The sequence below is a fragment of the Ruminococcus flavefaciens MA2007 genome (assembly GCF_000621845.1).
Taxonomy (GTDB): Bacteria; Bacillota; Clostridia; order Oscillospirales; family Ruminococcaceae; genus Ruminococcus; species Ruminococcus flavefaciens_E.
In genome coordinates this window covers 57,672-115,342 of sequence record NZ_JHXF01000007.1, presented here as the reverse complement: position 1 = coordinate 115,342, position 57,671 = coordinate 57,672, and the positions used below count along the sequence as shown (strand labels likewise).

The 57,671-nt window shown below is 47.3% G+C and carries 44 protein-coding genes, 1 tRNA gene, 4 pseudogenes and 1 riboswitch (1 of these 50 only partly in view); of the genes and pseudogenes, 24 read left to right on the top strand and 25 right to left on the bottom strand.

Translation table 11 applies throughout. The features are described from left to right. Positions 1-631 carry the beginning of a substrate-binding and GGDEF domain-containing protein gene (locus tag T497_RS0103740; protein WP_080693286.1) on the bottom strand. 1,292 nt of this gene lie to the left of the window's left edge, so the window shows 631 of its 1,923 coding nt (coding positions 1-631); its start codon is at positions 629-631; the stop codon falls past the left edge of the window. A 391-nt stretch (positions 632-1,022) separates the two neighbouring features. On the opposite strand from T497_RS0103740, the gene T497_RS0103735 reads away from it, so the two are divergent. The 3 genes from T497_RS0103735 (at position 1,023) to T497_RS0103725 (ending at position 5,941) form a co-directional block, all read left to right on the top strand. After that, positions 1,023-1,553, top strand: a complete 531-nt coding sequence (locus tag T497_RS0103735) for an inorganic diphosphatase (protein ID WP_028514457.1) — start codon at positions 1,023-1,025, stop codon at positions 1,551-1,553. Positions 1,554-1,624: 71 nt separating this feature from the next. Further along, a complete protein-coding gene (locus T497_RS0103730) occupies positions 1,625-2,770 on the top strand; it encodes a ribose-phosphate pyrophosphokinase (protein WP_028514456.1) in 1,146 nt (381 codons plus the stop codon). A 177-nt stretch (positions 2,771-2,947) separates the two neighbouring features. Continuing rightward, the gene (locus T497_RS0103725; protein WP_028514455.1) at positions 2,948-5,941 is read left to right on the top strand and encodes an ABC transporter ATP-binding protein/permease; all 2,994 of its coding nucleotides are present in this window, start codon (positions 2,948-2,950) and stop codon (positions 5,939-5,941) included. A gap of 115 nt (positions 5,942-6,056) precedes the next feature. Here the strand turns inward: T497_RS0103725 and T497_RS17315 are convergent, their stop codons facing one another. Continuing rightward, positions 6,057-8,492, bottom strand: coding sequence for a glycoside hydrolase family 11 protein (locus tag T497_RS17315; RefSeq protein ID WP_051530508.1), 2,436 nt, complete (start codon positions 8,490-8,492; stop codon positions 6,057-6,059). Positions 8,493-9,008: 516 nt separating this feature from the next. On the opposite strand from T497_RS17315, the gene T497_RS0103715 reads away from it, so the two are divergent. The 6 genes and pseudogenes from T497_RS0103715 to bglS (T497_RS17925) all read left to right on the top strand — a co-directional run. Further along, positions 9,009-12,029, top strand: coding sequence for a family 43 glycosylhydrolase (locus tag T497_RS0103715; protein ID WP_028514454.1), 3,021 nt, complete (start codon positions 9,009-9,011; stop codon positions 12,027-12,029). Positions 12,030-12,238: 209 nt separating this feature from the next. Next, on the top strand, positions 12,239-12,991 hold the full coding sequence (locus T497_RS0103710; protein WP_028514453.1) for a helix-turn-helix domain-containing protein: 753 nt from the start codon (positions 12,239-12,241) through the stop codon (positions 12,989-12,991). A gap of 196 nt (positions 12,992-13,187) precedes the next feature. After that, positions 13,188-13,979: a helix-turn-helix domain-containing protein gene (locus tag T497_RS0103705; RefSeq protein ID WP_028514452.1), complete on the top strand. Its 792-nt coding sequence runs from the start codon at positions 13,188-13,190 to the stop codon at positions 13,977-13,979. Between the two features lie 34 nt (positions 13,980-14,013). Then, positions 14,014-15,219, top strand: a pseudogene (gene bglS / locus T497_RS19015) (beta-glucanase); the annotation flags it as partial. 228 nt (positions 15,220-15,447) lie between these two features. Next, positions 15,448-16,080, top strand: a pseudogene (gene bglS / locus T497_RS17930) (beta-glucanase); the annotation flags it as partial. Between the two features lie 225 nt (positions 16,081-16,305). Beyond that, a pseudogene (gene bglS, locus T497_RS17925) lies at positions 16,306-16,944 on the top strand (beta-glucanase); the annotation flags it as partial. Positions 16,945-17,066: 122 nt separating this feature from the next. Here the strand turns inward: bglS (T497_RS17925) and T497_RS0103685 are convergent. Continuing rightward, positions 17,067-17,933: an AraC family transcriptional regulator gene (locus T497_RS0103685; RefSeq protein ID WP_028514451.1), complete on the bottom strand. Its 867-nt coding sequence runs from the start codon at positions 17,931-17,933 to the stop codon at positions 17,067-17,069. Positions 17,934-18,157: 224 nt separating this feature from the next. Between T497_RS0103685 and T497_RS0103680 the strand changes: the two genes are divergently transcribed. The 12 genes from T497_RS0103680 to upp all read left to right on the top strand — a co-directional run bounded on the left by T497_RS0103680 (position 18,158) and on the right by upp (position 30,512). Beyond that, positions 18,158-19,048, top strand: a complete 891-nt coding sequence (locus T497_RS0103680; RefSeq protein ID WP_028514450.1) for a hypothetical protein — start codon at positions 18,158-18,160, stop codon at positions 19,046-19,048. A 20-nt stretch (positions 19,049-19,068) separates the two neighbouring features. After that, on the top strand, positions 19,069-21,147 hold the full coding sequence (locus T497_RS0103675) for a glycoside hydrolase family 3 C-terminal domain-containing protein (RefSeq protein WP_028514449.1): 2,079 nt from the start codon (positions 19,069-19,071) through the stop codon (positions 21,145-21,147). A 15-nt stretch (positions 21,148-21,162) separates the two neighbouring features. Then, the gene (xylA, locus tag T497_RS0103670; protein ID WP_196243009.1) at positions 21,163-22,476 is read left to right on the top strand and encodes a xylose isomerase; all 1,314 of its coding nucleotides are present in this window, start codon (positions 21,163-21,165) and stop codon (positions 22,474-22,476) included. A gap of 57 nt (positions 22,477-22,533) precedes the next feature. Further along, a complete protein-coding gene (locus tag T497_RS0103665) occupies positions 22,534-23,988 on the top strand; it encodes an extracellular solute-binding protein (RefSeq protein WP_028514447.1) in 1,455 nt (484 codons plus the stop codon). Between the two features lie 309 nt (positions 23,989-24,297). Next, positions 24,298-25,050 (top strand): carbohydrate ABC transporter permease, encoded by a 753-nt coding sequence (locus T497_RS0103660; RefSeq protein WP_242839966.1) that lies wholly within the window; start codon positions 24,298-24,300, stop codon positions 25,048-25,050. Continuing rightward, positions 25,038-25,892 (top strand): carbohydrate ABC transporter permease, encoded by an 855-nt coding sequence (locus T497_RS0103655; protein WP_051530506.1) that lies wholly within the window; start codon positions 25,038-25,040, stop codon positions 25,890-25,892. The genes T497_RS0103660 and T497_RS0103655 overlap by 13 nt, the downstream gene beginning before the upstream one ends. A 165-nt stretch (positions 25,893-26,057) precedes the next feature. Continuing rightward, a complete protein-coding gene (locus tag T497_RS0103650) occupies positions 26,058-27,731 on the top strand; it encodes a formate--tetrahydrofolate ligase (RefSeq protein ID WP_028514444.1) in 1,674 nt (557 codons plus the stop codon). A gap of 15 nt (positions 27,732-27,746) precedes the next feature. After that, on the top strand, positions 27,747-28,187 hold the full coding sequence (tsaE, locus tag T497_RS0103645) for a tRNA (adenosine(37)-N6)-threonylcarbamoyltransferase complex ATPase subunit type 1 TsaE (protein ID WP_028514443.1): 441 nt from the start codon (positions 27,747-27,749) through the stop codon (positions 28,185-28,187). Further along, positions 28,168-28,854 (top strand): tRNA (adenosine(37)-N6)-threonylcarbamoyltransferase complex dimerization subunit type 1 TsaB, encoded by a 687-nt coding sequence (gene tsaB / locus T497_RS0103640; RefSeq protein WP_028514442.1) that lies wholly within the window; start codon positions 28,168-28,170, stop codon positions 28,852-28,854. The genes tsaE and tsaB overlap by 20 nt, the downstream gene beginning before the upstream one ends. Positions 28,855-28,870: 16 nt before the next feature. After that, a complete protein-coding gene (rpiB, locus tag T497_RS0103635) occupies positions 28,871-29,305 on the top strand; it encodes a ribose 5-phosphate isomerase B (RefSeq protein WP_028514441.1) in 435 nt (144 codons plus the stop codon). Then, positions 29,305-29,880: a GNAT family N-acetyltransferase gene (locus T497_RS0103630; protein ID WP_028514440.1), complete on the top strand. Its 576-nt coding sequence runs from the start codon at positions 29,305-29,307 to the stop codon at positions 29,878-29,880. The genes rpiB and T497_RS0103630 overlap by 1 nt, the downstream gene beginning before the upstream one ends. 2 nt (positions 29,881-29,882) lie before the next feature. Beyond that, the gene (gene upp, locus T497_RS0103625; RefSeq protein WP_028514439.1) at positions 29,883-30,512 is read left to right on the top strand and encodes a uracil phosphoribosyltransferase; all 630 of its coding nucleotides are present in this window, start codon (positions 29,883-29,885) and stop codon (positions 30,510-30,512) included. 43 nt (positions 30,513-30,555) lie between these two features. Here upp and T497_RS0103620 read toward each other — a convergent pair whose 3' ends face one another. From T497_RS0103620 to T497_RS0103580, 9 genes are all read right to left on the bottom strand, one after another. After that, a complete protein-coding gene (locus T497_RS0103620; RefSeq protein WP_051530505.1) occupies positions 30,556-31,227 on the bottom strand; it encodes an HAD family hydrolase in 672 nt (223 codons plus the stop codon). Continuing rightward, positions 31,227-31,694 (bottom strand): 6,7-dimethyl-8-ribityllumazine synthase, encoded by a 468-nt coding sequence (gene ribH, locus T497_RS0103615; RefSeq protein WP_028514437.1) that lies wholly within the window; start codon positions 31,692-31,694, stop codon positions 31,227-31,229. The genes T497_RS0103620 and ribH overlap by 1 nt, the downstream gene beginning before the upstream one ends. Positions 31,695-31,715: 21 nt before the next feature. Further along, on the bottom strand, positions 31,716-32,234 hold the full coding sequence (locus T497_RS0103610; protein ID WP_028514436.1) for a hypothetical protein: 519 nt from the start codon (positions 32,232-32,234) through the stop codon (positions 31,716-31,718). Between the two features lie 15 nt (positions 32,235-32,249). Beyond that, complete coding sequence (locus tag T497_RS0103605; protein WP_028514435.1) at positions 32,250-32,732, bottom strand: hypothetical protein; 483 nt, start codon at positions 32,730-32,732, stop codon at positions 32,250-32,252. Between the two features lie 10 nt (positions 32,733-32,742). Beyond that, entirely contained in the window at positions 32,743-33,942 is a 1,200-nt protein-coding gene (locus T497_RS0103600) for a bifunctional 3,4-dihydroxy-2-butanone-4-phosphate synthase/GTP cyclohydrolase II (protein ID WP_028514434.1), read from the bottom strand. Between the two features lie 5 nt (positions 33,943-33,947). Then, positions 33,948-34,838, bottom strand: a complete 891-nt coding sequence (locus tag T497_RS0103595; RefSeq protein ID WP_028514433.1) for a hypothetical protein — start codon at positions 34,836-34,838, stop codon at positions 33,948-33,950. 13 nt (positions 34,839-34,851) lie between these two features. Continuing rightward, on the bottom strand, positions 34,852-35,496 hold the full coding sequence (locus T497_RS0103590; protein WP_028514432.1) for a riboflavin synthase: 645 nt from the start codon (positions 35,494-35,496) through the stop codon (positions 34,852-34,854). Further along, positions 35,477-36,586 carry a bifunctional diaminohydroxyphosphoribosylaminopyrimidine deaminase/5-amino-6-(5-phosphoribosylamino)uracil reductase RibD gene (ribD, locus tag T497_RS0103585; RefSeq protein WP_028514431.1) on the bottom strand — a complete coding sequence of 370 codons (1,110 nt, stop codon included), beginning with the start codon at positions 36,584-36,586 and terminating at the stop codon, positions 35,477-35,479. The genes T497_RS0103590 and ribD overlap by 20 nt, the downstream gene beginning before the upstream one ends. 73 nt (positions 36,587-36,659) lie before the next feature. After that, complete coding sequence (locus tag T497_RS0103580) at positions 36,660-37,037, bottom strand: hypothetical protein (protein ID WP_028514430.1); 378 nt, start codon at positions 37,035-37,037, stop codon at positions 36,660-36,662. Between the two features lie 76 nt (positions 37,038-37,113). After that, a riboswitch (FMN riboswitch) is annotated at positions 37,114-37,228 on the bottom strand. 314 nt (positions 37,229-37,542) lie between these two features. Between T497_RS0103580 and T497_RS0103575 the strand changes: the two genes are divergently transcribed. Next, on the top strand, positions 37,543-38,367 hold the full coding sequence (locus tag T497_RS0103575) for an Mrp/NBP35 family ATP-binding protein (RefSeq protein WP_028514429.1): 825 nt from the start codon (positions 37,543-37,545) through the stop codon (positions 38,365-38,367). Between the two features lie 162 nt (positions 38,368-38,529). Here the strand turns inward: T497_RS0103575 and T497_RS0103570 are convergent, their stop codons facing one another. From T497_RS0103570 to T497_RS0103530, 9 genes are all read right to left on the bottom strand, one after another. Continuing rightward, positions 38,530-39,549, bottom strand: a complete 1,020-nt coding sequence (locus T497_RS0103570) for a rod shape-determining protein (protein WP_028514428.1) — start codon at positions 39,547-39,549, stop codon at positions 38,530-38,532. Between the two features lie 15 nt (positions 39,550-39,564). After that, positions 39,565-41,787 carry an SF1B family DNA helicase RecD2 gene (recD2, locus tag T497_RS15690; protein WP_037324391.1) on the bottom strand — a complete coding sequence of 741 codons (2,223 nt, stop codon included), beginning with the start codon at positions 41,785-41,787 and terminating at the stop codon, positions 39,565-39,567. Positions 41,788-41,944: 157 nt separating this feature from the next. Beyond that, the gene (locus tag T497_RS0103560) at positions 41,945-42,280 is read right to left on the bottom strand and encodes a hypothetical protein (RefSeq protein WP_028514427.1); all 336 of its coding nucleotides are present in this window, start codon (positions 42,278-42,280) and stop codon (positions 41,945-41,947) included. Positions 42,281-42,358: 78 nt separating this feature from the next. Next, positions 42,359-43,405, bottom strand: a complete 1,047-nt coding sequence (locus T497_RS0103555) for an acyltransferase (protein ID WP_051530504.1) — start codon at positions 43,403-43,405, stop codon at positions 42,359-42,361. Next, positions 43,398-44,195 (bottom strand): hypothetical protein, encoded by a 798-nt coding sequence (locus T497_RS0103550; RefSeq protein ID WP_028514425.1) that lies wholly within the window; start codon positions 44,193-44,195, stop codon positions 43,398-43,400. Before T497_RS0103550 ends, T497_RS0103555 begins: the two co-directional genes overlap by 8 nt. A 17-nt stretch (positions 44,196-44,212) precedes the next feature. Beyond that, positions 44,213-45,622 (bottom strand): dockerin type I domain-containing protein, encoded by a 1,410-nt coding sequence (locus T497_RS17305; RefSeq protein ID WP_051530503.1) that lies wholly within the window; start codon positions 45,620-45,622, stop codon positions 44,213-44,215. Positions 45,623-45,752: 130 nt separating this feature from the next. Further along, positions 45,753-46,922, bottom strand: coding sequence for a hypothetical protein (locus T497_RS0103540; protein WP_028514424.1), 1,170 nt, complete (start codon positions 46,920-46,922; stop codon positions 45,753-45,755). After that, positions 46,919-47,380 (bottom strand): RNA polymerase sigma factor, encoded by a 462-nt coding sequence (locus T497_RS0103535; RefSeq protein WP_028514423.1) that lies wholly within the window; start codon positions 47,378-47,380, stop codon positions 46,919-46,921. The genes T497_RS0103540 and T497_RS0103535 overlap by 4 nt, the downstream gene beginning before the upstream one ends. 382 nt (positions 47,381-47,762) lie before the next feature. Then, positions 47,763-49,307 (bottom strand): serpin family protein, encoded by a 1,545-nt coding sequence (locus T497_RS0103530; RefSeq protein WP_051530502.1) that lies wholly within the window; start codon positions 49,305-49,307, stop codon positions 47,763-47,765. Positions 49,308-49,760: 453 nt separating this feature from the next. On the opposite strand from T497_RS0103530, the gene abc-f reads away from it, so the two are divergent. Beyond that, positions 49,761-51,287 (top strand): ribosomal protection-like ABC-F family protein, encoded by a 1,527-nt coding sequence (gene abc-f, locus T497_RS0103525; protein WP_028514421.1) that lies wholly within the window; start codon positions 49,761-49,763, stop codon positions 51,285-51,287. A 91-nt stretch (positions 51,288-51,378) separates the two neighbouring features. Then, positions 51,379-51,450, top strand: a tRNA-Gly gene (locus T497_RS0103520). 53 nt (positions 51,451-51,503) lie between these two features. On the opposite strand, the gene T497_RS0103515 is transcribed toward T497_RS0103520, so the two are convergent. From T497_RS0103515 to T497_RS15675, 4 genes and pseudogenes are all read right to left on the bottom strand, one after another. Continuing rightward, positions 51,504-52,019: an isochorismatase family cysteine hydrolase gene (locus T497_RS0103515; protein ID WP_196243008.1), complete on the bottom strand. Its 516-nt coding sequence runs from the start codon at positions 52,017-52,019 to the stop codon at positions 51,504-51,506. Between the two features lie 11 nt (positions 52,020-52,030). Further along, complete coding sequence (locus T497_RS0103510; RefSeq protein WP_037324388.1) at positions 52,031-52,603, bottom strand: TetR/AcrR family transcriptional regulator; 573 nt, start codon at positions 52,601-52,603, stop codon at positions 52,031-52,033. Positions 52,604-52,985: 382 nt separating this feature from the next. Then, the gene (locus T497_RS15680) at positions 52,986-55,709 is read right to left on the bottom strand and encodes a CotH kinase family protein (RefSeq protein WP_080693285.1); all 2,724 of its coding nucleotides are present in this window, start codon (positions 55,707-55,709) and stop codon (positions 52,986-52,988) included. A 331-nt stretch (positions 55,710-56,040) separates the two neighbouring features. Beyond that, positions 56,041-57,230, bottom strand: a pseudogene (locus T497_RS15675) (EAL domain-containing protein). Between the last annotated feature and the right edge of the window lie 441 nt (positions 57,231-57,671).

The window sequence follows — 57,671 nt, the reverse complement described above, 5'->3', positions numbered from 1 at the left end:
GTGTGGCTATGGCAGAAGCCGCCATTACGTCGTTTGCGCAGACGATAGCCTCGGGAGGCTCGGGCAGCTCATCGAGGAACTGCTCAACGGCAGTCTTGCCCGAGGGAGCGCGGAAATCTCCGTAGGCAACAGCCTTATCTGTTATCTCAAGACCGTGCTCGCCGAGGACTGTGCAGAATGCGGCGAGTCTGTCGGAGCTTTCGGGATTTTCGGCAGGTCCCGAGATATAGGCGAATCTTTTGTAATTATGGACGTTTATCATATGCTCGGTGATAACGCGCATGGCGTTTTTGTTGTCGATACCGATATGATAGAAGCCCTCGAGGTCGTTGTCGATGCTTACGGCAGGTATGCCTGCTATTGTAATGCGTTCAAGTATATCGTTCACGACGACCTGATGTGAAAGTGTGTTGGTCAGCAGTATAGCTCCGTCAAAATCGGAAAAATCAGGGAGATTGAACACGTTGAACTCTCCCATATCATGGCGCGGATTGTCCATGTCGCCGCTGAATGACGTGAATGCGGAGACATTAAGACCGTATTTTTCGGCACCTGTTGATATACCGCTGATGATAGCGCTCTGGTAGCTCTGTCCGATTTCTTCAATAATGACCGCTATCTTATAGCTCAATGACAATACCCCCTTTTGATTTTTGTTCTACGAATGAATGATCTTTTTTTATATTTGCGGAATATAGCATATAACTATTTTACTACAAATTACATAAAAAATCAATAGACTTTTATTATAATTTTTATTAGATATATTCACGCTTTATTAATATTCGCTGTTGAATCAACAAACGACAGTTAAATATTCTGACGATTGAAGTCGAAAAGACGAAAAATCTTCGGGATTTTTGGATAATTTATCAGATTTGCCGAAATTGAATGGTCATATTGACAAATCACAAAAAAATGGTATACTAATTAGTAGGGGATAACGTCATGTTTAATGGCTTTATCAAATCATTTCCGTTACTGTGCCCGATGCACGGACGGACTGCCGCGGAGGAAATCCTATGAATATTTGGCATAAGATCAGTCCAAAAAGAATAAGTCCCGATGATTTCATCGCAGTTATCGAGATTGGCAAGGGAAGCAAGATCAAGTACGAGCTTGACAAGGAGACAGGTCTCATAATAATGGACCGTATCCTTTATACTTCCACCCACTATCCCGCTAACTATGGATTTATCCCAAGAACTTTCTCAGATGACAACGATCCGCTGGACGTTCTCGTGCTCTGCTCGGAAAAGCTCATGCCGCTTACGCTGGTAAGATGCTATCCTATCGGAGTTATCAGAATGCTGGACAACGGCCATCACGATGAGAAGATCATCGCTATACCCTTCGACGATCCTAATTACAATATGTACAAGGATATCGAGGAGCTTCCAAAGCACGTATTTGATGAAATGACACATTTTTTCACAGTTTATAAGGAACTTGAAAACAAAACAACAGCCGTAAACGAGGTCGATCATGCGGATATTGCAAAACAGATAATTGCCGAGGATATCGAGCGATATATCGAGAATTTCTGCAAGTGAGCAATGCTCTGACCGAAAGTGACTAAAAAGCGAAAGGAGTATCCTGCGCATCTGCGCGGGAAAAAGTGTTTATGACAGCTTCAAGTGAAATTTTATTCGGCAGCGATTCAAATGTCGCACCTATCGGCATTATCGCTATGAACAGCGTTACCGAGCTCGGTAAGAAGATCGACGATTATCTCGTTGACTGGGCAGGCAAGGGCGGTATCAACGTTGATTCCTTCCTCGTTGAGAGCGAATGCCCCCGTTTTTCTTCGGGCGACGGCAAAGGTCTCATCAAGTCCACTATCCGCGGCAAGGACCTCTTCATCATCGTTGATGTCGGAAACTACAGCATAAAGTACGACTACTTCGGAATGCAGAACGCTATGTCTCCTGACGACCACTTCCAGGACCTCAAGAGAATAATTCAGGCTGCAAGCGGCAAGGCTCACCGCATAACTGTCATCATGCCTACTCTTTACGGCGGACGTCAGCACAGAAGAAGCTATAGGGAGTCACTTGACTGTGCCTGCGCACTTCAGGAGCTGGAGGCTATGGGCGTATCAAACATCGTTACCTTTGACGCTCACGATCCGAGAGTTCAGAACGCTATCCCGCTCATGGGCTTTGATAACGTTATGCCTACTTATCAGGTACTTAAAGCTATGCTCAAGGACGTTAAGGATATAAGCTTCAGCAAGGACAAGTTCATGGTAGTAAGCCCCGACGAGGGAGCTCTCAACAGAAATATGTACTATGCTTCTGTTCTCGGCGTTGAAATGGGTATGTTCTACAAGAGAAGAGACTACTCGACTATCGTAAACGGCCGCAATCCTATCGTTGCTCACGAATATCTCGGAAACCCTGTTGAGGGCAAGGATATCTTCGTTTCAGACGATATCATCTCATCAGGCGAGTCTATGCTGGACGTTGCTTCTGCTCTAAAAGAAAAGAAGGCAGGAAGATTCTTCGCTTACGCTACTTACGCTATCTTCACAAACGGTCTTGAAAAGTTCGACAAGGCTTATGAGGACGGCATTATCGACGGTGTATTCGGTACAAACCTCACATACAGAACACCTGAGCTCCTCAGCAGACCTTGGTTCCACGAGGTAGACGTATCAAAGTACATCGCATACTTCATTGAAGCTATCAATCACGACGTTTCTATCAGCAAGATCATCGATCCTCACATAAAGATCGACAATCTGCTCAAGAAGTACGGCATGAAGTAATATAACAAGGGACACTGTCAACAAACAGTGTCCTTTTCTTTTGTGAAATTTGTGTGAAACCATTGTTAATTTCCTACAACGCGATTGACTTTTATTCGTCAAAGTGCTATAATCAAAAGTGGAAAATTTAATATGCATATAGGATTAAAGGTAAAAATATTTACAGGAGGAGATCCAGTGCTACAGCTTAAAGACATAGTTAAAAAGTACGGCAGCGGAGAGAACATCGTAACGGCTCTTGACGGAGTGAGCGTTACCTTCCGCGAAAGTGAATTTGTGGCTATCCTCGGTCATTCGGGCTGCGGTAAGACCACGCTTCTCAACATCATCGGAGGTCTCGACCATTATACATCGGGAGACCTCATAATCAACGGTACTTCCACCAAAGAGTACAAGGACAGGGACTGGGACGCTTACAGAAACCACTCTATCGGCTTCATTTTCCAGAGCTACAACCTTATCCCGCACCAGACAGTATTATCCAACGTCGAGCTTGCTCTTACTATCTCGGGCGTGTCAAAGTCCGAGCGCCGCAAACGTGCCAAGGAGGCTCTTGAAAAGGTAGGTCTGGGAGACCAGCTCCACAAGAAGCCCAACCAGATGTCGGGCGGTCAGATGCAGCGTGTGGCTATTGCCCGTGCGCTTATAAACGATCCTGATATACTCCTTGCCGACGAGCCTACAGGCGCTCTCGACTCGGAGACTTCCATTCAGGTAATGGAGCTTTTGAAGGAGATAGCCAAGGATAAGCTGGTAATAATGGTAACTCATAACCCTGAGCTTGCCGACCAGTACGCAACACGTATCATAAAGATAAAGGACGGAAAGCTCACAGGGGACAGCGCTCCCTTTGACGGCGAAAAGTCCAAAAAGGACAAGAAGAAAAAGGCTGACAAAAAGGAAAAAGTCCGGAAGAAAAAGAAGGTCTCAATGTCCTTTGGCACGGCTGTTTCGCTTTCTCTCAATAACCTGCTCACCAAAAAAGGAAGAACGATACTCACAGCCTTTGCAGGCTCTATCGGTATCATCGGTATTGCCCTGATTCTTTCCCTTGCAACAGGTATCAACGAGTACATCGACAACGTTCAGGAGGAAACTCTTTCCTCTTATCCGCTGGAGATAATGCGTGAAAACACCGATACCTCGGGTATGCTCAATGCGCTGATGAAAAATCAGGAGGAGTACGAGAGCCGAGAGTTCAAGGACGACACGGTCTACGCAAATACTCAGGTTTACGATATGTTCAACTCCTTCAATGCCTCTGCAAAGCAGATAAACAATATGAAGGACTTCAAGACATTCCTCGACAGCGACAGCGTTATCAAGGAAAAGTCCACGGCTGTAGGCTACAGATACGACGTTAAAATGCCTGTGTTCACCGAGTCTCCCTCGGGCGATATCATCAAGGTGGACTTTATGGATATGTACAGCAAGGCTATGGGCATGAGCGACTCCGACATGATGGCGGCTACCATGAACAATCCTATGGCAGGCATGGAGATGCAGGCTTTCGGACTCAATGTCATGGAGGAAATACTGGCAGGGGAGAACGGCGAGCCTGTAAGCAATATCGTCAAGGAACAGTACGAGGTGGTAAACGGCAGATGGCCTGAGAAATACGACGAGGCTGTTGTTGTTCTCACCAGAAATAACGAGCTCCCCGATATCATAGTTTACGCTATGGGACTCAAGGATCAGGAGGGCTTCAGTGAGAAGCTTAAGGCTGTAATGAGCAATCAGGAGATAACTGATTATGGTCAGACTGAGTGGAATATCGATGAGATAACAAACAAGAAGTTCAAGATGATACTTCCCTGCGAGTACTATCAGAAGAACCCCACAGGAAAGGGCTACAATGATATCTCGGCAACTCAGACAGGACTTGATTATCTCTTTGATTCGGGCGATATTGGTACAGATATCAAGATAGTCGGCTTTATCCGCCCTACAGAGGACGTAAAGGTGCCTATGCTCAAGGGCTATGTGTGCTACACAAGCGCTCTTACCGATTATGTTATTGAAAAGACCAAGAACAGTGATATAGTAAAGTCCCAGACAGAGGACAAGGAGAACGATGTGCTGACAGGTACAAAGTTCATGACAGATGACTATGTTGCTCCTACAGCCAAGGAAAAGGCTGATACCGCAAAGGAGTTTATCAAGAGCGCTGACGCCGATACAAAGGCTGACATTTACAGACTTGTTGCCGAACAGCCCGATCCTGCACAGGCAGACGCTCAGGTGCAGGCGGCTATGAAGGACTTTGACCGAAACCAGTTCATTAGCCAGATAACAGAGATGTATTCCGCAGAGCTGGGAGTTGACGCTTCGCAGATAACCTCATTTGTTGCGCAGATGAGCGACGAGGAAGTCAAGAGCTATGCAGAAGAAGCTATCCGTGCTCAGATAGCCGAGCAGTACGCTAAGGCGGTTCAGGAACAGCTTGGCTCTCTTCCCAATGCAGAGCTGGCAAAAATGCTTGATTCCGCAACGATAAGCGATGAGGTATACGGACTTATCTTTGATAAGTATACTCCCGAGGAGATATCGGACTCCACATATGATGACAACCTCAAAACACTGGGCGTTGCTGACGAGACCGATCCGTCGCTGATACGCATTTACGTCAAGAGCTTTGAGGACAAGGACGACATCGCAGACGCTATCACACGCTACAATGACGGTACCACTAAGGAGCAGGACGTTATCCACTATACAGATGTGGTTGCACTTCTCATGTCCTCTATCACAGGCATTATAAGCGGTATATCCTACCTGCTCATTGCTTTCGTAGGTATCTCGCTGGTAGTTTCATCAATTATGATAGGTATCATCACCTATATCTCAGTTCTTGAAAGAACACGAGAGATAGGTATCCTCAGAGCTATCGGCGCTTCAAAGCGCAATGTAAGGACTGTTTTCAACGCAGAGACTCTTCTTGTAGGTCTTGCGGCAGGTCTTATGGGAATCGGAGTTTCGGTGCTCCTGACTATCCCGATAAACAGCATAATCCACAGCGTGACCAGCCTTGATACGCTCCGCGCTCATGTTCCTGTAAAGGGAGCGATAGTGCTTATCATCATAAGCATGGTGCTCACTCTTATTTCGGGACTTATCCCGTCGGGCGTTGCGGCAAGAAAGGATCCTGTGGAGGCTCTCAGAACAGAATAAGTTATACTATTATAAGTATAAGCCATTTGAGCTTTTGAAGCTCAAATGGCTTTTCTTTTTGCACAAAAAGAAAGACAGCGCATAAAGCGCTGTCCTTCATATGTCAACTATATCATTATTTGAATGCGTATCTCATGAATGTGTAGAGATGAGGCTTTACAGAGCCTGCGTCGTGTCCGCCGTTAGGGATAGACTGGTAAACGTGGTCAACGCCGTTTCTTGTAAGGATATCGCTGTACTGCTTGGGGAATGTTCCTACGACGCCGTCGTTTGTGCCGCCTGTTATCATGAATACATTCGGCTCAGGTCCAACGTCTCTGAACTTCATTTCGCTCTCCTGCATACAGCCTGGGTGCTCCATGAACATATCCTTGCCTGGTGTGATACCGGGTGCAGGGCAAGCTCCGCCAACGTAAGCGAAGAGGTCGGGACGCATAAGACCGATGTAGATAGCTTCACGTCCGCCCATTGAGAAGCCTGTGATAGCACGGTTTTCTCTGCCTGTCTTAACGGGATAGTTAGCCTCGATGAATGGGATAAGGCTGTCTGAGATATCATAGAGGAAGTTATCGTAAGCTGCGCATACTTCCTGATTGATTCCGAAGCCGCCGCCCTGATTGCCGTTCTTGCTGGTGTACTGGCTCGGGAGAACGATTATCATTTCCTCTGCCTTGCCGTTTGCGGTAAGTCCTGCAAGAAGCTCCTGAACGCCCATGCCGCTTACCATGCTGCCTTCGTTGCCGCCGATACCGTGGAGAACGTACATAACAGGGTACTGCTTGCTTGCGCTGTAGTTAGGAGGCAGGATAACGTTGCAGCTCTTCTGACCGCCTGTGAACTTGCAGTTGTATGTCTTCTTCTCGACCTTGCAGCCGCCGCTCTTTTCGTTTCCGCCGGGAACTGAAGTAGGCATATCCTTGCGGATATCTGCATTGAGGTTATTGCCTGAGCTTGAAGAAGATGAAGAAGTAGTTGTGATAACTATCTTCTCGGTAGTTGTTGTTATCGGCTTGGTCGTAGTAGTTGTTACAGGATCGGGGAATGACTTCTCCATACCGAGTATAAACTTCTGGAGAAGCAGGAGGTCTGCAACATTTACGGTACCGTCGCCGTTTACGTCAGCATTTTCGGGAGTCGAGCCGCTGCCTGACATCATCTTGAGAATGCCTCTTCTGAGAGGAGCAAGGTCGAATGAGTTGATAACGCCGTCGCCGTTGATATCGCCTCTGATACCCTTATTTGATGCTGTTGGGACTGTTGTTGTCTCGCTGCCCGGAGTGCTGATAGTATGGCTTCCGACATCTTCAAGAGGAGATGTGTTCTTGATGCCGCCGAAAGCGTTGTCGATATAGAAATCCGTAAGGCTGTCGGGAGCTTCAACATAGAGAATAAGGTCTGAAGCGCCTGACGGGATAGTGAACGATGTATTGGAAAGGTCCACCCATTCACCCTTTGGAGCTGTGAACTCTGCCACCTTATCGTAATTGGCTGTGCCGCTTGCGTCGTTATACTGGAGAGTGAGCTTCATAGCTGTTGAGGACTCGCCGTCCTGCTTTACAAGTGCGCCGAAGCTGTATGTTTCGCCTGCTGTGAAAGCACTTGAGTCGAGTGTGAGCTGTGCGCCGTGCCAGTTGTCGCCGCGTCCTGATACCAGTATGCCCTTTGAACCGTTGAATCCGTCAGAGCTTGTTACCTTAGCTCCTGTTCCGCGGGCTGACCAGTCGCCTGCGCCGCTCTCGAATTTTTCTTTGAAGTAGTAGCCGTTTGCGTCAGGCTCTGCCTTGACAACGGGCTGAGTTACGGGCTCGCTTGTGGGCTCGGGTATACTGCCGTCGAATGAGATAGCTTTAACGTTAGCGTTTCCGCTTGATCTGTAGCCCTCGATGTTGAGGGATACCTCGTAGAGAGTACCGCTCATATCCAGACCTGCCTTTGACCATGCGTCAAAGTGCTTGGATACGCTGATAGTACCCTTCATATAGTTGGTGGTATTATTCTGTGAACCGCTCTTCTGACGGACGCTCCAGTACTGAGGGAATGTAGCCGTGCCGTCCAGAGATGGCTGATTATAGCGCATTGTTTTGCGGATATCGTAGGTATTGCCGTTCAGGGTAACTGTACCCTTGTTTTCGCCGTCATTTCCGGGTGGACGCCAGTCGCCCCAGCCTTCGACGATGTAGTATTCCATGAGAGGGTTCCTCGTCCAGCCGTATACGCACATATAAGAGTTGCCCTTTGGGGTGTACTCTACGTCGTAGGAGAGGGTAATGTCTCCGAAAGCCTTGTAGTTCTTTTTCTGGCTGTCGTAGTTCTTGCCCATACGTGCGAGGAAGTTTTCAATGTTGCTCCATGAGCAGGTGAAAGAGCCTGCCTTAGGCGTCATTGATACCTGTCCCTGACCGTTCTGGTTCCACATTTCGTAATCGAAACCGCCGATGTTGCCTCTCTGCTGGGCGTCGGCTGCGTTCACAGAAGGAACGGCAGGCAGGCTTGCAGCCACCATTAACGCTGTAACGGCGCTGCTGATGAATTGTTTAACTGTTTTTTTCACTTCAATCACTCCTTTGTTTTTTAGAAAAAAAGCAAACTTATGATTTCAGTAATCCCCATAAGGAGCCAAGTGCTCCTTTTATTTCTATGATATCATTATAAAACATCTGACCTGTTAATTGCAAGTTAAAATTTGCGGACCTTGTATATCTTGGCTAAAAATTGCTGACTATACCAAGACGATATATAACAATAATGTAAAAAGATGAACAATCATTGTACAGGTTTTTATGTTTAAGATATCATTGTATTTTACATTTTTGGTGGACTTTTTAAATAATAGTATTTACACTGTATAGTTTAAAAATAATAAAATTATAAAATATCGTTAAAAATTGCTAAATAGGGTAAAGATATTGTTACTTAAAGGAAAATTTTGGTATATTATTACTACAATATACATTATAATATAGAAAATATATAAAGAAAGTGTGAACTCTGACCGTTAAGAAGTTCACAAAACCAGAAGGGAAATTATAGGTAAGCATCTAAAAAACTTAATAATGGGGGCATACTTATGAAAAAGATCATTTCATTCGCTGCGGCGGCTGCAATGTCTCTGACATCTTTGACAGCCATTTCTGACGGCAGTATTGTCAAGGCGGACAATCCTGCTATCCAGACCATCTACAGCACCGATCCTGCGCCTATGGTGTACGGCGACACAGTGTATCTCTATACAGGCCGCGACAAGGATAAATCCGATTTTTATTATATGCCTGACTGGCACTGCTATTCCTCAAAGGATATGCAGAACTGGACAGATCACGGCATGATCTTATCGTGGGATTCCTTTACATGGGGCAAGGAGGACTCGGCATGGGCTGCACAGTGCATAGAGCGCAACGGCAAGTTCTATTACTATGTGACTCTCGAGAACAAATCGGGCGGCGGACGTGCAATAGGCGTTGCAGTAGCCGACTCGCCCACAGGACCGTTCAAGGACGCTTTAGGCAAGCCTCTTGTTGGTCCTAACTGGGACTACATCGATCCTACCGTATTTATCGACGATGACGGACAGGCATGGCTGATGTTCGGAAACCCCACCTGCTACTATGTAAGGCTCAACGAGGACATGGTGAGCTATTCGGGTTCTATCGGCAAATTTGACATGAACGCCCAGAGCTTCGGTCCTTCGAGCAAGGCTTCGTCCTACGGCGAAGGTCCGTGGTTCTACAAGCGCAATGACAAGTATTATCTTGTATTTGCTGCATTCTACGGCAATGACGGCGGTGAGAGCCTCGGCTACTCAACAGCTCCGTCACCGACAGGTCCATGGACATACGGCGGACAGGTTATGAAGCCTATCAACTGCTTCACAAACCACCCCGGCGTTATCGACTTCAAGGGGCATTCATACCTGTTCTATCACGACGCAAGTCTTCCGGGCGGCGGAACCTTCGACAGAAGCGTCTGCATAGACGAGTTTTGGTACGGCGCAGACGGCTCTATCCCGACTATCTCGCCTACAAAGACAGGTCCGAAGCAGCTTGAGGCTCTCGATCCGTACAAGAGGGTAGAGGCTGAGACTATCTGCTTCTCAAAGGGCGTAAAGACCGAGAAGTGCAGCGAAGGCGGCTTGAATGTGGGCAATATCCAGAACGGCAGCTACATCAAGGTCAGCGGAGTTGACTTCGGCAGCGGCACAGACAAGTTCACAGCAAGCGTTTCATCCGATACAGACGGCGGAGACATTGAGATATACCTTGACAGCCTTACAGGCAAGAAGATAGGCACCTGCAAGGTGTCGGGCACAGGCGGCTGGCAGACATGGAAGGAGGTCTCATGCGATATCAGCGGCGCAAGCGGCGAGCATGACCTCTACTTCAAGTTCACAGGCGGCAGCGGCTATCTGCTGAATATGGACTGGTGGCGTTTCGGCAGCGGCGAGGAGCAGCCTGCAAAGACTACAACCACCACAACGACTGCTACAGCTCCTAAGAAGACCACGACAACAACTTCTGTAACTACTGCTCCTAAGAAGGAGACGACTACGGTTACAACTGCTTCGGGCAGCACGGAAACAGACGATTACATCTTCGATTACTCATTCGAGGACGGTATCGGCGACTGGACAGGCAGAGCAGGTGCAAGCGTTGATACTGCTTCAAAGGCTTACAAGGGCAGCAAGTCCCTTTTCTGCTCGGGCAGAAGTGAAGCATATCAGGGCGCAGCTATCGAGCTGGGCAGCAGCTTCAAGGCAGGTGAGACCTACAGCTTCAGCGCTAACGTTATGTACGAAAGCGGCAGAGACAGCGATACATTCCACTTCACCATGCAGTACGACATCGGTGACGAGACAAAGTACGCAAAGATAGCTACAGGTCAGCCTATGAAGGGCAAGTGGGTACAGCTGGCAAATACTGATTTTCAGATACCTTCGGGTGCTGAGAATATTATGATATACGTTGAGACGGACAAGAGCACCTGCGACTTCTATGTTGACGATGTAAAGGCTGCTAAGGCTGGCACAGTCATCGGGGGAGCAGAGGGCGGACAGTTTATCCTCGGCGATATCAATTCCGACGGAAAGGTAAATTCCTTCGATGTTCTGAGAGCAAGAAAGCTTCTCGTTGCAAGCAGCAGTGCGGAAATCTCAAAGCTTGCTGACGTTGACAAGAGCACAAAGTACGAGATGAACGACCTTGTTCTTCTCCAGAACTACGTTCTCGGCAAGATAAAGGAGTTCCCCGATAATTCACCTGAGCCGCCTAAGAGCGACTTCAACTACAACGCTAATCTCCAGTACAAGGCAGCTCCTGACAGCTACTTCCGTCAGCCTGCGAATCACGGTACTGTTGTCAAGGAAAACTACAACGGCATAAACGGCAACAAGAATATGTACGTATATCTGCCTTACGGTTATGACGAGTCCAAGAAGTACAACGTCTTCTATCTCATGCACGGCGGCGGAGAGAGCGAGGAGACCTGCTTCAACGACGACAATATCAACATTGATATCATGCTGGACAATATGATAGCCAACGGCGACATAGAGCCTATGATAGTTGTTACTCCTACGTTCAACAAGGCTCCAAGCGCTGACGGCGTTTGGGAGGAGATGCGCAAGAGCATTATCCCTTACGTTGAGAAGAAGTATTCCACATACGCTGAGGATACGTCTATCGACGGACTCAGAGCTTCGAGATATCACCGTGCATACGGCGGATTCTCGATGGGCGGCGGCTCAACATGGGCAAACTTCAATAACAATCTCGATATCATCGCATACTTCATGCCGCTGTCAGGTCACTGCTGGGACGGCGCAGGCAAGGTGCTCAGTGCTGCAAGAAACTCAGGCTTCAAGAAGAATGAGTATTTCGTACTGGCTGCAACAGGTACGGACGACCTTGCATACGGAAATATGGTTCCGATGATAAACGAGCTAAAAAAGAATACAGACGTATTCACATACACATCCGACTTCTCAAAGGGCAACCTGTACTTCCTCGAAGCAAGAGGCAATGTACACTGGTGGCCGCAGGTTCGTCATTACATCTATGACGCTCTGCCTTACTTCTTCCACGAGAACCAGTAAAGTTCTATAAAACGTATAATTACAGTTATTCAAGCTCACCATGCACAAAATGTATGGTGGGCTTGAGTCAAGTACCGCACATTTGCCTTTCAGGGGATATAAAATAGTGAAAAATGCAGAAAATGTGGTACGATTTCTACCAAAATACTTGAAAAATTCACAATTTGATGATATAATAGGGGTAGAGTATCAATTGCGAGGTGACCTACATGAGCGATTACACAGAAAAGTATATTTCTTCCCATCTTTTCCTCAAAAGAGAGGAAGGCTTTGAGCACGCCCCGTTTGACCGCGAAATAGCTTGCTATGAGAGCATTTGCTCGGGTAATATCGAGCTCGTCAAGGTATTTGCAACTCCGCTTTGCAGCGAGGGATACGGTATTCTCAGCAAGGATCCGCTGAAAAACCTGAAATACCATTTTGCTATCTCAGCTGCTCTCATCGCACGATTCTGTATCAACAGCGGTATGACTCTCGAAGAAGCGTATAACCTCAGCGACATCTACATCATGAAGGCTGATGAGTGCCGCACCGAGGCAGAGGTTCACGCAGTTCATCAGGAGATGATAGAGGGCTATACGCGCCACATGAGAAGAGTGCGCAACAGCGGAATTTACTCCAAGCAGATAGTCCGGGCTCTGGACTACATCAGCGAGCATCTCCACGGAAAGATAATGATAGAGGACGCAGCTGCTTATCTGAAAATAAGTCCTGCATATCTGTCAAGACTTTTCAAGGCGGAAACGGGTATTGCGTTCAGCAACTATGTCAGCAAGACAAAAGCCGAGGAGGCTGCGAATCTGCTGACTTTCTCGGAGTATACAGACTCTGAGATAAGCAATCTTCTTGGGTTCAGCTCACAGAGCTATTTCATCAAGATATTCAAGAAATATCTCGGTGTAACTCCCAAGGAATACAAAAAACGTTACAAATTCCCTGACTTCACGAAAGAAAATCAATAATTCTAAGCTTATCCCCTGCATATGCAGGGGATAACATTTTGTGCAAATATCATAATTGTACCAAATTTGACATTATTGTAATATAATTATAGGTTGGAAAGTAGTATAATCTAATCAATAAATGAACGTTTCGTGAATGTTTAAGCGGGAATCTGTCACAAAATAAAATGAAAAAACTTAAAGCGAGGGTTTGACAATGATCATTAACAATGTTGGTTTTGACCACTGCCATGACGCAGATTTTTTTATCGACAGACCTGACGGAAGCGGCGATTATCTCCTGCTTCTGCTCCGTTCGCCTGCGATATTTGAAGTGGACGGAAAAGAGATCCTTACCCCTGCGGGTTCTGTTTTTATTTACCCGAAGGGCAGGGCACAGCGCTATCGCTGCGTGCCCCTTAATGTGTTTGAAAATGACTGGGTACATTTTGACTTCGACGATATAGGCGAGGAGGAGGAATTCCTCAGCATGGGCATACCTATGGAAACTGTGGTAACTATGCCCCTTGAATTCCTCAGTTACTGTGTGAAGTCAATAGCATATGAAAAATATTCTGATAATCCGTGCAGAAGCGAGTCTGCGGAGCTCTTTATGCGTCTTATGTTCATAAAGATACGCGAAAAGACTCAGGATAAGGTATCGGGCAGACGCAGCAGCCAGTTCGAGCTTATCTCTACAGTGCGCAATAAGATATACAGCAGACCTTACGAGCAGCGCAGCGTTGACAGCACAGCCCATGAGGTCCGTATGAGCCGCTCGGCTTTCCAGCACGCATATAAGAAGCACTTCGGCATGACCTTCATCGAGGACCTTGTCCGCAGCAGAGTCAGCTATGCGAAAATGCTTCTTTCAACTACAAATATGAATATCAATGACATTTCTGTGAGCAGCGGTTATCACAGCTATGTTCATTTTGCAAGACAATTCAAGGAGCAGACAGGATTTACTCCGTCTGAGTACCGCAAAAAGGCGCAGAATGCGATGTGAGCTCGTTCATTCGGGGGATATTGCATTGAAATAAATGAAAAAGTGGCTACGGTCACGGAATGAGAGGCATATTATGGAAAAGCACACATTCAGACGGTGCGCAGCTGTTCTGGCTGCCTGCACAGTCATGGCTACGGCTGCTTCATTTGGCACAGCGTCTGTTTCGGCAGCCGACGGAGTATCAAAGTGGGGAGACGCTAACTGCGACGGCATGGTCGATATGAGCGACTGCGTCCTTATAATGCAGGCTTTAGCTAACCCAAATAAGTACGGTCTTAACGGAACTGACCAGAATCACCTCAAAGAGCAGGGCGCTGCAAATGCTGACGTTTTTGAGAACGGCAGCGGACTTACAAGCGGCGATGCACTTTCTGTCCAGAAGTATCTGCTCCACAGCATTTCGACTCTTCCTGAGTCATACAAGCAGGGCAATAACCCTGTAGAAAGCACTACAACAACTTCTACAACAACTACCACCACAACCACAACGACTACTACAACATCTACCACTACAACTACTACCACCACAACAACTACTACAACTCCTACAACGACCACAACCACAACTACAGCTCCTAAGTCAAATTTCCCTGACATGGGCACACCTATGAACAGCTCGGCTACAATGGTAGAGGACTTCCGTGACGGAAACTCCAAGTATTTCATTGCTTCTGACGGCTGGGAGAACGGCGATCCGTTTGACTGCGGTTGGTACAAGTCACAGACATCTCTTGATAATGGCTGCCTGACACTTTCGATTGACAAGGACTACAGCGGCAAGTACAACTACGCAGGCGCTGAGTACAGAACCAATGATTTCTATCATTACGGCTACTATGAGACTTCAATGAAGGCTATCAAGAACGACGGCGTTGTTTCTTCGTTCTTTACATACACAGGCGAGTCTGACAAAAATCCTTGGGACGAGATCGACATCGAGATCCTTGGTAAGGACTCCAGAAAGGTGCAGTTCAACTACTACACCAACGGACAGGGCAAGCACGAGTATATGTATGACCTCGGATTTGATTCCTCTGAGGCTTACCATACATACGGCTTTGACTGGCAGCCTGACCACATCACATGGTATGTAGACGGCAAGGCTGTTTACACAGCTAACCAGAACATTCCTAAGACTGCCGGCAAGATCATGATGAACACATGGCCGGGACGCGGAGTTGACGGCTGGCTGAACCACTACAACGGAAATACACCTCTTACCGCATATTACCAGTGGGTAACATACGATCAGAAGGGTGCTCCAAACGGCAACAACAATAATAACAATAACAATAACAACAATAATAACAATCAGCAGCAGAACCCATGGGAGCAGAACAACAACAATAACAACAACAATAATAATAATCAGCAGCAGAATCCTTGGGAACAGAACAATAATAACAACAACCAGCAGCAGAACGGCTCCATAAAGGACTACGGTACTGCTATGGATTCATCTGCTACAATGGTAGAGGACTTCCGCGACGGCAATTCAAGATACTTCATTGCTTCTGACGGCTGGGAGAACGGCGATCCATTCGACTGCGGCTGGTACAAGTCACAGACATCTCTCGATAAGGGCTGCCTGACACTCTCAATCGACAAGGACTACAGCGGCAAGTATCACTACGCAGGCGCTGAGTACAGAACCAATGATTTCTATCACTACGGTTACTATGAGACCTCTATGCAGGCTATAAAGAATAAGGGCGTTGTTTCCTCATTCTTCACCTACACAGGCGAGTCCGACAACAATCCTTGGGACGAGATAGACATTGAGATCCTCGGTAAGGACACTACAAAGGTACAGTTCAACTACTATACAAACGGACAGGGCAAGCACGAGTATATGCATAGCCTCGGCTTCGATTCATCTGAGGGCTATCATACATATGGCTTCGACTGGCAGCCTGACCACATCACATGGTATGTAGACGGCAAGGCTGTTTACACAGCTAACCAGAACATTCCTAAGACCGCTGGCAAGATCATGATGAACACATGGCCCGGACGCGGTGTAAATGAGTGGCTCGACCAGTACGACGGCAAGACACCTCTTACTGCTCGTTATCAGTGGGCTACATACAACAAGAACGGCAAGTCGGGCAGCAGCAATAACAACAATAATCAGCAGCAGAATCCATGGCAGCAGAACAATAATAATAACAACAATAACAACAACCAGCAGCAGAACCCATGGCAGCAGAACAATAATAATAACAACAATAACAACAACCAGCAGCAGAACCCATGGCAGCAGAACAACAATAACCAGCAGCAGAACAAGACAACTGCTTCAGGTCTTGTAGACTATGGTACTCCTATGAAGTCTGGCACAACAATGGGCGATGACTTCAGAAACGGTTCTTCACGCTACTTCATCGCTTCTGACGGCTGGGAGAACGGCGATCCGTTTGACTGCGGCTGGTACAAGTCACAGACTGCTTTCAAGGACGGAGCTCTCCAGCTCAGCATCAATAAGGACTACAGCGGCAAGTACAACTACGCAGGCGCTGAGTACAGAACCAACGATTTCTATGGCTTCGGCTATTACGAGACTTCAATGCAGGCTATAAAGAACAACGGCGTTGTTTCATCGTTCTTTACCTACACAGGTCCTTCCGACAACAATCCTTGGGACGAGATCGACATCGAGATCCTCGGCAAGGATACCACAAAGGTGCAGTTCAACTACTACACAAACGGACAGGGCAAGCATGAGTATATGTACAGCCTCGGATTTGACGCTTCACAGGGCTATCATACATACGGCTTTGACTGGCAGCGCGATCACATCACATGGTATGTAGACGGTAAGCCTGTTTACACAGCTAACCAGAACATTCCTAAGACCGCTGGCAAGATCATGATGAACACATGGCCGGGCAGAGGCGTTGACGAGTGGCTTGCACACTACGACGGAAAGACTCCTCTTACTGCTCGCTATCAGTGGGTTACTTACAACAAGCAGTAAATTCTGCGAATGAGTTTTTTCTTTCCATAATTATAACAAAGGCGGTACTTTTCAGTACCGCCTTTGTGCGTTTATGAAAAAAGCTGCGGTAAATATACCGCAGCAATTTTTTATTGTTCGTCTGATATTTTGTACAGCGTTTTGAACTCTGTAGGAGTGCAGTTCTTAGCCTTTTTGAATGCACGGTTAAAAGTGGTCAGGCTTGAGAAGCCTGCACGCATAGCGACTTCCGTGACTGACAGAGCAGGATCAATGAGAAGCCTTTCTGCCGCCTTTATGCGCTTTCCGTTTATATACTGTATGTATGAAACGTTGTTGTACTTCTTGAAGATCCGTGAGAAGTGATACTTGCTGTAGCCTGCGATATCCGCTATCTTTTCCAGCGGTATCTCGAACATATAGTTCTGGTTGATGTACTTCATCACCATGTTGAACTTCTTGGAGTCCTCACGCCCTGCCGTTTCGCCTGCAAAGGCGTCGGCAGCCTGTGTAAGCTGGTACTCGCGGACAGCAGTTATCATATTTATAAGACAGAGATAAATCTTTACATCTGCAAGAGTCGATTTTGAATAGTACTCGGAATAGATATCCAGTATGCTCTTTCGGGAGAGTATATAAAGCTCCTTGCTGACATTGGGGGTTATGTAGAAGGCTTCGGAGAAAACGGGAAGCAGAGCCTCCAGCGCAGGGATATCGCTTATTATGCTGTTGTCGCACTGGAAGATGATTCGTCTGCCCTCCTGAGCAGGCATCGAATGGAGCTCGCCGGGAGGGATAATGATGATCTCCTTTTCGTTAAGGTGGTAATCGGTGCCGCCAACGGTAACTGTGAAGCCGTTATGTAAAGGTATGATGACTTCCACGGCGTTGTGCCAGTGAGTCGGATATTCCTCTATCTCATCGTTGTCATAGAGCATTACGAAGCGCTGATTTTCGTATTCAACGGTCTCGTATTCGCCCGACAGATTTTTAATCATGATTAGCCTCCTTAATCAAAAATTGTTGTGAATTATATGTCAAACTCCGTGTTTTTACCTTGGAACTGGATATATTATACACTATTACGATAGTATTTGTAAAGTGAATTTGAATAATTTGTGCAATGTTCGCATTTTTTGAATATCAAGTAGCAATTTTTGATTAGTATAAATTGCCGAAGTGTAATATAATATCGTTAGAGCAAACGAAAGGTGATGTATGAATGTCTGTAAAATGCTATGAGACCGAATATGAGAATTTCGGGAAATGTCAATGCCTTGACAACGGCAGGATAAAGCTTATCGCTACTACCGATGTTGGACCGAGGATCGTTTTTTTTGGCTTTGTTGACGGCAGAAACGTTCTGTTTGAGGATATTGACAGGAATTTCTACGAGATGAACAGCGGCTACGGAGTGTGGTACGCTTACGGCGGACACCGCATCTGGTGCGCTCCCGAGGAAATGCCCGAAACTTATTTCCCTGACAACTCAAAGGTCGAGGCGTTTTTTGACAAAGGCACACTTACCCTCAGACCTGCAAGAACAAAATTTGATAAGCAGTTTGAGATACTGATAACTATGGGCGATGATGATACGGTCACTATCGACAACAGGATCACTAATTGCTCGGATAAGTCATCAAGATTTGCTCCGTGGTCTGTTACAGGACTTGCGGCAGGCGGTACGGAGGTGATCCCTCTTTGTACAGATGACAACGGATTCCTTCCGAACAGAACGATGGCTCTGTGGAGCTATTCCGATGTAAATGACAAGAGATTCACTCTCAAAGATAGATACGCCCTGCTCAGACAGGACGCCAAGGCGGAAAAGCCTTTCAAAACAGGCTTCAATGTTACGGGAAAACAGATAATATATGTAAACGGCAAGAATATCCTCAAGGTAAGCTTTGACGGATATACGCCTGCGGAATATCCTGATTTCTGCTGTAACTTTGAAACATATACAAACAGTCTTTTCCTTGAATGCGAGATACTGGGCGAGCTCAGAAGCTATAAGCCCGGCGAGACCGCTTCACTGAAGGAAACATGGGAGCTGAAGTCTACTGACAAGACTCCCGAAGAGGTCATAGATGAGTTTGTAAGCAAATTTTAACAGAGAAAGGTAAATGCCTAATGGAGAAGTATTTAAACGAAGCATTATCCGCACTTGAAAGAGCCGAAGACCTTACGGACAGGCTCTCAGTGGAGGAACAGGCAGAACAGCTCAAATATGACGCACCCAAGGTCGACAGACTTGGGATACCCGCTTACAATTGGTGGAGCGAGGGACTGCACGGCGTTGCAAGAGCTGGTACAGCTACAATGTTCCCGCAGACAATAGGTATGGCAGCAATGTTTGACGAAGAGGCTGTACATAAGGCAGGAGAGATAACTTCTGTTGAAGCAAGAGCTAAATATAATGAGTATTCCGCTCACGGTGACCGCGACATCTACAAGGGACTTACCCTTTGGTCACCTAACGTAAATATATTCCGCGATCCGAGATGGGGAAGAGGTCAGGAGACCTACGGTGAGGATCCGTTCCTTACTTCCAGACTCGGAGTTGCTTATGCCAAGGGACTTCAGGGAGACGGCAAGGTTCTCAGAACAGCTGCCTGTGCCAAGCATTTCGCGGTTCACAGCGGTCCTGAGGCTACAAGACATGAGTTTGACGCAAAGTCCAGTATGAAGGACATGACCGAGACCTATACCGCAGCTTTCGAGGCTCTTGTAAAAGAGGCTAAGGTAGAGAGCGTTATGGGCGCTTACAACCGTGTAAACGGCGAGCCTGCCTGCGCAAGCAAGTTCCTCATGAAGAAGCTTGAGGAATGGGGCTTTGACGGTCACTTCGTTTCAGACTGCTGGGCGCTGAGAGATTTCCACACCAATCACGGTGTTACAAAGACCGCTCCCGAGTCCGCTGCACTGGCTCTCAAGACAGGCTGCGACCTCAACTGCGGAAATACATATCTTCACCTTCTTATTGCATATAATGAAGGGCTCATCACTAAAGAGGACCTGAGAAATGCCTGCGTTAAGCTGATGAGAACAAGAATAAGGCTGGGTATGTTCGACAAGTCAACAGAGTATGACGGACTTGACTACGACATCGTAGCCTGCGACGAGCACAAGAAGTTCGCTCTCGAATGTTCGGAGAGAGCAATGGTGCTCCTTAAAAACAATGGTATCCTGCCGCTTGACGGCAAGAAATACAAGACTATCGGAGTTATCGGACCAAATGCCGACAGCGTTCCCGCACTTGAGGGCAACTACAACGGCAGAGCTGATGAATACATCACATTCCTTGACGGAATCCGTGAGGCATTCGACGGCAGAGTTCTTTTCTCCGAGGGAAGCCACCTCTACAAGGACAGATGCATGGCTCTCGCTCTCCCTGACGACAGACTCGCCGAGGCTGAAATAATCGAAGAGCATTCAGACATCGTTGTTCTCTGTGTAGGTCTTGATGCTACTATCGAGGGCGAAGAGGGCGACACAGGAAACGAGTTCTCGTCAGGCGACAAGAACGACCTGAGACTTCCCGAGTCACAGCGCAAGCTTGTAAAGACGGTAATGGCTAAAGGCAAGCCCGTTATCATAGTAACAGCAGCAGGCAGTGCGATAAACGTTGAAGCAGACTGCGACGCGCTTATCCAGGCTTGGTATCCCGGTCAGATGGGCGGAAGAGCTCTTGCAAACATACTCTTCGGCAAGACATCTCCTTCGGGTAAGCTCCCTGTCACATTCTATGAGGACGCTTCAAAGCTGCCCGATTTCTCGGATTACAGCATGAAGAACCGTACTTACAGATATTCCGAAGGCAATATACTTTATCCCTTCGGCTTCGGACTTACATATTCCGAGACAGAGTGCTCGGAGCTCACTTTTGAAAACGGCGTTGCTTCTGTAAAGATAACAAATACAGGCAGCCGTGCTACAGAAGATGTAGTCCAGTTCTATATTAAAGGTTATTCGGAGAACGCAGTTCCCAACCACAGCCTCTGCGGCTTCAAAAGAGTCGCACTTGACGCAGGCGAGAGCAAGATCGTACAGATCACTCTTCCTGAAAGAGCTACAATGGCAGTCAACGAAAAGGGCGAGTGGGTAAAGGAAGGCAGTGAGTTCACCCTCTATGCAGGAACTTCACAGCCCGACGAGCTCAGCGAAAAGCTGACAGGCAAGAAATGCACTACTCTGAAAATAAATGTATAATTATGGAGGAAAATAATGGAATTTTTCAAGAATATCGGCAAGATCGAGTATAAGGGAAAGGACAGCAAAGACGACTTCTCATTCAAGTACTACAATCCCGATGAAGTGATCAACGGCAAGAAGATGCGCGACCACCTCAAGTTTGCTCTCTCATGGTGGCACACAATGGGCGGCGACGGAACAGATATGTTCGGCTGCGGCACAACAGACAAGACATGGGGACAGGCTGATCCTGCTGCAAGAGCTAAGGCTAAGGTTGAAGCAGCTAAGGAGATCATGGATAAGCTTTCTATCGACTACTACTGTTTCCATGACCGTGACCTCTCACCTGAGTACGGCAGCTTAAAGGAAACAAACGCTCAGCTCGATATCGTTACAGATTATATCAAGGAAGTTATGGGCGACAAGAAGTGCCTCTGGGGTACAGCTAAGTGCTTCGACCACCCAAGATTCATGCACGGCGCAGGTACTTCACCTTCCGCAGACGTTTTCGCATTCTCAGCTGCACAGATCAAGAAGGCTATCGAGTCTACAGTAAAGCTCGGCGGTAACGGATATGTATTCTGGGGCGGCCGTGAGGGTTACGAGACTCTCCTCAATACAGACATGAAAACAGAGCTCGACAATATGGCTCGTCTCATGAAGATGGCTGTTGAGTATGCACGTTCGATCGGCTTCAAGGGTGATTTCTACATCGAGCCAAAGCCAAAGGAGCCAACAAAGCACCAGTATGATTTCGATACTGCTACTGTTCTGGGATTCCTCAGAAAGTACGGCCTCGACAAGGACTTCAAGATGAACATCGAGGCTAACCACGCTACACTTGCTCAGCACACATTCCAGCATGAGCTCCGTGTTGCAAGAGACAACGGTGTATTCGGTTCTATCGATGCTAACCAGGGCGATCCGCTCCTCGGCTGGGATACAGACCAGTTCCCGACCAACATCTACGACACAACAATGTGTATGTACGAGGTTATCAAGGCAGGCGGCTTCACAAACGGCGGTCTCAACTTCGACGCTAAGGCAAGAAGAGGCAGCTTCACTCCAGAGGATATCTTCCTCAGCTACATCGCAGGTATGGACGCATTCGCACTCGGCTTCAGAGCTGCTCTCAAGCTCATCGAGGACGGACGTATCGACAAGTTCGTAGAGGACAGATATGCTTCATGGAAGACAGGTATCGGTGCTGATATCATTGCAGGCAAGGCAGATTTTGCTTCACTTGAAAAGTATGCACTTGAAAAGGGCGAGGTTACAGCTTCACTCACAAGCGGCAGACAGGAAATGCTCGAGTCTATCGTAAATAACGTTCTTTTCAGTCTGTAATTTAAGCGGACTGTTAGGATATAAATCAATTTATTCCAAAATTGGAGGTAAAGAAAAATGAAAAAGGCATTATCATTCATTTCGGCACTTGCACTTCTCGCAACAGCTACTGCTTGCGGCGGTACAAAGGATTCATCCAATCAGGGCACAGATGCTGGTACAAGCAATACTGAGTCCAAGAAGGATGACGGCGGAAAGTCCGGCGGCAAGCAGACTATCAATCTCTGGTCCTTCACAGACGAAGTTCCTAAGATGGTTGACAAGTACAAGTCACTTCACCCAGAGTTTGCAGACAAGTACGATGTTAAGGTAACTATCGTTCCTACAACAGACGGTGCTTATCAGCCTGCACTCGACAAGGCTCTCACAGGCGGCGGAGCAGATGCACCTGATATGTACTGTGCAGAGGCTGCATTCGTTCTCAAGTATACACAGGGCGAGATGTCAAGCTATGCAGCTCCTTACAAGGATCTCGGAATCGACGTTGACAACGAGATCAAGGCTGCTGATATCGCTCAGTACACAGTAGATATCGGTTCAAACAACGGCAACGTAGTAGGTCTTGGCTATCAGGCTACAGGCGGTGCTTTCATCTACAGACGTTCAGTTGCTAAGGCTGCTTTCGGTTCAGACGATCCTAAGGTAGTTGAGGAGAAGATCGGTGCTGGTTCAAACAGCTGGGATAAGTTCTTTGAGTGCGCAGAAGAGCTCAAGGGCAAGGGCTATGGTATCGTATCAGGCGACGGCGATATCTGGCACGCTGTTGAGAACAGCTCAGACACAGGCTGGGTTGTTGACGGCAAGCTCAATATAGATCCTAAGCGTGAGGCATTCCTCGACCTCTCCAAGAAGCTCAAGGACAACGGCTATCACAATGATACAGAGGACTGGCAGGATGCTTGGTTCGCTGATATGAAGGGTGAGGGCGCTAAGGAAGTTCTCGGTTTCTTCGGTCCTGCATGGCTCATCAACTACACACTTTCACAGAACTGCGGTTCTTGGAAGGAAACAGGCGAGAAGGATGCAGACGGTAATGCTATCAAGGAGCTTGATACATCTATCGGTACATACGGCGACTGGGCAGTTTGCCAGCCACCAATCGGCTTCTTCTGGGGCGGTACATGGGTACTTGCTAACAAGGATTCCAAGGTTAAGGAAGGCGTTGGAGAGATCATCGACTGGATCACTCTCAACTGCACTCAGGACGGCCTCCAGTATATGTGGGCTAACGGTACATTCGATCCTGCTAACCCAACTAAGGACTGCGTAGCTTCAGGTACAGTTCTCGGTATGTCCGACGGTAAGGTTGACTTCCTCGGCGGTCAGAATATGTTTGACGCATTTGTTGCAGGTAACAAGCTTGCAAACGGTAAGAACCTCACACCATACGATGAGACAATCAACCAGAAGTGGCGTGGACAGGTTCGTCAGTACACAGCAGGCAACAAGTCAAGAGAAGAAGCTTTAAAGGACTTCAAACAGGAAGTTGCTGACGAGCTCGATATTCACTAATTTTATGCATAACAGAGCTGTGCCGCTGAAAAAGCGGTACAGCCCTGTAAATAAAAAAGGAGGCTTAAGGCTTTGAAAACGAAGCTTAAAGGTATTAGCTATTCCAAATACGGATATCTATTCAGTATTCCTTTTGTTGTTGCATTTTTGATTTTTACGCTGTATCCTACTATTTATACAGCGATCCTCGGCTTTACAAATTGTAGAGGTGTTAATAACACAGAATTTCAATTTCTGGAGCATCCGTTAGAAAACTATAAACTTATATTACAGAATGATTCTTTCCGTGTATCTCTGAAGAACACAGTAATGATCTGGATAATGAACTTTATCCCTCAGATCACTATAGCTCTTCTTCTCACTGCGTGGTTCACATCACACAGCAACGAGATCAAGGGAAAAGGCTTCTTTAAAGTCGTTTTCTATATGCCGAACATTATTACTGCTGCAACAGTAGCGATCCTCTTCCATTCGCTTTTCAACTATCCTATCGGACCTGTAAACGATATCCTTACAAGTTCAGGTCTCAGAGATGAGTCTTATTACTTCTTCACAAGTAAAACAGCGTCTCGTCTTATAGTTGTATTTATCCAGTTCTGGACTTGGTACGGAAATACCATGATAGTTCTTATATCAGGTGTTCTCGGTATCAGCCCTGACATTTACGAAGCGGCAGAGATCGACGGAGCAAATGGTGTTCAGACCTTCTTCCGTATTACAATACCTAACATAAAGACAGTTTTACTGTATACACTCGTAACAAGCCTTGTCGGCGGACTTAATATGTTCGATATCCCGTTCCTCTTCCTGAAGGGCGGTCCTGACAGAGCTACACTTACGACCAGTGTATTCATTTACAATCAGGCGTTCTCGGGAAGCTATCTGTACAACAGAGCTTCTGCCGCAAGTATGCTGATGTGGATCATTATAGCTGCACTCTCAGGTGTATTGTTCTTTATTATGCGAGATAAGGAACAGATACAGATGGATAAAGAGATCAAGAGAGCTAAAAAAGAGGCTAAAAGAGCGTCGAAGGGAGGAGTAAATCAATGGCAGTGGTAAATAAAAAGCCGGGTACATACGGCTTTAAGATCATTGCATATGCATTTTGTATACTTCTCACTGTTCTGAGTATTTTTCCGTTTATTATAATGATCGTGAACTCCACGAGAAGTACAGGCGAGATACAGAGCCATGCGGTATCATTTATCCCCGGTCTGAATCTCAAAACAAACTGGAGCATACTCATGAAGAGTAAAACCTTTGATCCTTTCTTAGGTTTCAGAAACTCACTTATCGTTTCTGTAGGATCTACAGCGTGCAATATCTACTTTTCAACAATGACAGCCTTCGCACTCGTTGCGTATGACTGGAAACTCAGAAAACCGTTCTTTACTGTTATCATGGCAGTTCTTATGATCCCTGCACAGGTAAGCAGTATCGGTTTCTACACATTCATGTATAAGATACACTGGACAAACAGCTTCCTTCCTCTTATACTCCCTGCAATCGCAGCACCTACTACCGTATTCTTCATGCGTCAGTACATGATCCCCTCGCTCCCAATGGAGATACTTCAGTCAGCGAGAATCGACGGTGCAGGCGAATTCAGGATATTCAACCAGATCGTTCTTCCGATGATGAAGCCCGCTATGGCTACACAGGCTATCTTCTCCTTCGTAACCAGCTGGAACCAGCTGTTTATGCCACAGATCCTTAATACGGATATGAAGATGTACACAATGCCGCAGATGGTATCGCTTCTCAACGGTGACGCATACAAAACCGAGTACGGTTCAGTTTATCTGGGACTGTTACTTACCGTAATACCGATCCTTATTGCATACTTCCTGCTTTCAAAATATATCATCGCAGGTGTTGCACTGGGCGGTGTCAAGGGCTAAAGTGTTCTTAATGTTATCACATTTTTCTTTCTTAAATCATAGAGGGCTGCACTTTCATAGTGCAGCCTTCTTTGTTATTGTGGAAATATTCTTTCCAAACCTTGCATTTGTTCGTTAAAAGTGGTATAATAATATTATTATTACAATGTTTCGGAGGATATATTTATGTTATCTGATATTGAAATCGCTCAGAGCGCCGAAATGAAGCGTATTGACGAGATCGCAGCAGGTCTCGGCATCGACGAGGCTGATATCGAGCCCTACGGTCACTATAAGGCTAAGCTTTCTGAGGCACTCTACACAAAGCTGGCAGACAGAGAGGACGGCAAGCTCATTCTTGTCACAGCTATAAATCCTACTCCCGCAGGCGAGGGAAAGACTACTATCAGCGTCGGTCTTTCGGACGCTATGCGCAGGATAGGCAAAAAGACAGTTCTTGCCCTCCGTGAGCCTTCGCTCGGACCTGTTTTCGGCATGAAGGGCGGCGCAGCAGGCGGCGGCTATGCACAGGTAGTTCCTATGGAGGATATAAACCTCCACTTTACAGGCGATATGCACGCTATAACAGCTGCAAACAATCTTCTCTGCGCAATGATAGACAATCATCTCCAGCAGGGAAATACCTTGCAGATAGACCAGCGCAGGATAATGTTCAAGCGCTGCATGGATATGAACGACAGAGCACTGAGAAATATCCTTATCGGTCTCGGCGGCAGAGCCAACGGCGTTCCACGTGAGGACGGCTTCAATATCACGGTTGCTTCCGAGGTAATGGCTATACTCTGTCTGGCTTCAGACCTTGCTGACCTGAAGGAGCGTCTCGGCAATATCCTTGTTGCCTATAATCTCAGCGGCGAGCCTATATACGCTAAGGACTTAGGCTGCACAGGCGCTATGACAGCTCTCCTCAAGGACGCTCTCAAGCCAAACCTTGTACAGACTCTGGAAAATACTCCTGCATTTATCCACGGCGGACCTTTTGCAAATATCGCTCACGGCTGCAATTCGCTGAGAGCTACAAAGCTTGCTCTCAAGCTGGGCGACTATGTAGTTACAGAGGCAGGCTTCGGTTCAGACCTTGGAGCTGAGAAGTTCCTCGACATCAAGTGCCGTATCGGCGGACTTGCACCTTCATGCGTAGTTCTTGTGGCTACTATCAAGGCTCTCAAGTACAACGGCGGAGTTCAGAAGCAGGACCTTGGCAAGGAAAATATGTGGGCTCTTGAAAAGGGCATCGAGAACCTGAGAACTCACATTGAGAATATGCACAAGTATCACGTTCCTGTAGTTGTGGCTATCAACAGATTTGCTACAGATACGGACGAGGAAGTAAAGTTCGTTGAGAACTTCTGCTCCGAAATGGGAGTAGAGGTGTCCATGTGCGAGGTATTCGCAAAGGGCGGCGAGGGCGGCACAGACCTTGCTAATAAGGTCTGCGAGGCTATTGACCTCTGCGGCGACAATGAGTTCAAGCCACTTTACGACACTCACGCTACTATCAAGGACAAGGTCGAGAAGATAGCTAAGGAGATATACCGCGCTGAGGGCGTTACATTTACCGCTCAGGCTGAGAAGGCTATCAAGGAGATAGAGAATATCGGCTTCTGGGACCTTCCTATCTGTGTTGCAAAGACTCAGTATTCTCTCTCGGATAACCCGAATCTTCTCGGAAAGCCAAAGAATTTTAAGATAACTGTCCGCGACGCAAAGCTCTCATCGGGCGCAGGTTTCGTAGTTATCTACACAGGCGATATCCTCACTATGCCGGGACTTCCTAAGGCTCCTGCGGCTCTGAATATCGACTGCAACAGTGACGGCACTATCACAGGACTTTTCTGATAGGGCTGACAGAATATGAAGATAGTAACTCATTCTCCTCAGGAGACCATTGCCGCGGCTGAAAAGCTGGGCGGTCTGCTGAAAGCAGGAGACATGATAGCATATAAAGGCGGACTGGGTGCAGGAAAAACTACCTTTACCCGTGGTCTTGCCATTGGAATGGGGCTTGGGGACAGCGTTACCTCGCCCACATTCGCCCTTGTCAACGAGTACCGCGGCGAGCGCATTACGCTCTATCACTTCGATATGTACCGCATTGACTCCGAGGACGACCTTGAATCCACAGGCTTCTATGACTATCCCTTTGAGGATAACGTCGCCGCAGTGGAATGGTCTGAGAATATCGCGGAGTTTCTGCCAAAGGACACTATCTATGTGACCATAAACAGTCTCGGTGAGAACGACAGGGAAATAATTATTGAGGACGGTGGAAGATTTGCTGCTGCTTGGGATTGATACCTCGGGAAAGACCGCTTCCGCAGCGCTTTTTGATTCGGACAGCGAGCTGTTTTTGGCTCAGGCTACCGTTTATACCCAGAAAACACATTCACAGGTCATAATGCCAATGGTAAAAGACATTATGGCACAGGCAGGCAGGGAGCTCTCTGACCTTGGCGGTATTGCCGTTGCAAACGGTCCGGGCTCTTATACGGGACTTCGTATCGGAGTTGCCGCAGTAAAGGCGCTCAGCTTCGGGCTTGGCGTGAAATGCTGCGGAGTATCGACGCTTCTGGGACTTGCCTGCAATAACCTTGCCTACAAGGGGCATATATGCGCCATTATGAAGGCGAGGGGAGAGCTGGTCTACACCTGTACCTACAAGAGCGACGGCTACTGCGTAGAGCAGGTCACCGAGGAGCAGATAATCTCCCGTGACGAGCTTGCTGAGTACCTTGCTTTCAACGTCAAGGAGTGTATGCTCTGCGGCGACGGAGCTGCGGAGTTCTATAATGCATACAGCTCGCCTGCGTTCATAATCGCCCCACCGCAGGGACGTTTGCAGAGCGCTGTGGGCGTGTGTCTTGCAGGAGTTTCAAGAAAGCTCTCTCAGCCCGAGGAGCTGGAGGTATCATATCTCCAGAAGGTAAAGGCTGAAAAGGACTTAGAAAATAAAAACAAATAATATGGAGATGTTTAACATGATAGCTATAGGCTGTGACCACGCTGGCGTGGAAATGAAAAATGCAGTTAAGGAGTATCTGACAGAAAAGGGCTTCGAGCTCAAGGACCTCGGTACTAACGGAGAGCCCTGCGATTACCCTGTAATGGCAGAGAAGCTCTGCGGAGAGATAACTTCGGGCAATTGCGAAAAGGGCATACTTATCTGCGGAACAGGTATCGGTATGTCTATCGCTGCCAACAAGATAAAGGGTATCCGTGCAGCACTCTGCGCTGACTATTTCTCGACCAAGTATACCCGTAAGCACAACGACGCAAACGTTATGTGCATGGGCGCAAGAACTCTCGGTCCCGGACTTGCAAGCGAGCTTGCCGAGATATTCCTCACAACAGAATTCGAGGGCGGACGTCATCAGAGAAGAGTTGACCTTATCACTGCTCTTGAAAACAAGTGATGAAGCATACGGGAACTGTTCCCTTTGAGACAGAACGGCTCGTCTGCCGCATATTTGAAGCCGATGACTGGCGCGATATGCTGGAGAACTGGGCTTCACTTCCCGAGATACAGACCGAATACGGCGAGCCTGTCTACACCGACGAAGCACAGGTGAGGGGACTCCTTGACAGCTATATCAGGGGCTACGAAAAGCCCGATTTCTACCGCTGGGCGATAACAGAGCGTTCAAGCGGCAGGAATATCGGACAGATAGCCTTCTGCAAGGTCTGGGAGGAACAGCATACTGCCGAGATAGAATACTGTATCGGCACAGAGTTCTGGGGAAAGGGCTATGCAGGAGAAGCTCTTGCAGGTCTTATTGCTCACTGCTTTAAAACTATGGATTTTGACAAGCTTGAAGCCTATCACAGAGCAGAGAATACAAAGTCGGGACGAGTTCTCGAAAAATCCATGATGCATACAACTGACACAGTTCAGCGCTTCGTACACGAGGGAGTTTCTCCCGAGGGCGAGGTATGCTACTGTATCGAAAAAGATGTATATATGAATATTATTAATGAAAGGAGCTGCTAACTATGGGAGAATTACACATTATTGACCACCCACTGGTTCAGCACAAAATTTCACTTTTAAGAGATAAGAACACAGGAACAAAGGAGTTCCGTGAGCTTGTTTCCGAGATAGCAATGTTCATCTGCTATGAGGCAACAAGAGACCTCCCGCTCAAGGAGATAGAGCTTGAAACTCCTCTTGCTGTGGCAAAGACAAAGATAATCTCAGGCAGAAAGCTTGCGTTTATCCCGATACTCCGTGCAGGTCTCGGCATGGTAGATGGTGTTACAACTCTCGTTCCTGCCGCAAAGATAGGTCATATCGGACTTTTCCGCGATCCTGTCACAAAGGAGCCTGTGCAGTACTATTCAAAGGTGCCTGATGATATCAGCGAGCGTGATACTATCATTGTTGATCCTATGCTTGCAACAGGAAGATCGGCAGTAGCCGCTATCACAGAGATGAAGAAGCTTGGCTCTAAGCACATCAAGTTCATGTGTATCATCTGCTCACCCGAGGGCGTTAAGGCTGTTCAGGAAGCTCACCCTGACGTTGATATCTACGCAGGTGTAATGGACGAAAAGCTCAACGAGGACAAGTACATCGTTCCCGGCGTCGGTGACGCAGGAGACCGTATCTTCGGTACTAAGTAAAATAGCAAAGCCTGAGAACTGAAAAGGTCTCAGGCTTTTATGTTTATTTGCCTATCGGCTTTTTACGCAGAAGCTCCACCGCTTCGGGGATATCCTGTATTCTCGGTACAATAATATCAGCCTTGGCAAGCTCCTCGGCTGAGCCGAAGCCGTAGCCGCAGCCTATGGACGGGAGCCCGTTCTGCGCCGCAGTTTCTATATCGTGGAACCTGTCGCCGATAACGATGAAGTCTCCCTCATGATTCGGAGCTATCTTGCGGAATATCTCATACTTTGGTATGAAATCGTAGGCTTCACAGCAGTAGAAATAGTCGAAAAAGCGGTCAAGCCCGAATACGCGCTTGTGGCGTTCAAGATAGTGGAAGCGGCAGTTGCTGAGGAATATCAGCGTATAGCCGCTTTTTTTCAGCTGTGTGAGCATTTCCTCAGCGCCCTCATAGAGAGCACCCTCACCGCTGTCTACTCGCCTTGCCATGTCCTCGCCCAGCATAACGCGGGCTTTTTCACGTATCTCGGGAGCAAGCTCGGGGTGGAACTGTCCCCACATATCAGTGGAATTGAAGCCCAGCCAGTAGCTTATCTCCTTGTCGGTGTACTCCCTGTCAGCTATGTAGCCGTTATCCGAGAGCCACTTCATAGTGCCGCGGAATGCAGGAGCATAGGTCAGCATGGAGTTATGGATAGTGCCGTCGTAATCGAAGATAAGATTGGTCATTATGCCTCTATCTCTCTTATGAGGTTTATCATTTCGATAGCTCCCTCAGCGCACTCGCTGCCCTTGTTTCCAGCCTTAGAGCCTGCACGCTCGATAGCCTGCTCGATGTTCTCGGTAGTGATAACGCCGAACATTACAGGGATACCTGTCTGGAGAGATACCTGAGCGATACCCTTTGCAGCCTCGTTGCATACAAGGTCGTAGTGTGAAGTGCTGCCTCTGATGATAGCGCCGAGGCAGATTACAGCGTCGTACTTGCCTGAGTTAGCCATTTTTGAAGCGATAAGAGGGATCTCGAATGCTCCGGGCACCCATGCGATGTCGATAGCTCCCTCGCTGACGTCGTGACGCTTGAGAGTATCAACAGCTCCGCCGAGGAGCTTGGATGTGATGAACTCGTTGAAACGTGCAACAACGATACCTATTCTTGTGTCCTTTGAGACCAGTTTTCCTTCGTAAGTTTTCATAATTATTCTTCCTTTCAGAGTTTATATTGACTTGTTGAGCTTGTAGTTGTCTTTAAGCAGCTTTACAAGCTCGTCGTGTTTCTCGATAATAGTGAACTTCTTAGGCATAATGCTGTTATTGAACCAGAGACTTAGTGTCTCGCCCGATACCTTGTACATTATCTTTTTCTTCTGTCTTGCAAGACCGAAATTATCGGGGAAGTACACTCTCTGGGAGGTTATGTAGGCGTATTTGCCGATGAAGAAGTCCAGCAGGAGAAGTATAGTCAGCAGCAGCAGCGCCAGCAGAAGAAGTCCGTAGCATATCATGTGATAGTTGTCGTTCATTCTTCTTGCGCCGTTCCATTCGAGGAAGCCTACTACAAGCCATGCCGCCCAGCAGCAAGCCCACCATGCGGCGTTCTTTTTCAGCTGCCTTTTCAGCTTTATTGCTGTTTTCTTGGTCTTTACGCGGCTGAGGAAGATGAAATATCCTGCGATACCGAAAACGAATACCGCTCCCATGATACTCAGCACGCATATTGCGAATATTTTGGTCATAGCGTGTATGCTCCTTTATTTTGTAAGTGGATTCTCATAGCCGTGCTTTCCGTACCAGTCAGCCAGCATTTTTACGGTCTTGATGTTTTTTATGCCGAAATTATAGGAAAGCTTTCTGTTGTTTTTGTTATTGTAGATGTAAAGGCTCTCGATGCCGAAAAGTCCCTTTTTGTACTCATAGCTGTGATTTTCCACAGGGGAGATACCCTTGTTCATGAAGAGGGGGTACCTGAGTCCCTCGGGTGAAAGGCACTCAAAGCCGCATATCGGCACAGTCAGAATTACAAGAACGAGGAAAAGCACAGTTATTATTGAGGGGCGTATCTGGAGAGCCAGAGCCAGCACAACAGGTACTGCAATGTTTATCCAGTTGCCTACAAATACCTTTTCCTTTGCCTTAGACCATGAAATAAACTCAGATATATCCAGTATTGCCATTATAATGCAGAGTATCACGAGAATTGCCATTATTATGATATCTATTACGCTGTATTCCATATCGATCACCTCAGTAATCAAGGATATGTCCCATCTTGTCGCGCTTGGTTTTAAGATAGAACAGGTCGTATGCGGTAGCGTTCACCTGTATCGGTACACGCTCCTTTATTTCCAGTCCGAAGCCGCTGAGACCGTAGACCTTGTCGGGATTGTTGGTGAGAAGTCTCAGAGTCTTGCAGCCTAAGTCTCGGAGTATCTGTGCTCCGATGTAGTATTCGCGCATATCTCCGGGGAATCCGAGAGCAAGATTTGCTTCAAGGGTATCCATGCCCTTGTCCTGCAATTCATAGGCGCGGAGCTTATTGATAAGACCGATCCCGCGTCCCTCCTGACGCATATACAGGAGAATGCCCCGTCCCTCTTTTTCTATCTGTGACATAGCCGCCGCGAACTGCTGTCCGCAGTCGCATTTCAGCGAGCCGAAAGCGTCTCCCGTGAGACACTCGGAATGAACTCGGCAGAGTATATCCTGTCCGTCGCCGATGTCGCCCTTTACAAGAGCCACATGGTGCTCGCCGTTGAGCTTGTTCACATAGCCGAGGGCTCTGAATTCGCCGTACTTTGTGGGGAGCTTTGTATTGGCAACGCACTCCACAAGCACATCATGCACCTTGCGGTACTCTTTCAATGCCTTAATGGTTATGAACTTCATGCCCCATTCCCGAGCCTTTTCCTGAAGTTCGGGAGTTCTCATCATAGTGCCGTCGTCGCGCATTATCTCACAGCAGAGACCGCATTCTTCAAGACCTGCGATACGCATAAGGTCAACAGTTGCTTCTGTGTGTCCCTCGCGTTCGAGAACGCCGTTTTTCTTAGCCGTAAGAGGGAACATATGCCCCGGGCGGCGGAAGTCCTCGGGCTTTGAGTTCTTATCGACGCACATACGGGCTGTGAAGCCGCGCTCCTCGGCGGAAATGCCTGTGGTAGTCTTTACGTGGTCGATAGATACCGTAAATGCCGTGCAGTGGTTATCGGTGTTGTAGTCCACCATCTGCGGCAGATGAAGCCTGTCGCAGAGCTCTCCGCTCATGGGCATACAGATGAGTCCCTTTGCGTGAGCCGCCATGAAGTTTACGTTTTCTGTAGTTGCAAACTGAGCGGCACATATCATGTCGCCCTCGTTTTCTCTGTCCTCGTCGTCTGTAACGAGGATAATTTCGCCGTTTCGGAGAGCCTCGCAGGCTTCTTCAACAGTGTTGTACTGGAACATCAAGATTACTCCTTATCTATTTTTATCTCGCCTGTATCGACAGCGAAGTCGATATTGCAGTTTTCAACTGATATGCTGAGGCTCTGGGACGTTCCCTTTGTCTTTTCGTCCTTGACCTCATAGTTCTTTATGCCTGTGACTTCGATATTTGCTGTTTCACCCTTTACGCTGATATCAGCTCCGTCAGAGCCGTTAAGGGGCAGACAGAATTTGATATTGCCTGTTTCAGCGAAAATATCAGTATCAGCCTTGTAGGTAACGCTGTTCATGGTGATATTGCCCGTATTGCACTTTATCACAGAGGAACCTGTTATCTCGTCATCAGAGAATGTGATATTTCCGACGCTCGCATCTGCTGTAAAGCTTCCCGACATTTCCTTGAAAGTTATATTGCCGATCCCGCACTTGGTCCTGTAATCGTTGACATACTCGGGAACAGTGATATAGACATCGTACTCCACGCGGCAGTCGGGGACATTCTTTTCGAGCCATGTGCTTATGTCTTCGCCGGACTTCTCCTCTACCAGCTTTATCACAAGAACGTTGTCCTTTACCTCAGAGACAGAGCCCATATGCTCGTTGACGTTGTCGATAGTTTCATCGGTATCGGCGTATATCCTGTATCTGAGGCACAAGCCTGACTTTTCGTCGCCTGAGTGCTCGACCTCGATATTTCCTGATGGAACTTCAACTGACATGGCGTTTATCGGCTTTGGAGTTTCAAATGTGTAGTTTTTCTGGAACTTCAGGTTCTTTGAGTATTCTTTGTCGACATCGTTGAGGTCTATAGTTACGTCGCCAACTTTTATCTTGCTGTTGTTCTTGCTGTCGGAGCAGCCTGTGAACAAAGCTGCCGCTATAAGTGATGAAGTAAGGATCGCTTTTAATATCTTCATAGCTTTTCTCCTTTTAAAATCCGTTTTTCGCAAGGAAGTCCATAGTAATGCCGCCTGTTTTCGGAGTTTCCGCAGGCTTCATGAGCTTCTCTGCATATTTGGCTATAATATCATTTTCGAGATTTACCGTATCGCCCGTCTTTTTCGTGCTGAGAATGGTCTGAGCGGCGGTGTGCGGGATAATTGACACGCTGAAAGATGTATCCGTCACCTTTGCCACTGTAAGGCTTATGCCGTCAATGGCAATTGAGCCTTTCTCCACGATATACCGCAGCAGCTCGGGAGCTGCGCTGACTGTATACCACACAGCGATACCGTCGTTTTGTATGTCGGTAATGATCCCTGTGCCGTCTATATGTCCCGATACTATGTGTCCGCCGAAGCGTCCGTTTGCCGCCATTGCACGTTCAAGATTTACAGGACTGCCGTTCGTCAGACTTCCCAGCGATGAGCGGTTTAGAGTCTCGTTCATAACATCTGCGCGGAAAACTCCGCCGCCGAAATGAGTTACCGTAAGGCAGACGCCGTTGACGGCTATGCTGTCGCCGAGGTGAACGTCCTCCAGCACTTTTTTTGCCTGTATCTCAATGAACGAGGCGTTGCCCGAATGCTGTACGCGGCTCACTGTGCCCACCTCTTCAATTATTCCCGTGAACATTCTTCACCCTGCTTTCTATGAGGATATCCTCGCCTATATGTCTGATACTGCACTGCTCCAGCATAAACGCCTCCGCAGGAATGGGAACGCCCTCTCCCATAACGGGAGCCTTACCGTTTCCGCCGAAAAGCTTTGGCGCGATATATGCCTGAACCTTGCTGACTATTCCTGCTTTCAGCGCCGACCAGTTCAGCTCGCCGCCGCCCTCAAGGAGTATGCTGTCAAGTCTCTCTTTGCCCAGAAGCTTCATCAATGCGGCTAAGTCCACATGACCGTCCTTGGGTTCAGTCTTGATAATGCGGCAGCCTGCTTCTTCATAGAGAGAAGCCCGTTCTCTGTCGTCTGATATGGCAGCGATTATAGTGGGGACTTTATTTGCTGTTTTTACGATGTTGCTGTCAATGGGAGTTCTAAGATAGCTGTCGCAGATTATTCTTATGGGATCACGTCCGTTTTCAAGGCGGCAGGTGAGGAGAGGATCGTCTGCAAGGACAGTTCCCACGCCCACCATTATGGCACTGTGACGAAGCCTTTCCTGCTGAACGTGAGCACGGGCGGCTTCTCCTGTTATCCACTTGGACTGCCCTGTATAGCAGGCTATCTTGCCGTCTAAGGTCATGGCGTACTTCATTGTCACAAAGGGGAGCCCCGTAGTGATGTAATGGAAGAATATCTCGTTGAGAGCGTCGCATTCTTCTTTGAGTACGCCCTCGATGACCTCTATGCCGTTTTCGCGGAGTATCTCCACGCCCTTGCCTGCCACAAGGGGATTAGGATCGGAAGAGCCTATGAATACGCGCTTTATGCCGTGAGCGATGACTGCGTCGGTGCAGGGAGGCTGTTTGCCGTGATGACAGCAGGGCTCCAGTGTGACGTACATATCTGCACCCTTGCAGTTTATGCCGTGTTCTTCGCAGTATGCAAAGGCGGAGCGCTCTGCGTGGAGGTCGCCGTATTTCCTGTGATAGCCCTCGGCGATTATCTCGCCTTTTTTGACGATGACAGCTCCCACCATGGGATTAGGTGATGTGAAGCCCATTCCTTTTTTGGCAAGCTCGAGAGCCGCACTCATAAAATCTTCGTTAATCATAGTATCTCCTGTTTATATTAATAAGTGTATGGGCTGTCTTTGGCAGTCCGTGTTATTATGTATGATAGTGAGTTTAGTCCTGTTTCTTTTCCCTGTCGGGGATATTGCCGAAGTATTTGATAAAAAAGAACAGTGCCGCATAAACAACGATAAAAATGGGGATAGTTACGATGAAAAGCTTTTTCAGATGTATCTCGCCGTTGGAAAAATAGGAATATCCGCATCTTATAAGAAATGTTACGGCAAAGCAGGTAAGACAATGGAGCGGTATGCGTAATATGCTTTTCCAGTTGAGTATGGCGAATGAAAGTCCGTAGAGCAGTGAAGCGATAAGCCAGATAACTACAGACCTCATGGTGTCGTCCAAGCCGTTGTCGATAATGAGCATTGGAGTGAATATAAGGGTTCCAAGACCTACTGTCAGAAAGATATTCCGGAAAGTATTCTTCATATTATCCCTCCGTGTGAAAAAATAGAAAAAGCCCCGTATATCGGGGCGCGAAGTCGTATACTGCACTTTGTGTGCGGTTTATCTTCTTTCATCCGGACTTTACCGTCGGCTTCGGAATCACACCGAATCAACCCATAAGGCTCGCAGGCTATACTGCCGGTAGGGAATTACACCCTGCCCCGAAGATAAAAAGTGGATATTCAGTTATTCTTCGTCAGCGTATGCTGGGAGCGGAGGCACTCCGCCTGCCGGTAGGGAATCACACCCTGCCCCGAAGATACTCTTAAAAGTTGAGAGTTGACAGTTTAGAGTGGAGAGTTATTGTATCGCCTTACGGCGATGTTATTTTAATAAGTCTGCGAAGCAGACACATTAACTCTCAATTCTCAACTCTTAACTCTCAACTGATATTATATCACTGTGTTAGAGATTTGTCAATATGCTATTGCTATTTTCTGAATAATGTGGTATAATAAATGTATTACATCATAAGGAGTGTTTTTTAATGAGCGAATGTACACACGACTGCTCAAGCTGCGGAAGCGATTGCAGCAGCAGACAGGAGCCGCAGAGCTTACTGGAAAAGCCCAATGCCATGAGCAATATCGGAAAGGTCATCGGCGTTGTCAGCGGTAAGGGCGGCGTTGGTAAGACTCTCGTATCTTCATTGCTTGCAGTTTCAATGCAGCGTCTTGGCAAGAATGTGGGAATCATGGACGCTGATATCACAGGTCCGTCTATACCAAAGGCTTTTGGTATCCATCAGAAGGCTGACGCCTGCGAATTCGGCATTATCCCTGCAAAGTCCAAAATGGGACTTGACATCATGTCAATAAATCTTCTTCTCGAAAACGAGTCCGATCCTGTAGTATGGAGAGGTCCTGTTATCGCAGGAGTAGTAAAGCAGTTCTGGACAGACGTTATCTGGAAGGATATAGACTGTCTCGTAGTTGATATGCCTCCCGGAACAGGCGACGTTCCGCTGACTGTTTTCCAGTCTCTCCCTGTTGACGGTATCGTTATCGTAACTTCACCGCAGGAGCTTGTTTCAATGATAGTTGAAAAGGCTGTAAAAATGGCTAAGCTGATGAATATCCCTATCCTCGGAATCATCGAGAATATGAGCTATTTTGAATGTCCCGACTGCGGCAAGCGCCACAGCATCTACGGTGAGAGCCACATCGAGGAGATAGCTGCACAGTACGATATCCCCGTACTTGCAAAGCTCCCTATCGATCCACAGCTTGCAAAGCTCTGCGATCAGGGAACAATAGAGCTCTTTGAGGGCGAATGGCTCACAGAAGCAGCCGAGAAGGTCGCTGCGCTCTGAGTTCTTAGTGATATATTGTAGGGGACGCCGTCTTCGGCGTCCCGTTTTAGTTTGGGCGCACAGTATGCGCCCATTTGCTTTTGTATCGGAAGGAATGAGGGAATAATAAGAAAGGGCGGAATTATCCGCCCTTTTTCTAATCACTAACAACTGATAACTTTATCAGCGATACTTGTATACCGTAGCCGCTTCAAAGCCATCTAATAGCGTAGTCATTCTGCCGAATGCCATGCCTGTGCCCTTTGCAACGCAGTTTATTGAGTCCTTGGCAATATTGCAGTTTATGCCGAGAGTACGCTTGATGAGCTGTGTAAGTCCGCCGAGGAGAGCGCCGCCGCCTGTGAGCAGGAGACCGTTATCGTAGATATCTCCTACAAGCTCGGGGGGAGCTTCTTCAAGCACCTTGCGGATAGCCTCCATGATAGCGAATGTGTCGTCCTCGATAGCTTCAAAGAGCTCTGTTTCGCTGAGAAGTACCTGCGCAGGCAGACCTTTCAGCAGGCTTCTGCCCTTGACTATGTAGGTCATCTCGTCGCTCGGATCATAGAGGTTGCAAAGCTCTATCTTGACCTTTTCGGCAGTCCTTTCGCCGATAAGGAGCTTGTACTTGTTCTGCATATACTTGATGATAGAGCGGTCAATAGCGTTGCCTGCTATCTTGACCGTATGGGAGCGCACTACGCCGTTCATGGAAACGATAGCGACGTCTGTAGTACCTCCGCCGATATCAACTATCATGTGTCCCTTTGCCTTGGTGATGTTCACGCCTGCGCCTATCATAGCGGCGATAGGCTCCTGAATGAGGTATACCTGCCTTGAGCCTGCGCTCTTGGCAGCTTCTACAACTGCACGGCTCTCGATATCAGTGATGAAAGAGGGTATGCAGATTACGATACGGGGCTTCATGAGCTGTTTGCCTGTGACCTTGAGTATGAACTCGCGTATCATGCTGTGAGTGAGGTCGTCGTCGGAGATAACACCCTCGCTGATAGGACGTCTTACTGCGATATAGTCGGGATTCCTGCCTATCATCTCATAGGCTTCCTTGCCCACTGCAAGAACTCTCTCTGTTCTTGTATTGTAAGCGATGACCGAGGGCTCGCTGAGCACAACGCCTTTGTTTCCCATAGTCATTACGATATTTGAGGTACCGAGGTCGATACCGATATCAGTGTTTGCCATTTTTATCTTCCTTTCCTACTGCTCAAAGGGGGAGCTGCTTTTCTTTGTCCCTGCGAGCATATGGCGCAGGCAGGTGTATCTCCGCGTGCGCTTGTTGTTGTCTACCATTTTATATATATTCTCCTCAGTTCCTATGATTATGAGGAGCTTTTTTGCTCTTGTAACAGCTGTATACAGGAGATTCCTGTAGCACAGCTTGTCGAAGCCGCCCATAATTGGGAGTATAACAGCTTCAAATTCGCAGCCCTGACTCTTGTGTACTGTGACTGCATATGCAAGGTCTACCTGAGACAGCAGGTCAAAGGTATATGTAGCCTTTCTGCCGTCGAAGTCAATGACTGCAAGGGAGCTTCTGTTGTCGATACTGATTATGCGTCCGATATCGCCGTTGAAAATGCCTGCGCCCTGTTCGCCGTCCTTAGACCATGTGATGTCGTAGTTGTTTCTCGTCTGCATGACCTTGTCGCCCTCGCGGTAGGTGTAGACATAGCCCTTTTTCTCCTGTTTGTTCTTTGCAGGGGGATTGAGCTGGTCTTGCAGGAGCTTGTTCAGCTCCACAGTGCCCGTAACGCCCTTTCTTGAGGGAGTGAGCACCTGTATATCCTCGGTGGGGGAGTAGTTATAGGCTTTCGGCAGTCTTGTCTTTACAAGGTCAACAATGAGCTGCAATGCCATCTGATAGTCGCTTCTCTTGAAGAAAAAGAAGTCGCTGTCCTTGCGTTCAAGGTCGGGATATTCTCCTGCAACTATCTTGTGAGCGTTTGTGACGATACAGCTCTGCTGAGCCTGACGGAATATCTCTTTCAGCTCAGTAACGGGAACTATACCGCTGTCGATGATATCTCCGAGGAGATTCCCTGCGCCTACTGAGGGGAGCTGGTCACTGTCGCCCACCATTATGAGCCTGCACCCCAGCCGCACAGCACGCAGGAGCTTCTCAAAGAGTACCACGTCCACCATTGACATCTCGTCAATGACAAGTACGTCGCAGTCAAGGGGATTGTTCTCGTTATGGGCAAAGGTCAGCCTGTCTCCCGAATCATAGACCACTTCAAGGAGACGGTGTATGGTCTTGGCTTCACAGCCTGCTAAGTCCGACATACGCTTTGCGGCTCGTCCTGTGGGAGCGGCAAGAAGCACCTTCATGCCCCGTTTTTCAAATATGGAGATTATAGCGTTGAGGGTAGTGGTCTTACCTGTGCCGGGACCTCCCGTCAGCACCATAAGTCCCCGTGAAACAGCGGTAGTTATAGCCTGCCGCTGGAGCTTTTCGTATTTTATGTTATGCTCCTCTTCTTCGATGTCAATGAGGGTATCATAGTTGAAGTCCTCGGGAGAGGAGAAGTCTTTCAGAATATGTATCCTGTCCGCAATGAAGCTTTCCGCGTAGAAGTAATCGGGGAGATACACGAACTCTATTTCGTTCTTGACGTATTCAAAGAGGTCATTGTCATCAAGAGCGGCGTTGTATGCGGCGTAGAAGTCGCTCTCCGATACGCCGAGAGTGTCCTGAGCCTTTTTTGCAAGGACCTCCAGTGGCAGGCAGGTGTGACCTATGCCTCCGTTGGCGCGGAGAATATACTGTACTCCTGCCAGTATGCGCTTGCTGTCATTACGGGCTATGTGCATATCGTGAGCGATAGTATCAGCCTTTGCAAATTCAAGGTCTATATCCTCACTGCAAAGGAGATATGGATTCAGCTTCAGCAGCGTCATGGCGTCCGAGCCGTACTTCCTGTAGGTGTTCATGGCAAAGCGTGACTTTACCTCGTACTGCGACAGGAAAGACATGAGATTCCGCAGGCAGAAAAGCTTTTGAGCCTCTGCGGCTATCTCGTCGCACTTTTTTGGAGATATGCCCTTTATTTCGGAAAGACGGAATGGAGCGTTCTCCATGATATCGAGAGTGCGGTCACCGAATACCTCGACTATCTTCTTTGCAAGTCCCGGACCTATGCCCTTGACAGCTCCCGAAGCGAGGTATTTCTCGATGTTGATGACTGTTTCGGGGAGCTTTCTCTCGCAGTACACTGCGCTGAACTGAGTTCCGAAGCGTGGGTGAGTGATATAGCTTCCCTCAAGGATAAGTCCCTCGCCCTCCTCGATATCGCCCAGCTCTCCCACAACAGTGATGAGCTCGCCGCCTGCGTCAAGGTCAAGCACGATATAGCCGTTATTCTCATTTTTATAAAGGACATTTTCCACAGTGCCCTCGATGTGAAGGACCTCGTGCTCCACCGTTTTCACCTCTGCACATAAAAATACATCTTATATTATAACATATTATAGGATATAATGCAAGTAGTGATTAGTAATTAGTGATTAGTGATTAGTGATTAGGTTGTAGGGGCTGCCTTTGGCAGTCCGCTTTTTTTGTTCTTAGTGCTTGCTGAGTTTACAAGCTCATTCTCAGTTTGTTTTCGAGTTCTGCGGCGGTTGTAAGCTCCATAGCATGATAGTGAGTGCAGAAATCCCTGCAAAGCTGTATCTGCTCGTCTGTTCCGTCAATATCTATGAGAAGCACCGTTCCGATAAAAGTGCTGCCCTCCTCGATAAGAGAGGCTATGTATTCCAGACGCTGTGGGAGCTCCTTATCCTGCGAATTTACAGGCAAAGCAACACAAAGGGGATAGCTTTTGTTTTGCAGCTTCGAGCAGATAAACAGGCAGAAAAGCTCTGCGGCGGCAATAACTGTGACCACAACTATCGCAATGATTTCGGCTTTTTCCATAAGACCACTCCTTCCGACTTATTATATGCGGAGCATGGTCGCGGTGACACAAAAAAGCTCCCCGAAGGGAGCTTGTGTTCATATGATCTTGTTCACGTATGGAACGAATTTCAGCACTCTTGTTATGACATAGGAAATGATAAGAGTTACTATGCATATGCCGATGACTGCTATAGTGCCGCCGTGCTCGAATGGGTTGAACTTCATAACGGCAAAGATGTATTTCAGCACCGCCATGTGTATCAGGTATATGCCGAATGAGCAGTTATCAAGCTCTGCGGCGATAGTGTCGAGAACGGGGAATGGCTTGTTCTTTGTTCTGCGGAAGTATCCGAATGCTCCTATTGAAGCCGCAATATATATCGGGAACGAGTAGCCCTCCAGAAAAGCGGTTATCCTTGCACTTGCCACAGGAGCGGTCTCAGCTGCGCCGCGGCTGTAAGCCGTAAGCATTGCGGTTATTCCTATACATATGAGGAACATCAGTCCGCAGGCGTTCTTCGGCAGCTTTATTACTCCGATGTGGAGCACATGACCGAGGAACAGATAGAACGGGTATATCGTGTACACGCATATATAGAAGGGAAGGGACTTTCCCGAGAGCGTTCCGATAAACGGTATGACCGACATGAATAAGCAGTATACCAGCAGCAGATATTTCAGCTCGTTCGGCTTTGCATTGGAGCTTATCATCTTATAGAACGGGAGCAGGAGATATATTGCCAGCATAAGGTAGATATACCACATATGCGCCCAGCCCGTGCCGATGAAAATATCGCTGAATATGTCCTTAACGGTCTCGCCGAAGGACGAATGCTTAATAAGCGCTGCGTCGAATACCGAGAAAAGCAGTGAAAACACCACAAGAGCTATTGCCATACGCGGGATATATTTCCCGAAAAGCTTCTTGTTTGACAGTATCCTGTTCCTGTCAAGGAGAAGTGCTCCCGAAGCCATTACGAAGCAGGGCACAGCCCACATCATAGCGTTTCTTATGGAGAGCATAGCGCTCTGAGCGCCTGTAGTTGCCGCAAAGGCATTGGCTGCATAGAATCCGTGTAGGATCACAACAGCAATGCAGGCAAGAGCTTTCAGACGGCTCAGATAAAGTATGCGATTATTCATTGAAGAGTCCGCCGCCGCTGAGACAGCCGCCGTTTCCGTCATTAGCAGTTGCCTGTGTCGGAGCCTCTGTAGGAGCTATATAAACTGTTGTAGGCTCGATATACTGAGTTGCAGGCTCTGTGTAAACAGGCTCCTGATATGCAGGCTGAGTATAAACAGGCTCCTCGTAGTAGGACTGCTCTATCTCGGAAGCAGCCTCTGTTGGTTCCTCGGGCTTAGCAGTTTCAGCTATCATCTTTTCAGCTTCCTTGGTGCTTACCTTCTTGTCGGAGAGCTTTGAGATGTACTCGATGTAAGCAACGTCCTTGTCCATGAGTATCTCGCCCAGCTCAATGTCGCCGAACGGGAACTGATGAAGCTCAGCTTCCTTGTCGTCTGAGAAAGTTATCTTTACAGTGTACTCCTGTGTAGCTATCTCGTCAGTGTCGCCGTAGGTAACGTCGCTTGTCTTAACGGGAACGTAGTAGAGTCTGCGTCTTTCGTTCTTAGCGAAGATGTCCTTAGGCTCTATCATGCTTGCAGGATATTCCTTTTCGGTGTCAGCCTTGATGGTGAAGCTCTTGATATCCTTGCCTGTCTTGTTGTCAAGAGTGATGATGTATACGGAATCGCCTGTAGCCTTGTCGCCGATTATCTTCATCTGATCCTCAGATGTTGTAGGCTCTGTAGCAACTGCCTTTGTAGCAGGAGCAGTTGTTGTCTGCTGCGGATCAGCCGCAGTAGTTACCTTGCCGCAGCCTGCAAGCATGAGAGCTGCGATGAATGCTATTGTACCAATAATTTTCTTCATGATTTATCCTCCCTTGGTCAGCTCATTACTGAGTCTTTCTGGTACACCCATGTACCTGACTGACCATATGTTATCATATAACCGTTTCTCTTTGTTTCTTCTGTAAAGTCAGGATCACAAACATAAGTTGTGCCCTCGAATGTTACCTCTACCCATGAGTGAGGTCCGTAACCGCCTGCTTTAAGCGGAACGCGTCCCGATATCTGATGTGCGTCATAGCCGAGAAGCTTTGCCATTTCGCAGAACATAGCCGCCATAACGTAGCAGTTGCCCTTGCCGTTCTTGAAGCCGTAGTCCGCATACCACTGCATTGTTGTCTTGTCGTCCTTGGGGAAGTCGGCAGGACCGTAGTACGGAGTTGAAGCGGCGTCGTTGAACGCTTTTTTCAGATCCCAGCCTATCTTATCGAGGCGTTCCTTTGCCAGCGGATAAGGACAGGTGGTGGTAGTTGTCGTTGTTGTAGGCGGCGGAGCAGTTGTGGATACTGTCCAGTTGGTCTGTGAAGCGTAGTAATCCTTTCTTGCCACTACAGCCTGAACGATAACAGCAGCCGCAAAGTCTATAGGAGCTGACGAGTGGAACTGAGCGGCGTCAACAGTGACCTTGCCGTCCTTGTAGTTTACCGAATTTATCTTGACATCGGGAATAGCTGTATATTTAGCAGCAGGCTCGGCTATCTTGGTGACGTATGCCATATTTACATAGCCTGATACGCCGTTTATATTGACATGACCGTAATTTCCGTCGCTGTAGGTTATGGTGAACTTCTGTCCCGGAAGTATCTTGCCCAGAGACTCGGAATTATAGTCATGTTCTTTTCTGATATTCATGTACTCTGTTACAGCCGCCGAGGGGACATATGTACCTGCGTATGTTGAGCTGCATCCGCAGGGAGCCTTGACGACCTGAGGCTTTATCTGATACTTGTCAGGATCGAAGTAAACAGGCTTTACCATGAGCACTGAATCCTTGAAGAAGCTTGCATTGTATTTATCTGTGTAGCCCTTTACCACTGCTTCGGAGAAGTAAGGGGAAAGAGCCTTTTTCAGCTCGTCAGTGGACTTCACCACAGTGCCGCCTGCCTGTATGTCAAGCTTTTTCAGTGCGTCTGTGAATCCGCTCTGTACACGGTCTGTGACAGCCTTGAACTTTAAGCTTCTGGGGCTGGTGAGAATGAGCTTTCTCAGTGAAGAAATGTCATAGGAGTTTACAGCTCCGTCACCGTTTATGTCAGCAGCCTCCGACTGTGATTTGTCAAGCTCAGCCTTCCCGAGTATGTAATTCTGGAGCAGAGTGAGGTCGTCTGCGCTGATAACGCTGTCATTGTTGATGTCGCCTTTTGAGATAGCGTAGGTCGAAGCGGGCATAACTGCCGATGCAGATATGGCAGCTGCAAGCAGTAAGCTCATCATCTTCTGATGCTTCATAAGAAAATCTTCCTTTCATATAAATCGTTCTATAATAACATAACGTGCCGACGAAAGGAATTGTGACAAAAATGGCACGATTTTTTTTGGAAAATTATAGAACGTAAAAAATAACGCGAAATATAGGCATTTATTTCAGCTCTTCAAGCTGGGCTTCGGTGAAGTACAGGGTGCCGTCGTCAACAGAGACGTAATTATCCTGTATTTTTCTGAAAACAGCGGTATTTCCGCTTCTTACAGGGGAATAAGCGCCGTTTTTTATGCTTTCATCATTTTTGATGAAAAAGATGTACTGTTCTCCCTTTTTCTGAGGGAATCTGCTCGAGCCCTTTTCATAGACGGAGTATTCCTCAGGAGCGGGTATAAATACGTCGCTGTGGTTTTCGAGATATTTCTCCGCAGGCACATAACCGCCGCTGAAGAACACCGTTATCCTGTCGTTTTCTCTGAGGTCTCCCTTATAGGAGCTCACTATGGACAGATTCTCTGCGGTAACGGCAAAGCCACCAATAGAAGTATACAACATTTCGTCCGTATTTGCAAGTACTACGGCGCTGGAATCATTATACATACTTTCCAGCAAAGCACTTGTGTCCACAGGCTTGCTGCTGATAGGTCCCTGATTTTCAAAGCCCGAATCCTTGGGGTATATCTGGTCCTCGGTGAGAGTTTTGTCACGGAGGGGATATGTCATATCAACAGAAACCGTCATATCCCGTCCTGAGTCATTGTTGCCGCCGTAGGGGGGAACTATGTCCTCGGACTTGGAAGCAGTTGTGGTAGTGACAGGCTTCTGTGTGGCTTCGGTCTTTTCCGCAGCCGATGTGGTGCGTACAGTCGTATGAACAGCGGTAGTTCTTACAGCTGTGGTCCTTTGTGAAGCTTCAGCCCTCTGCGCAGTCACAGTCTTGGCAGTAGCTGCCTGCTTTGCTGTTGTAACAGCAGTGCTTGTTGTCTTAGCCGAAGTGGTCTTATCAGTCCTTACTGCCTTTGCAGTCGTAACGGCAGTCGTTGCAGCTGTTACAGCCGAGCTTGTGGGTACAGATGTAGTTTCGGTGACAGTTATTATCTCGTCCTTGTCGTGTCCGAAATCCACCGTATCCTTTGGCATAAAGGCGAAAACTCCGACTATTATGGCTATCATTGCGGCTGCTGCGGCAAAGCGCATGACCACAGGGGACAGACGCTTTTTATTATTATTCACGGAGAGCCTTGCAAATTCCGCAAGGAACTCTTCCTTTCTGTCTGGCTCGGGGAAGTCAAAGGCTTCTCTGAGGGCTTTTTTCTCTTTATCTGTCATATAAGCTCCTCCTTTCCCAGATACTCATGCAGTCTGCCGAGGATACTGTTTATCCTGCGGTTGAGTGCAAAACGCGACATATTATGCAGCTTCGCGATAACGTTCAGAGGAACTCCGTTTATGTATCGGAGCATGATTATCTCCCTGTCCTCATCGGAGAGCTTTGCAAGAGCCTGTTTCAGCTCAAAGCCCGACAGAACGCTGTCCTCTATATCCCCACCGTCGGCTTTGTCCTCGGGGAGCTCCGCAGTCTTGGTCTTTCGGAACTCGTCATTGCAGAGGTTGCCTGCGATAGTATAGAGAAGCTGCAAGGTCTTATCGACGCTGTTATAGTGTGGGTGTTCGAGGTAGCGAAGGAAGGTCTCCTGAGTTATATCCTCGGCGGTCTCTTTATGGCGGACTCTTAGAAGGCAGTAGCGGTATACCTTATCGTACTGCTCGTCAATACTTATTGACATGAGTCCACCCCCTTCGCGCACTTATGAAATACATTATATCATATAATAAGTAATAAAGCAACATCAGCAGGGGATAATTCGGCTTAAATGGCTAAAATGGAGCATATACACGCCATTTTTTGTAGAAACCGTGCAAAAACTTCGTCTATATACAGGAAAACCGTATCATTGAGATACGGTTTCCGATCTGTCCCCGCGCTGAGCCTCTTTGGCGGAGCAGGTCAACAAACCCTTAATGACCTTGCCGCGTATCCCGATTTTCCGAGTGGGACTTGATAAGAGGCTCTTGCAGAATTTGGATTTATGCTTGCCGCTGATGTGCAGATGCGGCTTGTATGTGTTTACTATAACAGGCTTTACTTAAAACAATCTTAAAAAAGGCTTATTCAAGTGAATTTAAAACACCTATGAATACAGGCAGATAGTTATCTGTATCGAAGATGCAGTATACGAAAGGTCTGTCGAAAACTACTTCCTTTTCGGGCTCCTGCGGCATACCGGTATTCTTCACGGCAACTAAAGTTGCAGCTGCTGCCTTGGTGCCGTTCTCGTCAAGGTCTATGAATGTCTTGTGTATAACATAGCCTATAGAGAGTGGGTTCTGGTCATTTATAGCAGACATTCTTGAGAAGTCGGCATCGTCAGAGAATGCAGTGGGCATACCCATTGCGCAAAGCTCCTCGCTGAGCTCGTTTTCGTACTCATACTTGAACTTAGGCAGCTTCATGTTTGCCATTTCGTAGTTTGTGGTGCGGTATCCCGAAATGAGGTTGTGGAGCTTTTCGGCAGTCATGTTCTCGATATATGTGTCAATGTCGGTATCCTCGCTGGGGAGGAGAGCTGCAAAGCCGTATCTTCTGCCCGAGTAGAACTTTATCATGCCCTCGGTGTTCTCGTCTGAGGTGTATATCTCAGAGCTGCAAAGCATCTTAGCGTCCTGTTCCTTGCCGTCGGCAGATGTGAACTTGCCGTCCTTTATCATGTATTTTTCATAGGGATCCATCCATTCAGCCTCGAAAGCAACTGCATTGACGAGGTACATAACGTCATCTGGATTGATCCTGTTGAGGATCTTTGGTATCATCTTGTTTGTCTTGACATTTACCCAGTTGTTTACGTCGTTAAGAGTTGTATCGTCGAATGGAGCAATATAGAACTCGGAATCATAGTAATCAACGCAGTTCTGGATAAATTCGGGACGGGGCTGTATGCGGCTCGTGTCGTTTCTTGCCCATATTGAGTTAGCCGTGCTGAACGACCACTTAGCCCAGTTGCTCTCGTTCACTGTCATTTCGCGCTGACCTTTGAGATAGCGGTTAAGGCTTGCTATATCCATGCCGCCGCCAAGTACGTTTTCCATTTCTTTAAGAGTATCGCCGTCGGCTCCGTTTGCTGTCATGCCGAGAGCTTGTACGATAGAATATGGAGAGATAAGGTCGTTTGCACCCTTTTTCTCGCTGTAGGTCTTTTTGAGCATATCAATAGTGAAATTTGTCTGGCTGTCGATAAACTCCTTGTAGCCCTGATAATCGGCCATATAGATACCGCTTGTATTGGGTGACTTCTTGATACCCTCGCAGAGATTCCTTGCTGTTGTTTCAACGTCAGGCTCGGGAGCTCCCGTAATATCCTTGACAATGAGCTTTCTCATGCCGATAAGGTCGAAGATGTCCATGTTTCCGTCCTCGTTGACATCTCCGCCGGGACCGGGTTCTTTATAAGCAGGGAAGAGCACCTCGCAGTCGTCGCCGCGGAGATAGCGCTGGAAAAGAACTATATCAGCAAGATTGAATGTATAGTCAACATTTACGTCGCCTGCGATTACTTCGTCGATAGGCTTTGTAGCCCATGCGGTCATAGCATTTGATGCAGCAGGTGCTGCGAGACATAGTGCAGCTGAAGCTGCGATAAGCTTTCTGAATTTCATAATAAAACCTCCTTTAAAATAACATAACTAAACAAAAGCACAGATGTGCGTTTTCATATAGCTTAACGTTTGAGAGGGGCAAAATGTGCGGCTTGAATTGTAAACATTCTGTGAACTTTTTTTCTGATACGCAAAGTGCATTTTTTATTTCCCTTGACTTTTTTGAAGCCCTGTGTTATAATAACGTAAATTGGACTGAAAGAGGTGTGAGAATGAAAAGATAATTCACTTTTGAGTACATGAATATCAAAGCTGACAGTGTGCAAACAGGCGTACTGTCTTATCATGTTGCCAAAAGTGGATTATGTTCTCATAACCTCTTTTTTGTGCGTTTTTGAATATTGCAGTGGGGGATAACTGTGCAGTTATGCTCTTTTTCTGAGGTTATAGGTACGTAATGGAACTTTTTGGCAGCAAAGGGTTCCATTTTTTGTTTCGGAAGGAGAGATGAATATGTCACAGATAAACGTAAACGGACTGACATTTTACTACGAGGGGAGCTTCGATAATATCTTCGAGGACGTTTCCTTCTCAATAGATACCAACTGGAAGCTTGGCTTCATAGGGCGCAACGGCAAGGGCAAGACCACGTTCCTGAATCTGCTTCTCGGGAAGTACAGCTACCGCGGCAGCATTGACAGCTCCGTGAGATTTGAGTATTTCCCATATGTGATAACCGCAGAGCAGGCAGAGCTTACGGCTTCTGAGTTCATATGCGATATAAAGCCCGACTGCGAGGAATGGCGCGTCATCTGCGAGCTGTCACAGTTGCGCGAGAATGCAGACCTGCTGTACCGACCGTTCAAAACTCTCAGTCACGGCGAGAGGACTAAGGTGCTTTTGGCGGTGCTTTTTTCGGGGGAGAACGACTTCCTTCTCATCGACGAGCCAACCAATCATCTTGACGCAGAAGCGAGGGAGACTGTCAAGGAATATCTTGCCTCGAAAAAGGGCTTCATACTGGTATCCCATGACCGTGACCTGCTGGACGCCTGCATCGACCATGTGCTTGTGCTCAATCGCAGGAGCATTGAAGTCCAGAGCGGCAATTTCACCAGCTGGTGGGAGAACAAGCAGAAGCGCGACCAGTTCGCCATAGCCGAGAACGAAAAGCACAAAAAGGAGATAAAAAAGCTCCGACAGGCGGCGAAAAGAACGTCGGAATGGGCTGATAAGAATGAGCGCACCAAGATAGGCTTCGATCCGATAAAGGAGCACGACAGATGTATAAGCACAAGGGCGTTTATCGGCGCTAAAACCAAGAAAATGCAGAGCCGCGTCAAGCAGATGGAAAAGCGTATCGACAGGGAAATAGAGGAAAAGGAGGGGCTTCTCAACGACCTTGAACGCACTGCCGAGCTGAAGCTCTCACAGCTTGCCCACCACAAGAATACTCTCATAAATATCAGGGACTACAGCGTGAAATATTCAACTGCCGAGGAGCCTGTATTCACGGGGCTGGATTTGGAGGTGAAGCGCGGCGAGAGGATAGCTCTTCACGGCGGAAACGGCTGCGGAAAATCAACGCTTATACACAGCATACTTCAAAAAGCAGGCTATTCAGAAAGGGGAGCAGATATAGTCGAAAACGGCATATGCGAGACAGCTTCGGGACTTATCATTTCCTACGTGGATCAGGATACATCGGGGCTTCGGGGCAGTATATCGGAATACTGCGATAGCCGCGGACTTGACCTCAGTATGTTCTGCACTATACTCCGCCAGCTCAACCTTGAACGGGCTCAGCTTGCCAAGAAAATAGAGGAGTTCTCAGAGGGACAGAAAAAGAAGGTGCTCCTTGCGGCGAGTCTGCTGACTCCTGCTCATATCTATATCTGGGACGAGCCGCTGAACTACATCGACGTTTTCTCACGTATACAGCTTGAGGAGCTTCTTCTCAGCTATGAGCCCACTATGCTTTTCGTGGAGCACGATGTGCGTTTCCGCGAGAAGATAGCAACGGCAGTAAAGGAAATGTGAATTTGTTCGGAGTTTTCCGTGAATTCGGGGAACTCCGACTTTTTTTCGCCTTGACAATCCATGGAAAAAATGTTATATTGATTACAGATTTGCAGATATAGTATAGTGGTCATTACTTCAGTTTCCCAAACTGATGAGGCGGGTTCGATTCCCGTTATCTGCTTGCGCAGAGCCTGCTTCTGTGAAAAACGACCTCAGCATTGCTGAGGTCGTTTTTTATATATATTCAATTCCGTTTTTAGTCAGCTTTTCGTGCTGTTTTGCCTGCTTTTCAGCCTTATAGCGGCAGCCTGTACAGCTTTTCAGCAGGGAAGTCTTTACCCCTGCCTTGACAGCTCCCAGAGCGGTAGCCCCCACACAGCCGCATTCGTCAAGACCGCATACAACGACCTCGTCATAGCCCTGAGAATTGAAGAATCCACGGAATTTTTTAGCAGTAAATGCGTCGGGGAGGTTCTTGTCAAAGCACAGGTCTGATACAACATCGAGACTGCCGTAAAGCTTCGCACCCTCTGTATTTGCAATAGAAAAGCCGATTATCCAGCGGTTTGTGATGATATTCGGGAATATCTGGGAGATATAGATTATATCCCAGCCCTTGTCCTTATAGCTGTGTATAGCCTTGTTCACATTGCTCACAAGTTCGGCAGTATCATAGCTGAACATTGGCTTTCGCTGCTCCCACAGGTAGTCGTTCTGCATATCAACGACGATAAGCGCCTTTTTGCTCATAATTATCCTCCTTAAATCAGAAAACGTGAAATATTATCGGTGACGAATCGGCGGAGCTGCTCCTTGTCCGCAAGGTCAATGCCTGCATTCTTTTTCAGCTCCCCGTATTTGAGAAATGCAAGCTCATTCAGACTGGTGAGCTGAAATGTGAGCAGTCGGCACTCCTCCTCGGACTTTCTGCCGCCGTAATGCGCTATTACAAATGGCAGACTTTCCATGCCTGTTTGCAGGTCGCGCTCCAGCAGTATATACCGTGTCACAGCCTTTGCAATGCCCATATTTTTCAGCATGAGGGACATCATAAAAACATGGAGCTCTATCAGCTTTTCCTTTGGGGAAAGCTCCGAAGCCATGACCGCTCCGAAACGTTTGTCTGCGGCAGCAGCCTTGCTTATAAGCTGTGAGAACACCGCCGAAAGGAGCTTTTCCCGTGAACCGAAGCAGTAGTTTATCATGGCAAGGTTTACTCCTGCGGCTTCGGTGATAGCCCTTGAAGTGACCTCGGCAGGATCATCGCAGCCCGTAATCAGCTTTTCGGCAGCTTCAAGAAGCTGCTTTTTTGTTCGTTCTATATCCCGTTTCATGGTTCTGTCCTTTCTAATTAAACATGTTTAATTATATTATACACGAAATTTCTGTTTTGTCAAGTATAAAATAAAACAGGAGCAGTTTAACCGCAATACTCATATAGAAGCTTATAGTTAATTATGGGGGGAAACCTTTCTGAAGAAAGGCTTTCCCCCATACCCCTTTCCAAAGACTTTTTTAGCTGATTTTTTCTCATATAGGGCTCGCCTAAAATAAAAAAAGCCCTGTAATAATACAGAGCGAGCCCTATATGAGAAAAAATAAAACTGAAAGTTTTAGGGAGAGAGTTTGAGAGAAGCCCCTTTTTCAAAAGGGGTTCTCTCAATAATAAGCATAAAACTTCTGTATAAGCACTATGGTTAAACTGCTCCTGTGGTCTTATCTTCTTGGTCTTTCGCCGCCCTGCGTTCTTTCAGGCTGCTGTGGCTGATTCGGTTCCTTAGGCTGGTCTTGGCCCTTGGGCTGGTCATTATTCTGCGGCTGTTCGGTAGTCTGCTGTGTATCGGTGCCTCTCATGGCGAGCAGAAGCTCTCTGCGCATTGCCACAAGGTCGAATACGTCGATAACGCCGTCCTCGCAGAGGTCGCCAGCCTTCCAGTTGGCAAGCTCGGTATTTCTGTCGGCGCTGAGCCACTTTTGCAGCATAACGATATCGGCAACATTGAAATCTCCGTCTGCATTTACGTCACCGATGATAACTTCGTTTTCGTAGACCGGTCTTACAACAGCGTTGGATTGGAGCTGTATCTTTATAGATGTTGAGGTCTCATCGCCCTCAACTATCTTTGCGCCGCTGACGCTCCAGCGTGTGAACTTAGCCTCCTCGCTGGGAGAAATACTGAGGTCGATAGTGTAATCGCCGTGATATTTGCCGCTCCACTTGGAAACTGCGCCAAGGTCAAGGGTGTTGAGCTTGATGCTGCCAATAGAAGCATTATTATTGACTGTAAGAGTGTATGGATTAGAGCTGAGCTTTGCAGCCTGTCTCGTTGTGCTCTCTGCGTACTGGAAGCGCTGAGCGTAGAAATTGATTATGGTCTGGTAAGCGCTTTCAAGCTGTCTTTCACCGCCTGAGCTGCGTGAATTGAAACGAGCAAAGCTGTCTGTTATCTGCTGCTTGTAGTTGTTCAGATAGCTCTCAGCCACGGACTTTGTTTTGTCTGTGGTGAAGTTATTATTTGCGATATCCATGAATGTTCTTGAATACTGCAAACGGAAATCGTCGTTTTCAAGAAGCTTTATGAACATCTGAGCAAATTCGCCGTCCTCACGGAGCTCCTTTAGACGTCTGTAGCAGTCTGCATTTGCGGACTTATCATAGCTGCCGTAGAGTCCCTGACCTGATTCTGTATCGTAGAGGATAGGTCTCCACTTGCCGTCTGCGTAAGGATTTTCCTCGTCTATAGCGTCGGAGCGCCACATGGAGATGTTTCTCTGGGGCCAGTCTGCGTTGCACCAGTATATCTGAGCTGCCATGTAGTCCATATAGCTCTGTATATCGACTTTCTGACAGAACTGCTCATAGCTTACGGTGCCGTTGATAACGCCGTTCTGGAGCTGGAGCCAGTCCTGAAGGTCCTGCTCTGTGCCCTCGTCCAGCTCGCCGTTCTTGACGATAGCCACATCGCTCTTTTTTATGCCATAATGCTCGTTGATATAGCGCTTGTCTATCTTTTCCATGAGTTGATAGATTCCCCAGTATTCGCCGTCGAGGAATACCACGCACTCTGTAGTTGCCTGATATGCGAAGTTTCTGTCAGTGATAAGGCTCTGGTTTATGCTGTCGCGGAAGAATGCAGTGCCGTTGTCGTTGCCGCCGTTTCTGAGAACAACGCCCTCATACTTTTTGATAGACTTGCCGTTCTTGGCTTTTGTTGCCTTGCCGCCGAAGAAGTCATACTCAAATTCGGGTATGCCGTAATCCTTGCGTGTATAGATGTTGAAGCTCTTCTGCGCGAGGCTTCGTGAGTAGTTGCCCTTGATACGGATACCTACATTTTCTTCGAGGACTTTTTCACCGTTCTCGAAGAGGGTGAAGCTTGCAGGGCGCTCCCACTCTCTGCCGCGCATCGAGTAGTTTGCGATGAGGTTCCAAGGCTGAACATTTCTGCCTCCGCCTGTGTTTTCGGTCTCGAAAGCCTTGCCGAGACAGTAGATGCCTTTTTCGTAGTCGAAAAGATTATCGGGATCGGTAACAAGGGATACTACCTTCATTTTTGGGTAATAGCCCGAATTTGTGGTACCGATGAAGTAAGTCTTTGTAACGGGAGCGCTTATGCGTCCCTCGCTGTCAACTGATACAGCGCGGATAACAGCAGCCTTGTCCACGTTCTCACGGGGCTTTTCAATGCCGTTTGGAGCTATATCTGTACGGGCACTGAGACGGTTTTCGGTATCCGACATATCCTTGACGGTTATGGGAGCTTCGTATTTTTCGGATTCTATAGTTGGATCGCTGCCGTCCATTGTGTAGTAAATGGTGCAGCCCTCATCGGCTGTCAGCGTAAGAGCGAAGCTGCTGTCGTAGAAACCGCTGTCCTTTGAGAAAGCAGGCTGATGAACAGCCGCAGAGCCCTCGGGAGCTGCGTTTTCCTTTTCGGGAGTACAGCTGAGCTCATAGAACTCGCTGCTGCCGTCGGGATACTGACCGTAGGAGGTGTCCTTTGCAAGAGCGCCGAATGTGAGAGTCTGAGCTGTATTGCCCTGTTTGTCGGTAAGTGTGAGAGTTTCGCCTGTGGACGAAAGTCCGAAGGGAACTATTTTAGTGTCATTTGCTCCTGCGTCGCTGTCGCAGAAAACTATAAGCCTGCCCTTTGCAGGTACCTTTGTGCCGTCAGGGAATGTGTAGCGGTATGGCTCAGCCTCCTTGTCGGATAAGCCCCAGCCCGAGATGTCAGCCTCCTGACTGTCGCTGTTGTACAGCTCTATCCAGTCGTAAAGGTTGCCGTCTGCTGCTTTATATGTGCTGTTTTTTGAACAGACCTCGTTTACAGTCACTTTGCTTGTGTTTTCGGCATTAGCCGGCAGAAAGGATGCTGACTGCATGACAAGTCCCAGACATAAAATGCCTGCTGCCGCTTTGCCCATAGAGAATTTTTTCATGTTTTCCTCCTGTTTTTTTATATATTCAGTGCTTTTTCCAAAAATAATGTGCTTTTCATTTTATAAGCACAGGTAGGTATTTTTATATCTTTTACCTTGAAGATATATTTACGGTATCTTTTTTTATTATTATAGCACGATAACAATATCTTGTCTACTCAAATATTACTTTTTTTGTTCAAAAAATGCGGATTATTAAGGATAAGTCACAGCAAAAGCTGCTATATATAATAATACCCCTCCATAGAATACGGAGGGGTAAGAATATTTTCGGGGTTTTAAGAAAAATGCAGTTCTGTGATGACATTCTTCTTGAAAACAACGCTTTCCTTTAATCGTCGGGCAGGTTCTCACAGAGAGTAATAGCTATGACGTCCTCTGTGTAGGAGCTTTTCACGAAGTAATCCGTGGTCTCTACCTTACGGTATACACCGTCGTCGCCAAGCTGTCTTGTTACAAGGCGTATCTCCTGTGCGCCCTCGCTGTATTTTGCAATGAGATTCTTGCGGTCAAAGGTGGTGGCGAAAGCTTCTCTGTCGTCGGGGTGCATACTGCTTGTGCCGTGAACTATGAGCTCGTCGAAAACTCCCGTTGACGGGCATGAAGTCGTGGTGAAGTTCTGATAAGCCATCATATAGAAGGTATTTCTGGTGAGATTTGTGAAAATAACAAGGGGATAGCGGCGGAAAACAGCTTCAAGAAGCAGATTTACAGCACTTGCAGGGCTCTGGAGCTGTAATATGTCCGCAGGCTCTTCCGCTGCCTTGTGGACCATGCACAGAGAGAGGTAATCCTCCTCGGGCATGGGCTTTGCGAAGAGATAGCCCTGTATCCTGTTGCAGTCGCAGGTTCGGAGAAAGCCCAGCTGTTCCTTGGTTTCAACGCCCTCGGCGACGGTTTTCATGTGAAGTCTGTGGGCAAAGCTGAATATACTCTCCAGAACTATGCGCTCCTTTTCGTCCTCGCAGTTGTGGCTAAGAAGAGATTTGTCTATTTTCAGAACATCGGCAGGGATATCCTTGACGAACTGAAGCGACGAGAGACCGCTTCCGAAATCGTCTATGGCTACTGTAAAACCTGCATTTCTTATGGAAACTATCCAGTTAAGTATGCGCTCCTCCTCGCCTACCATAGCGGATTCGGTTATCTCCACCTCGATGAGAGGGTGGGGAGGTCGTATTTATCAACAATGGCTGTGAGTCTCTCTGCGAAATTGTCTTCTTGTATGTGCTTTCTTGAAAAATTGATAGATATTGGGAACTGGGGCATCATATTCTGTTTTTCGAGAGTTTTGCAGACAAGCTCGGTGACGTACCAGTCTATATCCATGATAAGGTCGGATTCCTCTGCAACAGGAATGAAGAAAAACGGTGAAATGACTGTGCCGTCGGGCTTTATCCAGCGCACCAGAGCTTCAGCGCTTTTCAGCTGGCTGGTAAGTGCGTCGTACTGAGGCTGATAGTAGGTGGTAAGCTCGTTATTTTGCAGAGCAGCTCTTATTTCTCCTGCTGAGTATTTCATAGAAATTCCGTCCTTTCATAATGCGTTATGACTTTCTCATATTGTTGTATTGCCTGTTTTTCCCCTTTGTGCAGGCATGTATCTCTTAGAAATCATATTCTGCAATTAATTATATCACAAATTTGCATATATTTCAATAGATGAATAGTGAATTTTTATTAAAAATGTGTAATTCTGATAAATGGAAATTGGTCTTGCAGAACATTTGCCATAAATTGGTCAGAAAAAAGTTCGCAAATATACTATGCGTAAATACTATTTGCTTATTGTTTGCAATAATTGTAACTTTATTTGTATATAATGCTAAAAAGTTTTGCTATAATGTGAATATTAGAGAAAAATATTGACAGTCGGGCTTAAATGAGATATAATGTAATTGTAAACAAAAGGTATAAAGAAGCTTTATAGTGTGCGAATGAATTCTCATTTTTTACTCCTCCA

Coding starts and splice junctions, on each gene's coding strand:
- T497_RS0103735 (WP_028514457.1), top strand. CDS start 1,023: ATGAATATTTGGCATAAGATCAGTCCAAAAAGAATAAGTCCCGATGAT.
- T497_RS0103730 (WP_028514456.1), top strand. CDS start 1,625: ATGACAGCTTCAAGTGAAATTTTATTCGGCAGCGATTCAAATGTCGCA.
- T497_RS0103715 (WP_028514454.1), top strand. CDS start 9,009: ATGAAAAAGATCATTTCATTCGCTGCGGCGGCTGCAATGTCTCTGACA.
- T497_RS0103710 (WP_028514453.1), top strand. CDS start 12,239: ATGAGCGATTACACAGAAAAGTATATTTCTTCCCATCTTTTCCTCAAA.
- T497_RS0103705 (WP_028514452.1), top strand. CDS start 13,188: ATGATCATTAACAATGTTGGTTTTGACCACTGCCATGACGCAGATTTT.
- T497_RS0103685 (WP_028514451.1), bottom strand. CDS start 17,933: ATGATTAAAAATCTGTCGGGCGAATACGAGACCGTTGAATACGAAAAT.
- T497_RS0103680 (WP_028514450.1), top strand. CDS start 18,158: ATGTCTGTAAAATGCTATGAGACCGAATATGAGAATTTCGGGAAATGT.
- T497_RS0103675 (WP_028514449.1), top strand. CDS start 19,069: ATGGAGAAGTATTTAAACGAAGCATTATCCGCACTTGAAAGAGCCGAA.
- xylA (WP_196243009.1), top strand. CDS start 21,163: ATGGAATTTTTCAAGAATATCGGCAAGATCGAGTATAAGGGAAAGGAC.
- T497_RS0103665 (WP_028514447.1), top strand. CDS start 22,534: ATGAAAAAGGCATTATCATTCATTTCGGCACTTGCACTTCTCGCAACA.
- T497_RS0103660 (WP_242839966.1), top strand. CDS start 24,298: ATGATCTGGATAATGAACTTTATCCCTCAGATCACTATAGCTCTTCTT.
- T497_RS0103655 (WP_051530506.1), top strand. CDS start 25,038: ATGGCAGTGGTAAATAAAAAGCCGGGTACATACGGCTTTAAGATCATT.
- T497_RS0103650 (WP_028514444.1), top strand. CDS start 26,058: ATGTTATCTGATATTGAAATCGCTCAGAGCGCCGAAATGAAGCGTATT.
- tsaE (WP_028514443.1), top strand. CDS start 27,747: ATGAAGATAGTAACTCATTCTCCTCAGGAGACCATTGCCGCGGCTGAA.
- rpiB (WP_028514441.1), top strand. CDS start 28,871: ATGATAGCTATAGGCTGTGACCACGCTGGCGTGGAAATGAAAAATGCA.
- T497_RS0103630 (WP_028514440.1), top strand. CDS start 29,305: ATGAAGCATACGGGAACTGTTCCCTTTGAGACAGAACGGCTCGTCTGC.
- upp (WP_028514439.1), top strand. CDS start 29,883: ATGGGAGAATTACACATTATTGACCACCCACTGGTTCAGCACAAAATT.
- T497_RS0103620 (WP_051530505.1), bottom strand. CDS start 31,227: ATGACCAATCTTATCTTCGATTACGACGGCACTATCCATAACTCCATG.
- ribH (WP_028514437.1), bottom strand. CDS start 31,694: ATGAAAACTTACGAAGGAAAACTGGTCTCAAAGGACACAAGAATAGGT.
- T497_RS0103610 (WP_028514436.1), bottom strand. CDS start 32,234: ATGACCAAAATATTCGCAATATGCGTGCTGAGTATCATGGGAGCGGTA.
- T497_RS0103605 (WP_028514435.1), bottom strand. CDS start 32,732: ATGGAATACAGCGTAATAGATATCATAATAATGGCAATTCTCGTGATA.
- T497_RS0103600 (WP_028514434.1), bottom strand. CDS start 33,942: ATGTTCCAGTACAACACTGTTGAAGAAGCCTGCGAGGCTCTCCGAAAC.
- T497_RS0103595 (WP_028514433.1), bottom strand. CDS start 34,838: ATGAAGATATTAAAAGCGATCCTTACTTCATCACTTATAGCGGCAGCT.
- T497_RS0103590 (WP_028514432.1), bottom strand. CDS start 35,496: ATGTTCACGGGAATAATTGAAGAGGTGGGCACAGTGAGCCGCGTACAG.
- ribD (WP_028514431.1), bottom strand. CDS start 36,586: ATGATTAACGAAGATTTTATGAGTGCGGCTCTCGAGCTTGCCAAAAAA.
- T497_RS0103580 (WP_028514430.1), bottom strand. CDS start 37,037: ATGAAGAATACTTTCCGGAATATCTTTCTGACAGTAGGTCTTGGAACC.
- T497_RS0103575 (WP_028514429.1), top strand. CDS start 37,543: ATGAGCGAATGTACACACGACTGCTCAAGCTGCGGAAGCGATTGCAGC.
- T497_RS0103570 (WP_028514428.1), bottom strand. CDS start 39,549: ATGGCAAACACTGATATCGGTATCGACCTCGGTACCTCAAATATCGTA.
- T497_RS0103560 (WP_028514427.1), bottom strand. CDS start 42,280: ATGGAAAAAGCCGAAATCATTGCGATAGTTGTGGTCACAGTTATTGCC.
- T497_RS0103555 (WP_051530504.1), bottom strand. CDS start 43,405: ATGAATAATCGCATACTTTATCTGAGCCGTCTGAAAGCTCTTGCCTGC.
- T497_RS0103550 (WP_028514425.1), bottom strand. CDS start 44,195: ATGAAGAAAATTATTGGTACAATAGCATTCATCGCAGCTCTCATGCTT.
- T497_RS17305 (WP_051530503.1), bottom strand. CDS start 45,622: ATGAAGCATCAGAAGATGATGAGCTTACTGCTTGCAGCTGCCATATCT.
- T497_RS0103540 (WP_028514424.1), bottom strand. CDS start 46,922: ATGACAGATAAAGAGAAAAAAGCCCTCAGAGAAGCCTTTGACTTCCCC.
- T497_RS0103535 (WP_028514423.1), bottom strand. CDS start 47,380: ATGTCAATAAGTATTGACGAGCAGTACGATAAGGTATACCGCTACTGC.
- T497_RS0103530 (WP_051530502.1), bottom strand. CDS start 49,307: ATGAAATTCAGAAAGCTTATCGCAGCTTCAGCTGCACTATGTCTCGCA.
- abc-f (WP_028514421.1), top strand. CDS start 49,761: ATGTCACAGATAAACGTAAACGGACTGACATTTTACTACGAGGGGAGC.
- T497_RS0103515 (WP_196243008.1), bottom strand. CDS start 52,019: ATGAGCAAAAAGGCGCTTATCGTCGTTGATATGCAGAACGACTACCTG.
- T497_RS0103510 (WP_037324388.1), bottom strand. CDS start 52,603: ATGAAACGGGATATAGAACGAACAAAAAAGCAGCTTCTTGAAGCTGCC.
- T497_RS15680 (WP_080693285.1), bottom strand. CDS start 55,709: ATGAAAAAATTCTCTATGGGCAAAGCGGCAGCAGGCATTTTATGTCTG.